This window comes from Pleomorphovibrio marinus (genome assembly GCF_003347495.1).
GTDB lineage: Bacteria > Bacteroidota > Bacteroidia > Cytophagales > Cyclobacteriaceae > Pleomorphovibrio > Pleomorphovibrio marinus.
Window position 1 is genome coordinate 749,730 of the sequence record NZ_QCXY01000001.1, and the last position, 57,671, is coordinate 807,400.

Sequence of the window (57,671 nt, forward strand, 5' to 3'; positions counted from 1 at the left end):
GCCATTGATAGGCGGTTTCCTCCCAATTCCCTCCGTTCTCACGGAGCAAATCCAACACCATCCTACTCTTCTCTGTAAATCGCTCCACCAAAGCCTTCTCAAGGGTAGAGAATTTCAAGATATCCTGGATCTCGGACAGGGCATAGCCACAGATGACCGAAAATCTGGAGCCCAGCAGTCTTTCATAGTTACGCACAACGTCTAAAAACACTTTGCCCTTTAGTGCCAATACCGGCAGATAGGTGCCGTCACTCCTGCAAATTTCGGCATCATGATCCCAAACCACATGCAGAATGACACTATTGTAGGCAGGATCGACCTCGTGGCCGTGGGAATTCCAATCAGAGGACTTTAAATGAACCTCCACATGGCCATGATAATCCATGTTACCGATCCTAATATGGGATTCCTTAAAATCAGGGCCTTCATGAAAATTGTGAAAGCCTATTTTCACGACCTGAATGGGCTCCCCTTCTTCTGTTACCGCCTGTTTTTTGTCAAAATATTGGTACTTCCATACCAGTTGCAGAAAATTCTCTTGAAATTGGGTCATAAAAAGTGGATTTAAAAGTTATCCACTCAAATTACCAAATAATGTGTAAAAACACAACAATTGATTACCCCTTGTAATACCTATCCAAAAGTTGCACCATCTCTTCCTTAACATTTTCAGCCGCCTTTTTTGCTGCACTTGCAAAATCGGAACCGGATGAAGCAAAAATTATTCCTCGTGATGAATTGACCAGTAGCCCAACATCCGGGTTGATCCCGTACCTTACTACCTCTTCCAGATTCCCGCCCTGGGCACCTACACCAGGTACCAAAAAGAAATGATCTGAAGCAATTTTTCTTACCCTAGCAATGTCTTCCCCCCTAGTGGCACCAACTACAAACATCAAATTCTCAGGCGTGCCCCATGCCATACTCTTTTGGACAACCTCTTCATATAAGGGTTTTTGGTTCCCTCCTTGGATCAATTGAAAATCTTTACTCCCATGATTAGAGGTTAAGGCAAGAAGAATTACCCACTTATCCTTAAACTCCAAAAAAGGCGACACACTATCCTCTCCCATGTAAGGTGCCACAGTAACAGCATCCGCATTTAGCCGCTCAAAAAACGCCTTGGCGTATAGGGATGATGTATTACCTATATCCCCACGCTTGGCATCGGCGATAAGGAAGGTTTCTTTGGGCAAGTACTCCATGGTTTTCTGCAAAGAATCCCATCCTTGCCCTCCTAAAGCCTCATAAAAAGCTAAATTGGGCTTATAGGCAACCGCATTGTCTATGGTGGCATCTATTATTGCCTTATTGAAAACAAATAGGGGGTCACTTTCCTTGTGAAGATGTGCTGGTAATTTCTCCATTACTGGATCAAGACCAACACATAAAAAAGATTGCTTGTCCAGGATGTGCTGCTTCAGTTCATTTCTATGCATTTACAAAAATAAAAAATGGCACTTACCTTAGGTCAATGATTTCGATGTTTTTATGCTCGTTGGTGTTGAAAACAAAATAATCGTCCTGAAAACTCTGGTTTTTTTGAACCTCCTTGAATTTATACTGGAATTTACCTCCTGCATCGTCCTGGATTTCCCAGGCCACCAGGTCTTTCGTAGCTTTTTCTACAAATAACCGAATCTCCTTGAATTGGCTTGATTTCCTCTCGGAAGTAAGCAGGATTTCATAGACGGGCTTTCCTTCCATGTTTTCTTCCCCTATAACCTGGCTTTCGTATCCCTTTTTATAGATGTTGTACACATTCGAAGGAGTTAGTTCATCGCTGTTTTCCTCCACACTGTTGATAGTTACTTCCTCGTAACGGGAAGACTTGATATATGTCCAGACCGTGTTGCCATCATTATAAATTTCCTGATCATCCAGCACAAGCCTGTATTTGTCCCCTTTTACGGTCACCTCACCGGTATTGGCCTGAATTACACCATCTGTATCCGTAGAATAGGTGTATTCAAAAGTAGCCTTAAACCCATCCAACTGTTGATACCTTTCACTTACCTCCTCCAATATTTTTTCTGCACTTTGTGCTACTACTTCAATATTGGTCCCCATCATCAGGAGAACACCTGCAACCACTGATTTAAGCATTTTTCTATCCGTATATAATTTTTTAAAGGTTATTCAATAATTGTTCCAAACTTGTTTCGTCTTGAATCAAAACTTCGCGGGCCTTGCTTCCCTCAAATGGCCCCACTATTCCAGCTGCTTCCAGTTGATCCACTATCCTTCCTGCCCTGTTATAACCAAGTTTCAACTTTCTCTGAATGAGAGAGGTACTTCCCTGCTGGTGAATAACGATCAACCTTGCCGCATCATCAAATAAGGGGTCTCTATCGGCTAGGTCTATATCCCCTAATCCACTGTCTCCCTCCTCACCCACAAATTCCGGTAATAGGTAAGCGTCACTGTACCCATTTTGCTCACCTATCCAATCACAAACCGCATCTACTTCGGGAGTATCCAAAAATGCACATTGAAGGCGTATAACATCCGATCCCATAGATAGCAACATGTCCCCCTGACCAATGAGCTGTTCGGCTCCTCCTGCATCCAAAATAGTTCGGCTGTCTATCTTTGAGGTTACCCTGAAGGATAGTCTGGCAGGAAAATTGGCTTTTATGATACCGGTAATTACATTCACCGAGGGCCGCTGCGTAGCTACCACAAGGTGTATCCCTATGGCCCGTGCCAGTTGGGCCAACCTCGCAATAGGTCCTTCTATTTCTTTTCCTGCGGTCATCATCAAGTCCGCCAACTCATCAATGACAAGTACGATATAAGGCATGAAGTGATGCCCATTTTCGGGATTCAACTTTCTAGCCACGAATTTGGCGTTGTATTCTTTTAGGTTTCTGCATCCAGCATCCTTAAGGAGGTCATACCTGTTGTCCATTTCTATACAGAGGGAATTCAGGGTGTAGATAACCTTTTTGGTGTCCGTGATGATGGCTTCTTCTGCATTAGGAAGTTTAGCCAGAAAGTGTCTTTCAATTTTGTTAAAAAGGGTGAGCTCCACCTTTTTGGGATCCACCAGCACCAACTTAAGTTGGGAAGGGTGCTTTTTGTATATCAGGGAAGCCAGGATCATGTTCAATCCCACGGATTTCCCCTGACCCGTTGCACCTGCCATAAGCAGGTGAGGCATTTTGGCTAGGTCCATCACAAATACCTCGTTGGAAATCGTTTTTCCCAAGGCCACTGGCAGGTCCTTGTCGCTTCTCATAAATTTCTCCGTTCCCAAAACGGACCTGGCAGCCACTAGCTCCCGGTTTTTGTTGGGCACCTCAATCCCTATGGTGCCCTTTCCTGGAATTGGCGCAATAATCCTTATCCCCAAAGCAGCTAGACTGAGGGCAATATCGTCCTCCAGATTTTTGATTTTGCTTATTTTCACCCCAGGGTCGGGTATAATTTCGTACAAAGTGACTGTCGGGCCTATCGTGGCCTTGATTTCCTGAATGCCAATTTTAAAATTGACAAGTGTCTCAACAATCTTATTTTTGTTCTCTTCGAGCTCCTGCCTGGTCACAGTAACTTTCTGATTGTCATACTCATTCAGCAAGTCCAAGGTGGGGAACTGGTACCTGGGCAAGTCAAGAGTAGGATCGTAGGGGTCAAGGTTTTCGACCTGGTCGGCCTTCTTTTCTTCGATGGGAGATGTCTCTATGGAAAAGTTTTCCCTGCTGGAAGGTATTTCCTCTTCTTCCACCTGAGTTTTATCCTCGATATTGAAAGCGGGTTCATCCCCTGTTTTCTTTTTAGAAGCCGCTGGCTGGTGAATTTGCCATGTGCTTTCATCCTCCACTTCCTCTTCAGGGATTTGCTCTTCTTTCTCATGAGAATTGTACTCCTCTTCCCCACTATCCTCATACCCTTCCAAGATACCAGAATCAGATTCCGAGGATGAGTCTTCATATTTCCCCTCCTCAGCAGTTGACCAATTAAGGTTGTCCACATTAAAAAAGAAAACCACGAAAACCAAAAGACTGGCAAAAATCACGATTAGGGTGCCCCATCCTAGAAAATCATTAGACAAAAGCGCCAGTTCATACCCAAAGCCTCCACTGAGGAACCCTAAAAAGGAAAAATCATCCAGCATATGTACAAAATATCCCATCAATAAACCCAGCCAAACGATAAAGAAAGTGGCGAAACCTGTATACCTGGTAATGGAAACCAGGGACTTCTTAAAAGCCAGCCTAAAACCGATGAAAAACAAAAGAGGGGGAATAAGCAAAGCTCCTACACCAAACCAACGAAAAATAAAATAATGGGAAAGCATGGCACCTGTATATCCCAACCAATTTTCAACCTGCCCGGCCTTGGTATGTATAGTAACTTCGCCGGAATCAACCACCAGACTTTGGTCAGCCTGCCCCGAAAACAAATAACTTAAAAAGGCCAACAAAAAGAACACTCCGGTCATCATAAACAAAATGCCAAAAGAAATCCCCCAGCGCTTATCCTTAAAAATCGCGAAGGAAATTTTACGCCGCGGAGCTTTTGCCTTTGCAACCGCTTTTTCTTTTTTCTTAAAAGTATTTTTTTTAAACGTGTTTGCAGCCATGATGCTGTAATTCATTAATGATCAACCTATAAGTTAATGCGACAGATACCAACTTTCCAACCCTTAGGCCCGATAATAACGAACTAACCCCTTTTTAATTCTTTGAACCATGCCTGGACCTTCATAGATCATGCCAGTGTACACCTGCACCAAACTTGCTCCAGCATCCAGTTTTTCTATAGCGTCCTGTTCTGTAAATATCCCCCCCACGCCAATAATCGGAAAGCTTTTCTTTGACTTCTTGGCTAGGTACCGAATCACCTCTGTGCTTCTTTCCCTTACCTTAGCACCACTCAATCCTCCCGCCCCCACTTCATCCAGATAGGTGGTGGAGGTTTCCAGCCCTTCCCGTGAAATCGTAGTATTGGTCGCTATTACACCGGCTATTCCAGTTTCGTCCACTATTTCAACTATGTCATCTAACTGGCCTTCGCTGAGATCAGGAGCAATTTTCAATAAAACAGGTTTGGGTTTACTTTTGGCATTGTTAGCTTGATTTACAGTAGCCAACAAAGCCTTAAGTGGTTCTTTTTCCTGTAGGTCTCTGAGGTTTGGAGTATTCGGGGAGCTTACATTTACCACAAAATAATCCACATAAGGATGGAGAAGATCCAAACAGTACAAGTAGTCCTCTGCCGCCTTTTCATTCGGGGTGGATTTGTTTTTACCTATATTTCCCCCGATGATAATTTTGCTTTTCCTGTTTTTTAACCGCTCTACTGCTTCCTTTACTCCGCCGTTGTTAAACCCCATCCTATTGATTAAAGACTCGTCTTCTGGCAACCTAAAAAGCCGGGGCTTTGGGTTACCTTCCTGGGGTTTTGGGGTGAGAGTCCCAATTTCAATAAAACCAAAACCCAACTTTTCCATTTCATCCATCAATAGGGCATCCTTGTCAAATCCCGCGGCCAAACCCACCGGATTCTTGAAGCTAAGCCCAAATACCTGCTGCTGCAAGCTTTCATCCTCATAGGAAAACACCCTCTCAATCATTCTACCCACCAATGGCAGATTAAAAGCGCGTTTAATAAGGCGAACTGTGGCGTGGTGAGCCTCCTCCGGGTCCTTATTAAACAAAATTGATCTGAAAATATGTTTGTACACGGCTACTGTGATTTAAGCGAACGCTAAATTAGGGGATATTCCCGAAAAAGGAGGAGACATTCCTCACAAAACTTATGGCAGCAAATCGGCAAAAATGGTAAAGCAATTTTATTTTCGGTCCTATTTTCTAGGGTGAAATTCATTGATTACCTGCCGTAAGTAGTCCCTATCCAAATGGGTATAAATCTCTGTGGTGGTAATACTTTCATGTCCCAACATTTCCTGCACCGCCCTCAGGTCTGCCCCTCCTTCTATTAAATGGGTGGCAAAACTGTGCCGAAAAGTGTGTGGGCTCACCCTTTTATCTATTCCTGCAAGAAGTGCCTGCTTTTTAATTATCAAAAATACCATGACCCTAGTGAGTTGCTTTCCAGTTTTGTTTAAAAAAACGATGTCCTCATAGCCCTTTTGGATCCTCTGGAACTTCCTGATATCTTCCATATAAAGCTTCAGATACTTTAACGCATCAGACCCCATAGGAATCAGTCGCTCCTTATTTCCTTTTCCCAACACTCGGATAAAGCCAATATCCTTATAAATATGACTTATTCTCAAACCGACCAACTCGGAAACCCTCAAGCCGGACCCATATAGCATTTCCAGCATAGCCCGGTTTCTGTGACCCTCCGGGGCACCGAGGGGTATGGATTCCAGAATTTTTTCGATTTCCGGATAGCTCAAAGTTTCGGGTAGCTTTCTTCTTAGTTTAGGGGCCTCTAATAGGGACGATGGGTCATCGGTGATTTTGTCTTCGTACATAAAATACCGATAAAATGCTTTTATACCTGAGATAATCCTTGCTTGTGTAAAGGAAGAAATCTCGAGGCTGGCCAAGTCAGTGATGAAACTCCGCAAATGCTCCAACTTCACCTCTGAAGGTGATAAGGAGGGATATGCTTTATCAAAATAGTTGGAAAGCTTTTGAACATCCTGCTGATAAGCCAAAATAGAATTCTCGCTTAGACCTCGCTCAATTTTTAAATAATAAGTGAATGCTTTTATTTCTTTCTCCCACATCTTCTATTCCTTTCTCCACGTCTGAAATTTACTTTTTTTAATTTGAAATGCTGAGCTTTTTTTAGTTTGCAGAAATATAATCAAATTTTGCCTTCAATTATTCTTTTCCTTTTTAAAAATATTTGATCTAAGCCCTGACTTAGTAATCCTTTGCTTAAATTTGGCGGCGAATTAAAAAAACCTAAATTCTTTGCCATTGAAAGTTATCATTATTAACGGACCCAACCTTAACCTCCTAGGAAAAAGAGAGCCTGAAATCTACGGAAGCCAGAGCTTTGAGGATTATTTTCAAGATCTAAAAAACAAATTCCCCCAATTAACGCTTGACTATTACCAAAGCAATGTGGAAGGGGAACTCGTCAACAAATTACACGAAGTAGGTTTTAGTCATGACGGCATCTTACTCAATGCAGGTGCCTATACCCATACCTCGGTGGCACTGTCTGATGCCATCGCTGGAATTCAGACTCCCGTGATTGAAGTTCATATCAGTAATATTTATAAGCGGGAAGAATTCCGGCACAAAAGCATCATCTCCAAAGAATGCATTGGGATGATTGCTGGTTTGGGACTCCCGGGGTATGAACTCGGCTTACTTTATTTTCACCAACACCTTGATAACACTAAAAAATAACGTATGATTACTTTCGCACCCGGGCCATCAAAGGTTTACGAACGTGTTCCCACCTATTTCCACGATGCCTATGCTCAGGGAATCTTGTCTGCCAATCACCGCAGCGAAGTCTTCATGAACCTGTATAAAGACACAGAAGAGGTCCTCAAAGGAAAACTCAAGGTGCCGGCAGATTACAAATTGCTGTTTACTTCCTCGGCTACGGAAAACTGGGAGATCATTACCCAATCTTTGGTATCCCATTCTTCTTTTCATATTTATTCCGGTTCCTTTGGCAAAAAATGGTTTGGATTCGCCAAGCATATTTTGGAAACTTCTGAAGGACTAGTCTTAAAGCCGAATGAGGAAATCAATGTGCAGGAACTCGAAATGGGTGAATCGCACGATGTGGTCGCCATCACGCAAAACGAAACCTCCAACGCTACGCAGGTATCCATGGAGACGATAAAGGCTATAGGTAAGAAATTTCCGGATCACATGTTGGCCATTGACACCACGAGTTCTATGGCGGGCATATTCTTGGATTTTTCCCTTGCGGATATCTGGTATGCATCTGTTCAAAAGTGTTTTGGCCTGCCGGCTGGCTTGGGGGTACTGATACTTTCCCCCAAGGCCGTGGAAAAGGCACAGGCCCTAGGGGAAAATGGCAGGTATAACAGCCTAAATTTCATGCTCGAAAATGCAGCCAATTATCAAACCCACTACACCCCCAATGTGCTAGGTATCTATTTTTTAAACAGGGTATTGCACGATATTCAACCCATTGAGAAAATTCATGAAGAAACCGAAAGCCGAATGAAGGCTATGGAAAAGATCATAGCTCAATCCTCTTCCCTGGATTTTCTGGTGAAAAACGAACGTACCAGAAGCAGGACGGTGTTGGGAGTTTCTGGAGAGGAGAAATTTATCCAACAGGTCAAAAAAGAAGCATTGGGTCAGGGGATGCAGCTTGGTAGTGGTTATGGCTCATTGAAACCCACCAGTTTCAGGATCGCCAATTTTCCGGCCCTTACCAATGAAGATATTACCCGTCTATCCCAATTCCTTAAAAACTATTAATACCCCAAAAAAGATGTTTTACAAAGTGACTGTCAGTATTTGAATTCTGGCGGTCACTCTCTTTGAGCCGACCAAAGCACCGCTTTATCCGTAGTCCGGCCATAGTCGTCGTGAGGGCCATGAAAGTAGCCACTGCCTCCGTTATACCTTGGAACCTTATCAGCTTCTCCCCTCAACATAGCCTCCAAACTAACCAATGCCAAGGGTTCTACGGCACTTAGACTGGCATAAAGGTGATCTTCACTAGGAACAAATAAATTGTTTACATATCTGTGCTCCAATATGTTGTCCCCTATACTTTCGGCCAGCTCCTTGTAGGCCTTGGAGGGGTTCGATTGGATAATCTCCATAAGTGCGAAAATGGCCAAAGGATCAGATTGTGCTGTCCCGAATTCGATTTGCAGCAGCTTTCCAGGTACTTCCCCCAAATCCCCAAGACCGTGGCCCTTGCCCATAGCCCGCATGGTTTGCCAAAGACGTTCATCTCCACTCAATCGATAAGCCAGCGCAAAGGACCAAAATAAAATCATAGGTGATTCATCTGCTTGAAAACGTTGTCCTCTTTTTCCAAAATAGCCATCCCGTTTAATGGTGTAACCGGTAAGATCAGTACCATCTGCCAAAATAGGCTTGGCAAGGTTTTTTTCGGCGTCATAGCCGTACTTAGCCCAAGCCAACAGCCCCTCAATGGTCCACTCCAATAGCTCTTTGCCCTCCTTTCCCAACTGCTCCGCCATTTGCAATTGAACGATGGCGTTATTACCGTAAATTGAGGCAGGATTCCTTAATATATACCCTTCCTTGGCCACCTCACCAAAGTCTGCGGAAAATTGGTTTTCAGCACGATCTCCGTAGTTGGAGGTGGTGGGTAATGGCCCCTCATTGGGAGGGGTGTCCCTTCTTACAGGCTTACTGTATTGATACACCCCCAGCTTCGTTTCGGGATGCCGGGCATTCACATATTGTTTCGCCAATTTAAGGCTCCAATCCAAAGCGCCTTTTTCTCCGGTAAAGTGATAGAGCATCAAGCCAGCGTAAATCAAATCCGTGCCTGCATTAATAAAGGTAAGGCCATCTCCCTCAAAAAAGGGGTCAGCCCCTTCAAATTGGTGGTTCCACAATTCACCCAGCTCGTCCTCATAGTGACCGTGCCGGTTCATATCCAGTTTTCCCCAATCCAGTATATGGGCATTCCAAAAGGCCCTGATAAAAGTTAGTGTGGAGGAGCTATCCACTTCATACATCCATTCGTAAAAGGGGAGGGTGAACTTAAATTCGTGCCTGTACCCTTCTCCTACAGCTTTTCCGGTGGAAAGATCCAAAAAACGGTGTCCACCCCAATAGATCAATCCATTTTCGTGTTGCAAATTTTTGAAACCATACTCCATGGCTGATTGGGCTGCGGAAGAATAGGAATCATCCCCTGTAAGTTCACTGAGCCCTACAAGGGTACGAAAAAAGTTCTGTTGATTTGCCAGATTGCTGGGAATCCATTTTTCCCCCTCATGGACCCAAGTCACAGGTTTGTAATCCTCTACACTTAATCCATCTACAAACAAAGGAGTTGGGGAATCCCTGAAATTATCTTGGGCATAGTTTAGTGCCACCTTGGCAAAAGCTTTTACCGCAGCTATCCGATCAGAATCCCCAGAATAAATGGTATCTTCTGCCAGGGAATGGTTGTTTTGCCTTAAGGCAAATAAGCTCCCAAAGAGAAAAATTAAAGAAATGATGAGCCCTTGGGTGATCTGGGTTTTCATGGCTACTGGTGGTTTTGGGGTAATAAGATACCTAAATAAAAAATATAACCAATAGCTCACAGCGAAAATTTACCTTTCAAGGGCAATATTTTGATGTTTGGATAACTTTTTTTGCCTATTCCCCTATCAAATGCTTGTCATAGCCCATATCAATAAGAGCCAAATAAGCTTCCCAAACCTCACCCGGAATTTCCTGATAAGTCTGAAAACCCTTTTCCGGGTACAACTTTATGCGTTGGAGATCTCCCACCATGGCATTCACCAGTAATTTAAAACTGATTTCCTCATTTGGGTAATCTTGGAGTGAAAGTAAAGGACTGGTCACACGCACTTCCTTGTCGGGCCATTCTTTCTCAAATGTGGCGAGGCTGCGCCGCTCCATAAAAGGTTTCTGTACCAGGATAAAGCGCTGTGGGTCTATGCCCTCGGCGTCAAAAAGCTTCTTGGTCAATCTAAGGTTTTCTCCCGTATTTGTGGAGCGGTTTTCTATTAAAATTTTGGAGGAAGGTACACCCATTGAAATGGCTATTTTTGTAAATTTATCCGCCTCTGGCTCCTCCCAATTGCCCTTTGTAAAGTTACCTAAGCCTCCAGAATAAACCAGCAAGGGTGCATAACCCTCCAGGTACAATTCGGCCCCTCTTTCCGCCACCCTGGTATCGTTGCTTCCCAATACCAATATGCAATCCATAGGGCAAATGCTGTGGTTGACGTGATGGTAATCCCAAAGGATTTGCGCGAAGGTTGAAACCGATTTTGAAGCCTTTGATCTATATTTTTCTCTCATTTTACGATTCTTTCATTCAGGTACTCTGAAAATAATTCATTTTTACCCTCTCTTTGACGCACATAATAGTGGTTTTTCTTCTCTAACTCGGTGTTCCATTTGCTTCCTTTTTCTACGTCAAACTCCAGATGGCCCGCTGGTGCAAACTCCAAAAAGGATCCAAGACCTTCCACTGCAAAAAATACAGTGGCCAAATCCCAGCTAGGCCTCTGGTCCTCCAATGTCTTTTCTTCCACATTCCAAAGCCAGTCCCGATAAGCGGTTCGTACAATATTTCCTGGAGGAGTAGGAATTAATGATTTTCCGGTCATCACTTTAGATCCAGCATCCACAAAATAGGCAGCGGCAGGAAAGTGCTCCACAAGATATGCGGTGTAGGTACTAGTATTGTTAAAATAGAAATTCCAATCTCTGACAAAATGGCCTTTTTCATTATAAGCACCTAAAGCCCCCAGTGCCACCCAGGCCTTTAATTTCTGTTGAATCAATGCTTTTCCATCTAAGGGGGAAAATTCATCGGGTTGGGAAACCAGAAGATCGTAAAGTCCCTTGGTATGGCCCACTGTGATATACAGAACCGAGGAGTCGGCTGCTTGAGCAATTAATTTTCTATTCAGGCTGGTTTGATCTTCCGCATCCTTATTGTGGACGATCCTGTGCCCAAAGGCAGCCCGGTCCTTAGCCAGCTTCTCTGCATGCATTTTGTCCACCGGATCCCCTACCTCCGGGTCTTGGTTGGCACCAACGGGGATGTCACCACGATCATAATACTCGTTTATCGCTTGCACTACTGCAGCACCATAAGGAATCCTTCCTGAACTATATACACAACCTAAGATCTCCACCTTATCCTGATCTGCATAGTGGTGCAAAAGGGCAAGTGCACCCACATCGTCACAATCGGAACCCATGTCCGTATCAAAAATCACCTGAAGCCTGGGGGGCGATAAAAGACTATCCTTTAATGGAAAAAAAGCAGCGATGGTGAAAAGGTAAAGGTGTAAAATCATATCTAAGTAAAATTAATTTTAGGTATTTAAATTGGGAAATTGTCATAAAACGAAAATTTCGATTGAATAGAAGTGTAAAATTAATAACATATATTCTTCCAATACTTGTATCAAAAATTTTTATTCATGATATATTGAAATTATTTATATTTGTCGAATAAGTTTAAAACAATTGGTTTCTCAATGGTTTTAATAACAAATTAACTCTAAAAACATTAGGATAAAAAAGGCGTGGTGAAACACGCCTTTTTTTCTTTACTCATCTCCTAAAATATCGGATTTTTTCGCTGTGGTCTTATTTTGATTTATTCTGAAATTCAAGGACAAATTAATCTGCCTCCTTCTTGGAAGCACATCCCCAACGGTGACAAATCCCGGGCCCTCAAAAATAAAGCGGTTCCTTCTTGAATTTCCTACGTCCATTACGTTCAACACCAGGGTACCTCTGCCACTGAAAACATCCTTGCTGGCAGATATATCCGCATAATACAGAGCTCTTCTAATACCCTGTGCCACCCTTTGCCTTCCTTCGTAGTTCCCTCTGATTTGCAGGTCGACAGTATTGGCTATGGTAAACCTGCTTGTGAGCCTGGCAAACCAGCTATAAGTATTGGTGCGGTAAAGATCCATAATGTTGCTACCGTCTATATCCGCATAAAAGAAATTGAGGTTCAAATCCATTTTCCACCAGTCGGTCATTTGGTAATCGGTGGTGAATTCCGCTCCTACTGCTCGCTCACTAACCAGGTTTTCCGGGATGGTAATGGAGTTTCCCTCTTCATCCACCCTTCTGATGCGGTCTATCTTATCCCTGGTATCCCTGAAGTATAAAGATGAAAATATAGATCCCCGCTCTAGGTACTTAATGTGTCCTACCTCGTAGGCATCGGTATATTCAGGATCCAAATCAGGGTTTCCACTAAAAAAGTTTCTTTGGTCCGAAAAGGTCATAAAGGGACTGAGGTCATTGTAAAAAGGCCTTCTGATTCTTCTGCTGTAACTTACTTGGAAAGCGTCATCCTGGGATAGGTTGTAGGTTAGATGCGCACTAGGGAATAAATCCATGTATTCCCTGGGGTTGATGTCGTTTGCCCGCACCAAGGTGGTTTTTACATCCGTGTACTCTGCCCGCAAGCCTGCCTGGTAGGTGAGCTTATTCGTTTTGTTCCCTAGAATGGCATAGGCCGCATGAATGTTTTCATTGTAAAGAAATATGTCTACAAGTCCTGGCAAGGGAATGAATTCCCCGGTTTCTGCCTGCTCGCTTACATTAAAGTCATTTTCCATATCCCTGAAGCTGCTCCTTAGTCCCGTTTCAAAATTACCTTCCTTACCCAAAGGTTTGGTATAGTCCAACTGAAACAACCATTGGTCTTCAAACTCGTCATTAAGGGAAGTTTGCAGAAGTGATCGCGATGGGAGGAGGTCACCCTCGGGAGTAAAGGCACTTTCGGTATAAACCTGATCTGAGTTTTCCCAATATTTCAAGAAGGTTACCGATGCTACCAATTCATGTCCGCTTTCTTCAAAGGACCTCTTATAGGACACATTATATTCCGAATTGGGTTCTTTTTCGTCCTCCACCTGCCTACGAAGTGCATAGCTGTCCATCACACCTGAAGGGGAATAATCCTCATAACGGATATCGGTAATCCGCTCCGCATCACTTCTCCTCAGGAGATAAGAGGCCGTCAGGATGTTATTGTCGTTAAAAAAATAGTCCAGGCCAGCCCGGATATTGTTGTTAATACTGTTGACGGTTCCGGTAGTGCTTTGTTCGGAATAAAAGGTGGTGTCTGCTGTGGCCACATCTTGGCGCAAATTACCAACCCTGGGCACCTTTCTGTACGCCAAGCCATAATTGATAAACCAATTGATTTTGTTATGCCGGTAATTGAGGTTTGCAGCAAAGCCATAATTGGTAGGATTTCCCAAAATACCCTCAAAGGACCCGTTAAATCCCTGAGCACTCTCTTTCTTGAGAACAATATTGATGACTCCAGCCATACCTTCGGCCTCGTACCTCGCAGATGGGTTCGTAATTACCTCCACCCGCTCTATAAGGTTGGAAGGGAGTTGTTGGAGTCCACTGCTTCCCTTGAAACTCACCAGCCCTGAAGGCTTGCCGTCAATAAGGATACGGACGTTTTCACTACCCCTAAGCCTTACGTTTCCTTCCGGGTCCACTGCAATGGAAGGAAGGTTCATCAGTACATCCGTAGCAGTGCCTCCTATATTGGCCAAATCCTTACCCACATTGAAGATCCGTTTGTCCAAGGCCAACTCCATCATATTTTTCTGTCCCTGAACAATCACTTCATCTAAATCCTCGGCAGATCCATCCAAGAGAATGTTTCCCAAATCCAAGGTACTATTCCCAGCTTCCAGGGTGATTTCCCTTAAGGTCTTGGGAGAATATCCGATAAACTCTACAACCACCTCAAAGTTGCCATGGAGAGAGTTTAGGGTAAAGCTGCCATTTTGCTCAGTAATACTGCCATCCACCAGTTGACGTTCCCCCTCCACATTGATTTGGTAAAGACTAACCGTGGCAAATTCCAATGCTTCTTTGGAATTGGCATCTACCACCTTTCCGGCTATTTTTCCCTTGCTTTGGGCCAGTGCCTGAGTAAGACCAATAAGGGTTAGAAAAAAAATTACGGGTAAGAGTTTTTTCATAGTGACGTATTTCCCACAAAAGTAGTTAATTGCAGAAGAGGAATTTGTAAAATTTACATGAAAAGAAAATGGATAATGTAAGCTGATAAAACGCATTGAATATTTCGTAAATACCGGATATTACACAACAGTATTATTTCCCTGCATTAGACAGGAAATATCAGTCAAGGTTTAATAGAAGTAGCCATTTTTACTCCCATGCAGACTCAAACTCATATTCTCCCGACCCCAGCTTTACGGAAACATACCCATCTTCAAACTTGCCTACCTCAACCTCCTTGATCTCCGAAAGGCTCCTCCCATCCAATAGTAAGGTTTGCGCATCCATGGTAGGAACATACACTTCTGCCTGTGTATTTACAGGTATGCTTACCTTAAGCGAAAGCTTCTTATCCTTTTTTATCCAAGTACTGGATATTTCCCCATTTATGCTATGGTGATCAGCATGTACATAAGAAATTTCGGAATCAGGTAACTCTGGTTTTATGCTAAACCTGCGATATCCGGGTTCATCCGCCGTGATGCCAGCCATATGCCGAAACATCCATTCATAAACTGACCCAAACGCATAATGGCTAAAGGAATTCATTCCCGCATTAAGACCAGCCATCTTTTCAGGATCATCCTTCACATAGCTATCCCACCTTTCCCAAATAGTAGTGGCCCCATTTTCTATCTCAAAGCCCCAAGAAGGGTACTCTGTATTCAGTAGCAATTGATAAGCAATATCCGAATGGCCAGTTGTGGAAAGAGCCGGTAGTAATTGCTTCACTCCCAAAAACCCTGTCGCCAACTTACCTTGGTTTTCCCGTACCAGTTCGGCAAGAAAGTTACCGGCTTTTTCTTTTTCCTCACCTTTCAAAAAATCTTTGTAAATAGCATTGGCATAGGCGGTTTGGGTGTGTCCAGAAAAACCCTTCTGCCCATCTACATAACCATCTCCATCTCCATAAACTGTTTCATCGGTTTTAAATTGGGAGGAAGAGGGATCCATATAATGAACCGCAAAGGCCTCTCTCACCTTTGTGGCTACCTGCCCATAGTGGTTGGCTCGGTCACTTTTTCCTAGGGCACGGGCCATTTCCTCCATCAAGGAGGCCACATACCCGTAATAGAAGGTCGCCAACATGTCTGGAGGTGTCTTTTTTCCTATGGAAAGCCAATCTCCGTATCCTCCTTTTGGGTGCAAGTCCGCAAAGGATCCCTCAGGATAAAAGTACTTTCCATTGCTCCTTTCCGCGTGAAAGTCCATAAATTTCTCCATTTGTTTCCAACCTTTCTCTATAATCCTTGTATCCCCGTAGGCCCTGTACATTTCATAGGGATTAATCACACCAGCTTCCATCCAGCCGGGAGCAAAGGTATCGGTAACCCTAATAGGAGGAGCAGGGGCATAGTCTGGATACGCCCCATATTCCCACTGTGCATCATGCAAGTCCTGAATCCACTTGGTAAAGAAAGCGGACACGTCCATGTTGAGAGTTGAAGTTCCACCGTATATCTGTGCATCTCCCGTCCAGCCCAAACGTTCATCCCGCTGTGGACAGTCGGTAGGGATATCCACAAAATTGGCCCGCTGTGTCCATACAATATTGGAGTAAAGCTGATTGACCATATCATGGTCTGTCTCAAAATGACCGGCTTTAGGAGTGTTGGAGCCTAGTACTAACCCGGTGATGCTGTTTTTGTCTGGGGTTCCAGGATAGCCCGTCACTTCCACATATTGGAAACCGTGATAGGTGAACTTAGGTGTCCATTCTTCCTGCTCCTGGTCCCCACGTAATATGTAGGTATCTATAGCCCTTGCCATACGCAGATTTTCCACCATTAAACTTCCGTCATCGTGTAGCATTTCTCCGAAACGTAGCACCACTTTATCACCGGCTTCTCCTTTGACTTTCAGGCTTACTACACCAGCAAAATTCTGCCCCATGTCAAAAATATACCTTCCATTACCTCTGTCGGTTACAGAAACTGGTCTTAATGTATCGGTGACTTGAACCGGCTGTGCAGGATATACTTGCAGGTTTCTTTTCCCAGCCTCGATGATGGATACATTATCCCAACCACTGTCGTCAAAGGAGGGCGCTTCCCATCCTCTTGGCTCCTTCCTTGCATCGAAGGTTTCACCATGCAGAATATCCGACTCCAGGGTGCCCCCCTTGCTTAGTTTCCATGAGGAATCTGTAATAATTTTCTCCTGGCTTCCATCAGAATATGTGATATGTAGCTCGGCTTTTAAGGCTGGAGTTTCACCATAGAAGGCCCTAACCGTGGGATTACCCACCAATAGGGCATACCCAATGTATCCGCTGAACCAGCCATAGGAAAGTTCGGATTGCAACACATTAGCCCCTTCCACCAAGTAATCTTTTACATTATGCACCGTGTAATACACCCTTTTATCATAGTCTGTCCATCCAGGACTTAAATAGTCTTCCCCTACCTTTTTCCCATTAATTCTGAATTCGAATAAGCCAAGTGCTGTTGTATAAAGTCTAGCCTTTTTCACCTGCTTTTTCACCTGTGCGGTTTTTCTCAATAGGGGGGATGGGGGGAGAATAAGTTCTTTCTCCTTGAAAGTTATAGGTGCCGTTTCTTGGGTATAATCTTTTCCTATCCATTTTGCCTCCCAGTTAGATTCTTCAAGAAAGCCCATTTCCCAAGTAGCAACATCACTCCAAGGTCCGGCCTCGTTATCCTTATCCCAACTGCGGACTTTCCAATAACAAATTTGACCAGATTGCAATGGCTTTCCCTCATACACTACTTGGTTAGTTTGGGAGCTGTTCACTTTTTCGGAATCCCAAAGGTCAGCCTTGCCCTCATCCAGCAGCTCCGGATTGCTTGCCACCAGTAGCTGATAGGAAGTTTGAACCTGAGACCTAGTATCCGATTGTAGAATCCAGCTCAATCGAGGTAGTTCCTCGTCGATTACCGGATTTACCAGATATTCACAACGTAGGTAGTAAGGAGTAAGATCTGATGAAAAACTAGGTCCTATGGAAAGCAAACTAACAAGCAAGGTTACTATGGGTAGGGGGTTCATTTGTATATCATTGTCTTATGTGAATCAGCAGGATACTTGGTGGGCTGCCCCGGCTCAGCGAGGGTATTTGGATGACTATCTGTTTATCAACTCAGATATGGCTTCAGATTGAAGGTGGCAATTGATCCAGCCTTGTTCAAATTCGGATCTATACTTTTCGTAGAATCGAATGGCGGGCTCATTCCAATCCAGCACCTGCCACATCATGCCGGTGCATCCTTCTTCCAAGGATTTTCGCATCACGGCTTCGAAGAGCAATTTTCCTCCCCCTTTACCTCTTTCCTTTTCGGTGATAATATAGTCCTCGAGATAGAGCCGCTTGCCTTTCCAGGTACTGTAACGGTAGTAATAGATTGCTGTGCCAACAATTTCCTGAGTGCTGTTTTTGACCAAGACATAAAAACCATATACCGGAACCTCCCCAAAACCGTCCTTTTCCATCATTTCAATGGTATTGGTGACTTCTTCTGGGGCTTTCTCGTATAGGGCCAATTCCTTTATCAATTCAAATATGGCTGGAATATCTTCCTTTTTTCCTTCTCTGATACTAAACATAGGCACTTGTAGTAAAAATCACCTTATTCAATCCAACATTTTTTATCTTTGAGTTCAAATATACACTTTATGTTTTTATCCATTGATGCAGGGAATTCCAATATTGTCTTCAGCTTATTTGATGAAGCTGAAAACGCATGGACAAATGAGCTCCGGATCAACACCCAAAAAAACCTTACCCTAGCTAGCTTAGACCAGCACACGGGTTTGTTTTTTTTGGAGTTGGGGCTTAGTCCTTCCAAGGTAACTCAAATTGGGCTCAGTTCGGTGGTACCAGAGCTTAATGCAACCCTGCAAGGTTTCTGCAAGAAGTTTTTTGGAAAAGAGGCCTATCTGATCAAGGGGAAAAGTTACCGGAATCTTCCCATTAATACCAAAAAGCCAGACGAGATTGGATCGGATCTGATGGCAAATGCAATGGCCGCCTTCGCCGTATTCCACCAAGCCTGCATTATTGTCGATTTTGGAACTGCACTTACTTTCACTGTAGTGGACAATAACGGTCAACTTATTGGGGTCAACATCGTTCCCGGCATAAAAACGGCACTAAAATCCTTGGCCATGAATACCGCTAAATTACCGGAAGTAAAACTGGAGATGCCCAAATCTGTTTTGGGCCAAGGAACGGTTCATTCCATACAGGCAGGAATATTATATGGCTACACCGGACTGGTAAACGGCATGTTGGATGCCATTATCAAGGAATGTGAGGAGAACTTTAGCATTGTAGCCACAGGGGGGCTGTCCACCATTCTGACTACGCTACAACATCGGTTTAACCTAGTAGATCCTTATTTGACCGTTGAAGGTATACGGTTGATCACCAAAGCTAACCAAAAGATAAAATCGTAATTCCTCTGAGAAAGCCATTTATTATTTGGTAATAATCCCAGAACCTATTATTTTGTGAAATTCTATATTTCAACTAAAATATTATACTATGAATGCTCAACCCCAGCCTTTTGATTACTATTTAAACACACTGAAAAATAACTACGCCCAGTTTTCTGGACGGGCAAGAAGAAGTGAGTTTTGGTATTTTGCACTTTTCAATTTTTTGATTGGTGTAGGTTTAGCGATTGTGGACGTTTTTGTGGGAACCATGGCTTTAAATGGTCTTTACTCCCTAGCTGTATTGGTTCCTAGTATTGCAGTAGCAGTAAGGCGGTTGCACGATACAGGAAAGTCTGGTTTATGGGTTTTAGCTGGATTTATCCCTGTGATTGGCTTTATCATTCTTCTGGTTTTTTTGGTTCAGGATAGCCAGCCCTATCAAAATCAATATGGGCCAAATCCTAAGACAGCAATGTCAGGCAGTGTATCCAGCGATGCCTAATTACGGAAGGTGTTCCTAATTTGGCATTCCGAAAGTTGAGGTGCCGAATGGGAAAAAAAGGTGTAAAAGTAAGGTATTAAGAAATTTGAATTTCCCTACCCGGCATAGAGAATAAAAACCTTTGGGAATGGAGCCTTCCCAAAGGTTTTCTTTATGGTTTATACTAGCATCTATTCGTTTCCCTCAGTACCCGGTATTTTGATCCAAATTAGGATTCAAATCCAGCTCCAACTGTGGGATAGGAAACACAAATCGCTGGGAAGAAGGTACCCCAAGTACTTCCGTGGCCAGCCCTGTACGGCATAAGTCAAACCAAGCTTCGGATTCGAACATCATCTCCCTCCGCTTTTCCTCTTGTACAGTTCTCACAAATTCCTCTACACTCGTCCCACCAGATAAAGGATCCAGTCCCGCACGTTGCCGTATGGCGTTTAGGCTGTTGAGGACTGCCTGGCTTATGGTGTTGCTGCTTCTGGCCAAGGCCTCGGCATGGATAAGGTAGACCTCCGCGAGTCGGAGTACAGGGATATTTTGAGCTGGAGGGTTGAAGTTTCTGTATTTTCCTACATACAAACGTTCAGCGCCTGTGTTGTCCTCAGCTCTCCTAAGGGTGAAATCCCTTCTCGAATCACCTTCTTCAAAAATTTCCAAGGCACTTTCGCGAGCAAAGAATTCTTGCCTGGAGGCAGGATTGGCATTTTGCACAAAGGAATTTGGGGTTTGCTGGTCAAACTGAAGCTCAAACAAGGATTCCTCAGAGTTTTCGCCCAACCATACATCCTCAAAATTTTCCACAAGCCCATATCCACCCGTTTCAAGCACCTCTTCTGCTAACTGAGCAGCCTGACCATAATCCCCTGTATAAAGGTAAACCTTGGCCAATAGGGCTCTAGCAGCAATTCCGCTGGCTCTGCCCTTTTGGGAACCGCTAGCTGTCAATGGTAGGGCCACCGCCCCTTGCAAATCAGAGATGATAGCGGCATAAACCTCCTCTACAGCATTTCTGCTTACCCTAAGGTCTGCACTAGTCGTCTGCTCGGAAGTGGGTTCCAGGATAAGCGGAACCTGTCCCCAACCCCTAACCAAATTAAAATAAGCCAATGCCCTAATAAACTGGGCTTCACGAACCAAATTCTGGATGGCAGTATTATTTACAAAGCCTTCTATTTCTGGGGCGTAGGCAATAATGTTATTACTGGCGTTGATGGAGGCATAAAAGGCTGTCCACATATTTAGGGACCAAGGATTATCTATCCTGATTGCAAAATTGCTATATTCCACGTATTCCGGAAAACCGGAAATATGCTCCATATGTCCCGCTGCAAACTCCGGCACGACTATAAAAGCCTGGCCATAGCTGAAACTGGTAGTAAGGCTCCGATATGCCCCAATAATCGCCGTTCTGGTGGTGGGTTCATCCGCAAAGAAGGTGGCTTGGCTCAATTGGTCTATGGGTTGCTTATCTATGAAATCATCACAAGACCATAGGGTGGCCACTAGTGCGAGGCAAAGGTGTAAAATTATCTTTTTATTCATGACGTTGACAGTTAAAAGGTGATGGATAGTCCGCCGGTAAAAATCCTGGGCTGAGGATAATTGGAATGGTCTGTACCATAGGCAATGCCGTCGCTAGACATGGCGTTTACCTCTGGGTCATAGCCAGAATACCGGGTAAATACAAAGGCATTTTGGATCGTGGTATAAATCCTCATATTGGACACCTTTAGCCTTTCCAAAAGGGAACTGGGCAGTGAATAACCGAAGGAGATGTTCCTAATCCTAAAAAAAGACCCGTCTTCCACCCATCTCGTAGAAACTGCGGCGTTGTCCAGGCTTCCTGGGGAAGGTCTGGGTACATCAGTAATGTCACCGGGCTGCCTCCATCTCCTAGTCCAGGCACTGTCTCCATTGCCACTGAGGTTAAATCCGGAAAAACGGTAAAATGCAGTATAGTTATAAAGGTCCACTCCTCCCACAAATTGACCCATGATGCTCAAATCAAAGTTTTTGTAAAAGAAGTTATTGGTAACACCCCCGTAAAAGTCAGGATTTGGGTCACCGATAATCCGCCTATCTTCTTGTCGGCTAGGTGGTCCCAGTGTCCCGTCATTCCTTTCGAAGTCGATCATGCCCGTTTCGGGGTTTACCCCGTGCATGGCCCATCCAAAAAAGGATCCGAGCGGAAGGCCTTCCCTTGCAATATTAAAGTTTCCTATTCCCCCCAATAAATCCCCCTCCGGCAAATTCACCACTGTGTTGCGGTTGAATGTCATGTTGAAGGAGGTGTTCCACACAAACTCCCCAGTGAGGTTTCGGGTACTCACTTCAAATTCAAGACCCTTGTTCTGGATTTCCCCTAGATTCGTAAAGGTGTTTTGATAACCTGAAGTACGAGGTATTTGCACCTGAATTAAAAGGTCCCTGGTATTTTTCACATAGTAGTCTGCAAGTACCTGAACCCGACCATCAAAAAGCCCGAAGTCTACTCCTACATTAAACTGCTCGGTAGTTTCCCAGCCAAGCTCCCCACTGCCATACACATTTGGAAGAAATCCGGGTTGCTGGTTGTAAACCTGTCCCCCTGAATAGAGTATCTGATTCACATAGTTAGGGATTTCCTGATTGCCTGTTAATCCCCAACTTGTTCTCAATTTTAGGTCCTCGAAAAGCCCATTGTCTCTCAGGAAATTCTCCTCACCCAACCGCCATGCAAAAGCAAAGGCAGGAAAATGTCCGTATTTATTCAGTGCTCCAAAGCGGGAGGAACCATCTATCCTGTAGTTGAGGGAGAAAAGGTACTTATCATCCAGGTTGTAGTTTACCCTCGAAAAGTAGGAAACGATACTCCATTCCTGAATACTGGCGTTTGCCCCACTTACTATTCCTCCTGCCCCTATCACAGGTATCTCGTTAAACGGGAAGTTGGTTCTGCGCGCATCGGTAAAACCGAAGCGGGATTCTTGGAAGGAAATCCCCAGAATAGCATCTACGCTGTGCCGCTCACCAAAGCCCTGGTCATATCGAAGGTAGTTTTCGTTCAGCCAAAGTTGGTCCTTGGTGACCCGGCTGCCTCCTAGTCCTATCCCCTGGTTGAACCTTACGCCAAAAGGGGGCAAAAAGAAGGTTTCCTCTATATTGTTTATATCCACACCAATGTTGGTTTTAAAGGAAAGCGCATCTGAAATTTGGTAAGAAGCACCCACATTGGTAAGGAGCCTTAGGTTTTCGGCATTGTTGGTGGGTAAGGTAAGCCATGCCACTGGGTTCTCCCTAGATGTCACTTGTGGGTCATACACAAATTCTCCTGCCGCGTCCCTTACTGGAATCGTAGGCGGGGTCACCAGACCGTTTCGTATAGGCGCAGACCTGGAGTTTTCCTCTTGGATTCTACGGTTAAATGCCCTGGTGATGTTTACATTGGTATTAAACTGCAAGCGATCACTATGTTGATGGTCCAGGTTCAGTCGAAAACTTAACCTGTCAAAACCAGAATTAAGAATTGTGCCTTCCTGGTTATAATAGCCGAATGAGGTATAGTATTGAGTTTTCTCACTACCCCCAGAAGCCGAAATCTCGTAATTTTGTATGGCCGCTGTTCGAAACGTTTCCCGTTGCCAGTCCACGTCCACATTGGGATTCAGGATGTCCGGATGAGGGCTTCCACCTTGGGGCCTGTAGCTCCAAAGATCCTGAATATAATCGATATATTCTGGGGCGTTCATAAAAGGCAGCCACCTTTCTTTTGGGACTTCAGAAACACCGGCATAGGCATTAATACTGATTTGACTTTCATTGGCCCTACCTCTCTTGGTGGTAACCATGACCACACCATTGGAGGCCCTTGCGCCATAGATAGCGGTGGCCGCAGCATCCTTTAAAACCTCTACAGAGGCGATATCATTGGGGTTAATGGAAGCTAATATGTTTATGCCCTGATCTGCACCCCCAAAGTTGAAGTCCTGTCCACCCCTAAAATTTGTGCTACTATTTACCGGTACACCGTCTATTACATAGAGGGGCTCGGAACTGGCATTGATGGATGTGGTGCCCCTAATGCGCACACTGATTCCCCCACCAGGGGTTCCCGAATTTTGGGTTACCTGAACACCACCGGCCTTTCCTTGAATAGCTTGGGTGAGGGAGGGTAAAAGATCCCTTTCGATGTCGTCGCTGCTAATGGTGCTCACGGCGCTTGCCAGACGTTTTCTATCCATGGTGCCATACCCGATGACTACCACCTCATCCAGCCGCTGCTGGTCTTCTCCCAAGCTGATGTCAAAAGTCGTTTGATTACCAATAGTAACCTCCTTTCTGGTCATGCCGATAAAGGAAAATACCAAGGTTCTGCCTTGTTCAGGGACATTGAGGACAAACCTTCCAGATTCGTCCGTGACCACTCCGGAACCTGTTTCCTTTACCATGATGCTTACGCCAGGAATAGGCTCACCATCCGACTCAGAACGCACTGTTCCGGAAATTTCTTGTTGTGCTGCCACATTTCCCAGTAGCCCTGCACAAAACCAAAATAGGAATAAAATTCTTTTCATACATTTTACGATTAGTTGATATATTAATAATAGGTGTTGAAAAATAAATAATTTATTTAAAATTGAGTAGTTAATCCAATTATATTTTGAAAACATGTTATTAACAAAAATATCTCGGAAAGTATAAGAGATTAAAGTTGGTAAATTAATAGGTTTATTTAGAGTATGGAGTGCAAATTCTACATGTACAAGTCTGAGGTCAAAAAGATTTTATACCTAAAAAAAGATTGGTTATTTTTAAAGTTGAAAAGTATCTTATCCCCTAGTTTTGTTCCCCTAATAAATGGCTGAGCAAAGAAAAGATTGCGGCACTCCCCCTCCATGGCTAGCGTTAATTCCCCTGGTCATAACTGGGGCTTCACTCGGTTTCTCTGTTTTTGTTTTCGAGGTGGAGCCACACTTTTCATTGTTTCTTGGGGCTGTGGTTGCGGGATTTTGCGGCTATTGGTGGGGATATTCCTGGAAAGATATTGAGGAGGGTTTCACCTATCCTATCAGTAGAACTGTACCATCTGTGATAATCCTTTTGATAATAGGTATGCTCATGGCAGTTTGGATAGCCAGTGGTATAGTCCCTGCACTGATGTATTATGGGTTCAAGTTTTTTGTAGCTAAGTGGTTTTTACCACTTATTTTACTTTTTTGCTGCGTAATGGCCTTGGTTACTGGCAGTTCATGGTCAACCATAGGCACGCTAGGGGTTGCCGCCATAGGTGTAAGCGAGGGTTTAGGCGTTCCCACTGCTATCTCTGCTGGTGCAGTAGTATCTGGTTCATTTTTTGGGGACAAGCTTTCCCCCATGTCTGATTCTACTAACCTCACTCCTTCGGTATTAGGGGTAGGTCTTTATCCACACATAAAGCACATGCTATATACTACCTTACCCTCCCTGGGGATTTGCCTTGCAGCATTCACCTTGGTTGGATTGTTTATACCGGGCAGTGATTCTTCAGCCGATACGGGCGAATATGCCGAACACATCCAGGAACATTTTGACCTTTCGATGGTAATGTTTTTGCCCCCTTTAATTGTTATTTTCCTGATTATAAAAAAGGTTCCTGCTATACCCAGCCTGAGTATAGGCGTGGTCTTGGGGAGTATTGGGTATTTGGTATTTCAAGGGGGCAATACAGCTACATTAGTTGAGACCCTCCACTCAGGATTTGTGATGGAAACAGGAAAGGATGAAATGGATTCCCTGTTTTCAACCGGTGGGATGGAAAGCATGTATAATGTGATCAACTTGGCACTGATATCATTGGCGTTTGGTGGAATTATGAATAAAACGGGAATGCTAAAAAGCGTATTACAAACGATGTCCCGGTTTGTCAGCAGCACGGGTAACCTTACTGTCACTGTACTTGGCACTGCTGTGTTTGTGAATATTTTTGGTGCCAACCAATACCTGGCCGTTATCCTTCCAGGGCAGATGTTCGAAGAAACCTACCGGAGACGAAAATTGAAATTAAAAAACCTGAGCCGCACCCTTGAAGCTGGAGGTACTCTCACTGCGCCATTGATACCCTGGAACAGCAATGCAATTTTTGTTTATTCAACCCTTGGTGTTTCTGCGGCAAACTATTTTCCCTATGCTTTTTTATGTTGGTTTACGGCAATTTTGGTGGCGATTTATGGGTATGCGGGGATTACTATGGAGGAGGATAAGGATGGATACCAGAAAACGGAAGATAAACCATAAACCTTATCCAAGTTTGCCTGCTCAAGTCTTCATGGTTAGAAATGCTTTTTGTCCTTGGTTAACGGCTTATGACGCTTCGTTTCCTATTTTTGCATTTCATAAACTATTCACGGGTAAAAGTTGGATTGAACCATTGAATGCACTACATTCAAGGGTAAATTCAAAATAACAATTAACCCAAAATGTCTGCCTTGAATGTAGAAGGTGAAAATTTACCCCCTGACTCCTTGCTTCAGGATTGGGAATCATTGAGATCTGGTGATATCAATGGGCTTGATGGTATTTACAAGCGGTTTTCAGATGAACTTTTTCAATATGGGTTAGGGATTGTACAGCATCCGGATTTTATTCAGGATTGTATTCAAGATGTTTTTATTGACCTATGGAAGTACCATAAAAACCTTCAAAAGGTAGAACAGGTTAAATTCTATTTACTAAGATCTCTTAACCATAAAATTTTTAGGGAGATAAAAAAAAGAAAAAAGCACAAATGTGAGGGGGAATACTGGGAGGTGGAGTCCTCCAGACTTTTAGCCGAGGAACAAAAGAACGCAAGCTACCACCGAGAAGAAAAACTTCAAAGGGCACTGGCCAAAGCGATAAATGATCTTCCCCTGCGACAAAAAGAAGTAATCCATTACTTGTTTTTCGAAAGCATTTCCTACGAAGAGGCCTCCAAGCTAATGGGGATTAACCTTAGGTCTGTTTATACCCTTGCATGGAAGGCCATATCAACCCTTAAACGAAGCTTATTTTTTCTTCCCTTTTACCTCTTTCTTTAGCAAGGATCCCATACAGGTGACAGGATTAAAAGTTTTTTAAAAAAAACTTCAACACCAAGGATAACTTTTGCACCTATCTGTCTCTATGCTCTTAACCATTCGAATTTATGTGTAAGGCTGATTATACCATAGAGGATTTTGTACTGGACCTAGAGTTCCGGAATTGGGTGTTGCATACAGACAAGACTTCCAATATTTTTTGGGAGGATTACTTGGAAAAATATCCTCAAAAACGGGAAGACATTCTCTTGGCCAGGAAGATAGTCATCAATATGTCCAGGTTTACCTTTAAGGTGGATTCGGAAAGAAAAGAAGCAGCTAGACAAAATATCCTTAAGGCGATCCAGCAATTTAGCGAGAACCCGGAGGAAAAGAAAGTGGTTCCCATCCATTCCCTGAGTTCCCTGCTCAAGCCTAGGGATAAGAGAAAAAAGGTATTTGAATTGGAACAAATACACAGGATAGCCGGAATTCTTCTACTTGCTTTCTTTGCCTCTTTTTTGATCAACGCACCATATTATTCCTTTGAGGAATCCCCTATCGAAGTAGCAGCTCCAGAGTACGAGGAGCATTTTGCTCCTCCGGGGATAAAGTCCAACCTTACCCTACAGGATGGTTCCAAAGTAATTCTAAACTCGGGCAGCCGCCTCAAATACCTCAAAAATTTTGAGCCCGACAGAAGGGAAATAGAGCTCTATGGAGAAGCCTATTTTGAGGTTTCCAACCAGCCAAAACGTCCCTTTAAAGTAAAAACGGGGCAGGTAACCACCATTGCTTTGGGCACCTCCTTTAACATTAAAGCCTTCGAAAGAGAAGATTTGGACATTTCACTGGTTAGTGGTTCTGTAAAGGTAAATATAGACACTGGCCAACTTGAACAGGTTTATCTGTCACCTGGGGAAATGGTAAACATTGGCTATCAAGATCAGCAAGTCTCCAAAAGACCTTTTGCCATAGAAAGCACCATTGCCTGGACCAAGAAAACCATAGTTTTTGACCATACATCTATACCAACTATCGTAAGGACCTTGGAAAACTGGTATGGTGTACACATCCATCTCCGTAATAAACCTTCCCGAGATATGGCGTTTTCAGGGCGCTTTCACGACCAAACCCTAAAAAACGTCTTGATTGGATTGAGTCATTCAGCGGGATTTGAATTCAAAATCAATAAGGATCATATATATATCACCTTCAAATAAAAACCCATTTGCCTATGTAAATATGTGAAAAAACAAAAAAGCCGCAGGTGTTCCCGCACCCACGGCCATGTACTAAATCGGGAAGGAAAGATTCCGGCTTTCTCCCGAGCGTCTATTTAAACAATTGGTATTCGCCTAAATAAACTATGTAAAAGTATGAAAAATAGCCTACTAAATCATGTACTCCACATGACTAAATTATTTACTATATCTTTCTTCTTCCAATGTATGACCATGAGTCTATTGGTAGCAAGCAATGGAAATGCACAAGTCAAGGATATCGAAGAGGTAAAGGTTTTTCTAAACCTGCCAGAAATGAGAGTGGACAGGGCCTTCAAGGAACTGGAAAAGCAAACTGACTTCAATTTTGTTTTTGAAAACAGGGAAATCAGGGAATTGCCACCCATTGCAATCCACAGTAATGGGGACAGCCTTTATGAGGTGTTGTCCTTTATTTCTACACAGTCTAGTCTCAAGTTTAAACAAGTGGATAACAATATCCATGTGAATAGGGTAAAAGAAAACCCCACTCCCCCGCTCACCCAACAAACCACACAGATGATTACCGGGACTGTTACCGACCAGAACGGCATGCCCCTTCCTGGTGCCACTATTTCGGTCCAGGGAGCTTCACTAGGCACCGTCACGGATATTGATGGCAACTTTTCTATTGATGTCCCAGAGGGATCCGTTCTCGTTTTTTCCTACATAGGCTATGAAACCCAAACGGTGAAGCTGGGTACCCAATCGGTAATGAATATTCAGCTTTCTGAAGATGCCTCCTCCTTGGAGGAGGTCTTGGTGGTCGGTTACGGAACTCAGGCAAAAAGCAAACTAACGGGTTCTATATCTTCCATAGATAATCGGGAATTTGAAAACCAGCCCGTCACTCGCTTGGATCAGGTATTGCAGGGAAGAGCCGCCGGAGTCCAAGTTACCAATAGCGGAGGAGCACCAGGCGGAGAAGTCAGAATCAGGATTAGGGGAGCCAATTCCATTACGGGAAGTAATGATCCACTCTATGTCATAGATGGCTATGTGGGTGCAGATTTTTCTACCGTAAACCCCAACGATATAGAAAGCCTACAGGTGCTAAAAGATGCTGCCTCTACAGCCATTTATGGTAGCAGGGGTGCAAACGGGGTAATCATTATTACCACCAAAAGAGGACAGAAAGGCGACATTAAGGTTAATTACAACAACCAATTTTCCTTTTCGGAAGTCCTAAGAAGGTATGACACCATGGGAGCTGCCGAATTTGCGGAGGTGGCCAATGAACGCAGTGAAGCCACAGGGCTTATGCCCTTATTCTCCCAGGATCAACTGGAGAGATTTAGGAGAGAAGGAGGCACAGACTGGCAGGACGAAATTTTCAGAACTGCCACTGGACAAGAACATCAAATCAGTGTTTCGGGGGGAAGTGAAAAAACCACTTTCATGGTCTCTGCAAACATACTGGACCAGGATGGAATTATAGAAAACTCAGGTTTCAAAAGACAAATACTCCGTGCCAATCTTTCCACCGAGGTAAACGAGAGGCTGTCTTTCAGGGTAAACATGTTTGGCTCTAGGGGGACCAACCAAAACACTTCTACCATCGGTTTTGGCACTGCCAGTCCTTTGGTCCAGGCCTTAGCCTGGGCACCTACCACACCCATTTTTAACAGTCTTGGAGAATACACCATGAACGACCCCGTAGGATCGGTAAAGGAAAACCCAGTAGCACTACTTTACGATAGGATGTTGATAGAAGAGAGGACTACTGGTAATGTATTAGGTGGTCTTAATTATAAGTTGGCCGATGGCCTATCACTGGATGTGCAATATGCGGTAAACTATTTCAACCAACAAAACAAATTTTTATACGGTACTTATGTTACCAACAGGAACCCACGTGCCACAAGGAGTTCCAGTGAACAGATAACCCTACAAAGCACCAGTGCATTAACCTACAAGAAGGAACTTGGGGAAGGACACTTGTTGGACGTGGTAGGAGTTTTTGAAACCCAGGAATTTACAAATAATTCCTTTTCCACCACTGCTAACCAACTCAAAGACCCCTCGCTCGGATTTGAAAATATCGGGTTAGCCGGATCCTTCAATGTGTCTTCCGCTTACCAAAAATGGACGCTTATGTCCTTTCTTGGTAGGGTGAATTATTCCTTCCAAGACAAGTATTTACTCACCATGGCCATTAGAAGGGATGGTTCTTCCAAATTCCGTGAAGACAACCGATGGAGCGTGTTTCCCTCCATTGCTGGTGGGTGGAATATCTCAGAGGAATCATTTATGCAGGGACAAAGTACCCTCAGCCTGTTTAAGATCAGGGGTAGCTGGGGAATAACCGGCAGCCAAGCCATCAATCCTTATGCTACCCAATCCACCTACCGGACAGATCCCCTTGTATCCTTTAACGGAAGTGGAGTGGTGAGTGGAATTATGCTTGGCAACCCTGGGAACCCTAACCTTATGTGGGAAACCACCGAGCAGAGCAACATAGGCGTGGAAATGGAGTTTTTGGATGGGGCCTTATACGTGGAAGGTGATGTGTTTGTAAAAAATACCAGAGACCTACTGATCAATCAACAGCTTCCGGGTTATGTTGGTGCCGGCTTCATCACCAGAAATTTGGGTAAAGTACAGAATAAAGGATGGGAAGTAACCGTGTCTGCAAATATTTTCAAAAACCGAATGGCAAGCTGGACCAGTTCCTTTAATATTTCCGATGTCCGGAATGAGGTGGTTAGCTTGGGAGGAATAGCGGATAGAATTTTCACCAATACCAATGTAGGTGCCGGAATGTCTACGCAATCCGAATACGTAGTGACTCCGGGAAGCCCATTGGGCTCCTATTGGGGCTTAAACTATTTGGGTACCTGGAAACCTGGGGAGGAGAGCCAAGCTCAGGTTTTTGGGGCGGTGCCTGGGGATTCAAGGTATGAGGATCTCAATAATGATGGAGCCATTACATCCTCTGATTTTCAGGTCATAGGCACAGGTATTCCCACCACCTCCTTGGGGTGGAATAATACTGTAAATTATAAATCATTTACTCTTAACGTATTTTTTCAAGGGGTTTTCGGCTTTGACAAGCTCCACTATACCCGGGCTGCGGCCATTTCTGGCAGTGCAGATGCCAGACAGCCTGTATTGTCTGAAATCAGGGATCGGTATATTCCAGGGGTTAATGAAACCTCGGATATTCCTGCATTTAGCCTAACCAATCTTAATTTTACCCAATCCACTAGGTTCTTGGAAAGTGGTGATTTCCTAAGGTTAAAAAATGTCAGTTTAAGTTATGATTTCCCAACTCAATGGATAAAGAATGTGGCTAACCTCAGGGTTTTTGTCAGTGGTATCAACCTTTGGACCATTACCAATTACTCAGGAATAGATCCGGAATCCAGTTCCGTACATGGAGCAGACACCGCACTGGGAATTGACTATGGGGCCTACCCCAATGCCAGGATCATCACAACGGGTATCAATTTATCTTTCTAACGCAAACAATCATGAAGACGATAAAAATAAAATTACTATTCGGAATAATGGCCGCAGGTCTATTAATCAACCCTGGCTGTAGTGGTTTTTTGGATGAAGATCTTCAAGGACAACTGGTCGGTGTTGGCGCCCTCAGTTCTGTAGAAGGCCTTGATGCTGCATTGACAGGAGCCTATAAGGGACTGGGTTGGACTTGGAGCATGGGTTTCTTCCATTCCACTCCAATGGGTGCTACCATGGGAGGGGACGACATTACTACACATCCTGCCAGCAACAAGCAGGAGTTTAGGGAGTTTGATCAATTTGCCGTCTCTCCCGGAAATTCCCGAACCGGGCAGATGTATACGGGCTGCTACAAAGCCATACAAGGAGCCAACAATATAATTGAGAATTGGGAAAATACCTCTGGCCCCGAAGACAGGATTAACGAGATTGTAGGTGAAGCCTACTTTTTGAGAGCGTTTTCCTACTATTGGCTAGTAAGACTATACGACGGAATCCCACTGATCATCACGCCAACCTTTTCGGAAGATTTACTTTCTATAGGAAGGACAGAATCTAGCGTGATCTATGATCTGATTATCAGTGATTTTGAGCAGGCAGAACTTAGGCTTCCCAATTCCAAAAGAGATCCAGGGAGACCAAATAAAGGCTCCGCCGCAGCTTTCCTGGCGGACGTTTACCTGACCATGGGAGGATGGCCACTCCATGACACATCCAAGATTCCATTGGCAGCACAAAAAGCCAAAGAGGTGATAGACAACAGAGCTACCTATGGCTTTGACTTAGTGCCCACCTACGAGGTATTGTGGGCCAATGATCCCTCTGGGTTTAATATGCCAGAAGAAATATTTTCCTTATATGCCTATGATGGAGTAGGCCAGACTATGAATGCTCACTTTGGCTTTGCCTCCATGCCGGGCGAACAGTCAGGCTGGGAAGATTTCTTTGCGGAGATCAATTTTTTCAACAATTTCCCGGAGGGTCCCAGGAAGGACATGACCTTTAGGACTGAATTTGAATTGGAAGATGGCAGGGTGTTGCAATGGCAAGACCTTCAAACTAGGCATCCCTATTATAATAAATATTATCAGGCGGGAGACCAGAAGAGGTGGTTTTCCTCCATCCCATTAATCATGATGAGGTATGCCCATGTATTGACGATTTATGCTGAAGCCTCTACAAGGGAACTAGGTAGTCCCTCTACAGAGGCCTATGCATCCATAAACCTTATACGGAATAGGGCCGGGCTCCCAGAGCTTGAGGGTTTATCCGGAGAGGAATTCATAGAAGCAGTAATCGATGAACGTGCTTGGGAATTTGCTGCAGAACGAACACGGTGGTTTGACTTAGTGCGGCTAGAGCGCGTAGAAGAAGCCAATGCAAACAAACATCCATGGGACTTGCAGCCCATTGGGGGAATATCAAAGGAGGATTATACATTTCCCTTGCCGCTCACAGAAACACTTAACAACCCTAACCTTCAATAATACCCAGGGTTAATAATTAAATATCCTACAAACAACCAGGTCAAGTAATTGGCCTGGTTGTTTTGGTTTTCACCCTTGGGCCAATTATCCTCTTTTTATCAAAAAACAACTTGAAATATCCCCTAGCAACTTTAGATAGTGCTGAATGCATAGCCACCACAAAAATAAACCGTAATTGTATCGTTATTTTACTGGGTCAAAAAAAGAAAAAAGGTAGTTGTTGGTTTGAACCCCGCAGCTAATGATAAGAAGAAAAAATAGGTTTAATATCCATTTCTTACTGCTTATTAAATTGTGTATGTTTGGGGCACTCTCCCAAAGAAGGACAGGAACTTTCTTAGGCCAAATATATTTATCTTACCATCGAGAAACATCTTTTATGAGGATCACCCTTTTATTAATTGTAATACTTTTGACTGGTATTTTTGCCCAGCTTGCCGCACAGGAAGTCCACGACTACGAAATCACCCTGGCCGGATTTAATATAGGAGAGATGCAGGCCACCAAAATCCAAAAGGGAGACACCACTTTTTTTCTGCTGAAAAGTGAGGTGAGCTTTTGGCTGTTTGGGAGGATTAATTTAGACTATGTCACGGAGGTCAAATATGTGGGCGATACATTTATTTCCTCAAAGGTGCAATCCAAATCCAACCGTGGGAACTTCCTTTCGCGGATTTGGTGGGATGGGGATCTTTATCAAATCCGGGCCAATTCCTATAAATATGAAAACAATGACCAGTTGGCACAAGCCATTACCTACTCTGCCGTGAAATTATTCTATGAAGAACCCAAGGGTATATCCAAAATGATGGCTGAAAACTACGGAAAATTTGCCAGCGTGGAACGTACTGGAGAAGGCCAATACACCACTCTGGTGGAAGGAAACAAAAACAGATACTGGTACGAAAATGGTAATATGCAAAGAGTAAGTATGCAAAGCCCCATCAAAAACTACATCATACAAAGAAAGCAGTAGCCGATGAAATCGAGCCTGCCCTGACGGCAGTCAGGGCATGACGAGCACGTCACACACCGGGATGATTATCGTTGCGAGATTCCCCCGAAGCGAGTCCGGGGCAGGCTATGTGACCTGTAAAAAACAAATATAAACACATGAAAAACCTTCACCGCTATCTGGAGCATACCCTATTAAAGGCAGACCTAAATTACCAAGCTGTTGAGCAATTGATAGCAGAGGCAAAAGCCTATTCATTCAGGGGGCTATGCATACCCCCATTTTGGGTAAAAAAGGTAAAACGAGAGCTTCAAGACGAAGATATACAAGTAGTAACGGTGGTTGGCTTTCCCTTGGGAAATACCAGTACTGAGGCCAAGGTATGCGAAACCTTACAGGCCATTAAAGATGGTGCAGACGAATTAGATGTGGTATGGTCGCTTACCGCCTTTAAAGCCGGCATGAATTGGCCAAAAATTGAGCTAGCAAAGCTATCCACCCTTTGTCACCGGGAAGAAAAAATCCTTAAGGTAATCATAGAAACAGCCTATTTGAATGAAGAAGAAATTTTGCAAGCCTGTGAAATTTGCAGGGACGCGGGTGCCGATTTTGTGAAAACCTCTACTGGTTTCGCCCCATCAGGGGCAAAAATTGAACATATCAAAATGATTCGGGAATGCCTTCCCAGCCAGGTAGGAATCAAGGCCAGTGGGGGAATAAAAACCAGGGAACAGGCCATTGCGCTAATCGAAGCAGGTGCTGATCGCATTGGCACAAGTAATGCCATTGGAATATTAACTGCGCCTTAAGGTGGGCTTTACTTTTTTACTGAAAAGGAGCAGACCCACAATCAATCCGGCCCCAGTCATGGTTATCCACCACCAATAGGGCTTATTTCTGTCTATGGAAATAGGGTCGGGGTTGCCAATCAGGATTAATCCAGCCCAGTACTGTGGGGACAAAACCCTTCCATGGTTTTCATTCAAGTATTTCAGTTTGGCCTCCTTCAAGGCCTTGTCTTTAGGGAAGCCCTCCAATATAAATTCGAAAAAATAAGAAGTAATTTCCATACTGGATTTTTCATCAATTTTCCATAGACTCGTAAGGAGACTTTCGCTTCCTGCATATTGAAAGGCGTGGGCAAGAGAAATCATCCCCTCCCCTGGCTGATATACAGGCTTTCCAGTTTCACATGCAGCCAGTATGGCTAAGTTTGCAGAAAGATCCACATCATAGATTTCATAGGCGTAGAGCGAATGGTCTTCGTCAGAGGTTTTGGAAAAAATCAATCGAGAAAAGGCTGGGCTTAGATTATTGGATTCCGCATGGGTACCTATGTGTATAATTTTATGGTTAGCAGCATGTTCTTTAAAACTTTGAATGGTAGACAAGCCATGGGTAAAACTCCTTCCATTAAGCAATTTGGAGGTTTTTTCTGCCAGAGAAAGGGTAAAAGGCTGAGGCAAGAGGGACAAATAGGCATTGTCCAAGCTCAGGGAATCGTTAAGGTTCTCTACATAAATATCCTTCATGCTATCCATGAAGCCTGGGGCGAAAGCAATATAATTTGAGTAGTTAACTTCATGTTGTCCTGAAGGCATCCTATGTAGGCTAAAATGGGTGGACAAGTCATGCTTAGCCAACAAACTAGCCTGGGCAATTTCCCGAAAACTATCTATAGGACGTTCCAGTAACAAGTCAAAGCTTAGGTTGTGCAGCTGTCCGTCTGGAATGATAAATACCCTACCTTCATCCAGAATTTGGGAAAAGGGCGCCCACAATTGCTGGTAAAGTCCAAAACACAATTGCCCAAATTGTGTAGGTTCATTCCACGACTGGTTAATACCTTCCAACAAAGCCGAATCAAATTCAAGTGGGAAAAGCTGCAACCCCTCCCTGGTATTTACAACTGCAACCAGATTATCTTCGAGAAACATATACCTAACCCATTGGATGTCTCCAGACAATACAAGGCCTTCCTCCCAAACCAGAGAATACCTAGTTTGATAATATTTAGGGAAATACTCTTTTAGCTTTTCCAAAAATGCCTCCCAATCGGACATCGCGGAATGATACGCTGTTAAGGAGGAGCCACTCTCCAGTAATTCCCGAACACGGGTCTTCAACTCATTTTCCTCTTTTAATATTTGATTCGGAATATCCACAAACCCAGTTTCAGCGGAGCGGTTCATTTGCGCCCTGATTTTGTAATATACTCCCGATTCATGGGTGGCCAGTAAGGATTCCAAGTATAAAGCTTCCCCAGTCTCCTTGTAAAGCTCATATTGGATTTTTTTGATGAGGTCCACTAACTCTTGATTGTGGGCCATTAAAACCCTCATATCCTCATCCTCTGTGATTATTTGTTTTCGCTTATCCGCAGTCTTTAATGCCTCCTTTAGCTGGGTGTGTAGTTGACGGAGCATTTCAATGTCCCTATTCGGGGTAGATGCATAAGTTGCCTTAACCTCCAAAAGTACCGCCTCAGGTTGGTCAAAGGTAATTCGGATGGAATCCAATTCGGATTGTGCGTTTTTGATTAACTCCTTAAGGATATCTTGACCTCGAATAGCATGTATTTTTGCTTGTTCGTAATCTTCTAGATAAAATGCCACTTGTCCCAAATTGATTTCCTGCCTAAAACCAGGTATGGAATAAAGTCCTTCAATTCCAGAAATGTAAACATAACCTTCATTGGCAAGAGCAAGAGCCAACTCCCTGTCCTTTTGCTTTGCATAAAACTCAGACGCCGTGGCCAAAAAGTCCAAAAAAACATAATCATAGGAACCTTCAAAAGCACTTTTATACATAATTTCGGCCTCCTTGTAATGATTTTTTGCCTCTTCCACTTTATTTTCACTGGCATAAATCCTGGCCAGGGTATGGTTAGCATCCCCTTCTTGCAAGTAATAATCACCATCAAGTTTCCTTAGAGCCCTTAATCCCTGTTTGAGCCACCTTTTGGCTTCCTCTAAATTATGCATGGAATAATGAGCCTGTCCGATAAGCACCCAACTTTCAATTATCTCGGGATGGTCGGAGGGATAATGCTTCTCCTTTTCTTTAAGGGTATATTCATGGATATGCAAGGCCTGCGCAAAATTACCAATACTCTTATATGTCGCTGCAAGATTGATAGACCCGTAAAAAAAGGACAAAAATGCGCGCTCTCTTTTTGGATCATCTAAAGCGTTTTCAATAAAGTGAAGGGCATTGCTTATGGAGGATTTTAGCAGACGGATACTTTCCTGGGTTTGTCCCTTTATATCATAAATGGCTCCAAGGTTACTCTGTATCATAGCCTTTCTATAGTGGGTATTGACTAAGTTGGGCTCCATCTCTTCGATAAAGTCCAGGCACTTGTGCCAATAATATCCAGCAGAATCAAATTGTGCGGCATAGTAGTACCGAACACCCATATCATTAAGCAGGTTGAATCTGTTCTCCTCAGTGGTGTCAGGGTCTTGTTCATACCCTTCCAGTGCTTTCAAAGTATGTTTTTTGGCAAGTTCCGGATTGCCCATTTTATTGGCTATTACCCCGAGATTACTTTCAATTACTGCCCATTGTGCAGGCCTGTGGTCGGTAATAAGTAGGGTAATACTAAGTGCTTCTTCATTGGCTTTGTAGGCCAGCTCATAAAGACCCACATGGTCAAAATAGGTTTGCGATTCCAAATGAGCCTGCCTATGTGCCCTTAAATCGTCTGCTACGGTTAAAACCTCTTTTACCCATTCCTGAACCAAGCCTACACCTCTTTTTTCTCCTTCCAATTTATCAGCAATCCGCCCTGCATATGGGATAAGGTAAGTTAGGTTTAGCCAATCTTTTTCTTTTCTAAGAAATTGTGCTTCCTTTTCCAACATTTCTAAGGCTCTTTGGAAGGCTGCTTCCGAAAGGGCACCCTCAATGCCTGACAATTTTTGATCTATGGGATATTCCTGGGCAAACCCTGTGTAAAGGGTAAAACAAAAACATCCGATAACCAAAAAGCCTTTCATTTTGCATCAATTATTTCCATTAGCTCTTCTTTTCTGTGATGCTCAGCATCTACCAGATATCTTTTGGCCGAAGAAAAGTCTCCATGCTTAATATGCGCTAGGGCAAGGTACCAAATTGCGTCTCTTTGGAATTTCGAATCTTCCAAAGACTCCACCCTTTCTAAAAAAAGAATTGCCTCAGAGGATTCACCAAGTCCAAGATGAGCCATCCCCATAAAATAGTTCAAGGTATCACTGGGAGAGTCTTTATTTATCAATGGTTGCCATAATGTAATTGCTGAAGTATAATTACCAATTTTGAAATCAACCATGCCTCTATCAAAGGCGTATGTGTCGGTACTGCTCATTGTGGTAGGTACACCGGGATCCTGCTCAAAGTAGGCATGAAATACCTTCTGTCCCTGTGTTTCTGAAAAGACATGTATCCAAAGCATCACCCCGAGCAGAATGATAACTGAGGCAGCTATGGCCAATACCCTTATCCACCTTTGGTTTCCCCGGATCCCATTATTGGGATTAGAAGAAAAACCTTCTTGGAAGCCTTTCATTTTCTCCCTTAAGACCGCCTCCTCCATCCCCCCAATAAGGCCCTTAACTTCTGCAAGTTTTTCCTGAAGCAAAACATCCACCTGAAGTCGGCTTTCAAGATCTACCTTTTCCTCTGGCTTCAGCCTATCCATAAGGTAGGATTCCAAAATTTCAAGTTCCTCTTGTGTGATATGTTGGTTTGTTTTCAATGCGCTTTGACTAATGTTTAATCTTTGCTTTTATTTTCTCTCTCAATTTTTGAAGGCAACGGTACTTATTGTTTCTGGCAGTTGCCTCCGTCCACTGAAAGAACTCTGCCAAGGTCTTCATGCTTTCTTTCTCTATGTAGAACCTCCTCAACAGTTCTTGGCAATTTTTCCTTAGCGACTGAAATTCAATGGCAACTTGTCGCTCATACTCTGCGAGGTAATTACCTTCTTCGGCCTCCTCAGTGTCAAAATAGGTTTCCATTTTAATGGTGTTCCTGAATTCTGCGGATCGTAGGTAATCCAACCACTTGTTTTTCCCTATCTGATACAGATACCCTGTGATTGCAGTCCCATTGTTGGGCTCAAAGCCCTTTTCCTTCACTTTTTTCCAAAGTGCTACAAATGCTTCCTGAAAAATATCCTTAGCCTGCTCCACATTGCCATTATTGTTTAGGATGTAGATCTCCAATTTTGGGTATTGAGATTGATAAAGCCACCGGAGGATTTGATCATCATTACTCCGTATACCCTCTATTAATTCCTGTTGACCGTACATTTTCAAAATAGATTTCCGCATGAATTTCTAAAAAATTTTGCAGAAATATACAAGAAAATGCTTTTGATCCCAATTTTTTATTTTAAATATTTTTATCGTTTCAAAATATACTTCCCAAATGAAGAGTTTTAGTCTTTTTACTCCACTGTTTCAAGACAGGGAAGACAGAGATTCAATACCAAAACTTCTAGTAAAGGGCAATATCTAATCTTACAAAGGGAAGTGGGGTTCATTTCATCTGTTTATAATTTCTTTTCAGCGGTCATATGGAATGCCCAGATTAATCATCCCCCTGTGTGAGAATACTTTCTCATGGGCATTTCATGTGTTTATAATTGCTTTTTATTGGTCACATAGCCTGCCCCGGACTCGCTTCGGGGGAATCTCGCCATGATAATCATCCCTCCGTACGTCGCTTGCGTCATGCCCTGACTGCCGTCAGGACAGGCTCGATTTCATTACTATTTTATTTTATCATCGAAGCTACGCTACCAATGTCATCAAAAACAAAAATTTTTCTTCGTATTTTCCTAATGTTTTTCTACCAGAGCTTTTACACAGTCCACCCAAGTGTCCCTTGAATTTAAGCTGGGAACCAAGTTCCATACTTCACCTCCGCATTCTTCAAATTTCTCCTTATACTCTTCTCCCACCTCAACTGTGGTTTCCAAGCAATCCGCAACAAAGGCCGGGGAGAAGGCCAGCACTTTTTTGATCCCTTTGGAAGTCACTTCCTCAATCACCTCTTCCGTATAGGGCTTGATCCAGGGGTCATTACCCAAACGGGACTGAAAACATGTTTTCACCTTTTCACCGGGAAGTCCGAGCCTTTCGGCAATGAGCCTGGTGGTGAGGAAACACTGGGCTCTGTAGCAAAACTGATTTTTCTTGGTGTAATTGGCACAACATTTATCACTCAACTGACAGTAACCGTCCACAGAACCTTTTTTAATTTGTCTTTCCGGAAGCCCATGATAGGAAAATAGATAAAGGTCATATTCGTCTTTTTTCATCATTTCTCTCCCCAGTTCAGCCCAGGCTTCCAAAAAGAAGGGTTCATCTACAAAATTATTGATAAAGGTGATGCTGGGGATTATTTGCCATTTTCTTGCTTCTTCCATCACTTTATCTACCACAGACCCATTGGTAGCAGAGGCATATTGGGGAAAAAGTGGCAGGACTATGATTTTTTTAACATTGGCATCATTTAGTGCCTTCAGCCCCGTAGCAATGCTAGGGCTTTGGTAGCGCATGGCCATTTCCACCTGATAATGAGAGGGATCTAGCTTTGCCTTTAATTTGTCCCTGAGATCCTCGGTGTGAAAAAGCAGTGGCGACCCTCTTTCCGTCCATAATTTCCTATATTCTTTGGCGGATTTTGGGGACCTAAAGGGGGCAATAATTAAATTTACCAACATCCATCTTGGAATGAGGGGAATGTCAATTACCCTTCCATCCATTAAAAATTCTCGGAGGTATTTTCGTACATCGCCCGTAGCAGTGCTATCGGGAGTTCCAAGATTGACCAATAAGACACCGGTCTTCGCTTTATTTTTGTTCATGAACTTATTCTGTTAAATCAAGGTGAAGTCATTCCCTTTGAATAACCAAAGGTAATAAGCAATGTTAGTTTAGGCATCTAAATTTTCTCAAGATTACCCTATATATTCCTCTCTTCCCAACAATTGCTGTCAATAATCCCTATTTTTGAGGCCATACCTAATTCTTGACTTTCTAGCCAACTAAATAAATGATCTTCCTTAGCGACATTAGTTTTAAACTCCCTTTGGAAAGCCCGGTACTCAAGTTTTCCATCATACTTTTTATTATCCTGTTCGCGCCACTTTTGCTGAACAAGATCAGGGTACCGCAGCTGATTGGACTGATCATAGCCGGGGCGGTCATCGGGCCTAACGGACTACACCTAATGGACAGGGACAGCAGCATTGTACTTTTCGGTACTGTGGGTTTACTATACATTATGTTTTTGGCCGGTTTGGAAATAGATTTGGGTGACTTTAAAAAGAACAAGGACAAAAGCATTGTTTTTGGGCTTTACACCTTTACCATCCCCATGGTATTGGGGACCTCGGTTGGGGTTTACGTAATGGGTTTTGGCTGGATGACAGCCATACTATTGGCCAGTATGTTTGCTTCCCACACCCTTATCGCATATCCATTGGTAAGTAAACTTGGGGTGGCAAAAAACAAGGCTGTAAACATCACAGTGGGTGGAACCATGATCACCGATACTCTTGCCTTATTGGTATTGGCTATAATAGCCGGGACAGCTGTCGGTGAAATTACCGCAGAATTTTGGGTTAGGCTGGGCGTTTCAGTGGTGCTCTTTGCAGCCATCGTAATCTTTGTATTCCCTTTATTAGGCAGGTGGTTTTTTAAAAGGTATGATGACAATATTAGCCAGTATATTTTTGTTTTAGGTTTGGTGTTTTTGGGATCCTTTCTAGCGGAAGCAGCAGGCATAGAGGCCATTATCGGGGCATTCCTTGCGGGATTGGCAATGAATAGGCTGATTCCTCACACTTCCCCACTTATGAACCGTATAGAGTTTGTGGGAAATGCTCTCTTTATACCCTTTTTTCTCATCGGAGTTGGGATGCTTATTAACTTCAGGGTATTTTTTATAGATTTAGAAACTATTAAGGTGGCTATTATGATGACGGTCGTGGCCACCTTTTCCAAATATGCAGCAGCATGGCTGACCCAAAAAACATACGGCTTTTCCCAGGCACAGAAGCAGGTTATTTTCGGTTTAAGTAATGCCCAGGCTGCAGCTACGCTCGCCGCTGTATTGGTCGGGTACAATATCATTTTGGGGGAGTCTGCAGCAGGTGAGCCCATACGACTTCTAAACGACGCCATACTGAATGGAACGATTTTGATGATCTTAGTTACCTGCACCATTGCCAGCTTTGTGGCTCAAAAAGGAGCTGCGAAAATAGCCTTGGAAGAAATGGAGGAGGATAACGAGGGCGACAAGGACAAGTTTGCTTCTGAAAAAATCCTTATACCCATTAATTATCCTGAAAACATAGAAGAACTGGTGAACCTGGCTATTACCGTAAAGTCCGAAAGGTCAACGAAAGCATTGCTGGCCTTAAACATTATCCCCACGGACACCAATAACGTAAAGTTGGAAAAGAATGCAAGGAAACTACTGGAAAAGGCTAGCATTTCAGCCTCTGCTACAGACAATACCATTAAGGAGCTTATTAGATATGATTCCGACATCATCAATGGGATCACCAATGTGGTGAAAGAAAACAAAGTGTCTGATTTGATCCTCGGTCTGCACAAACATAGAGGGATCTCTGGTTCTTTTTTGGGCAACCTCACGGAAGGGGTGCTGAGTCGATGCAACGTGACCACCTTAATTTATCGGTTTATTCAACCCATAAATACCGTGAAACGCTATCACATTATAGCCCCACTGAATGCAGAGAAGGAAATAGGGTTTCCTTTTTGGCTGCTAAGGATATGGAACCTGGGTAAGAATACCGGGGCAAAATTGGTGTTTTATGGTAGTAAACCCTTTTTGAAATACATACAAGATGTAAATAAAAATCATGGATTAGAGGTAGAGTACAGGGAGTTTTCGGAATGGGAGGATTTCTTGATCATTTCCAGGGATATAAAGGAAAATGATGCCCTGTTCATCATCATGAGCAGAAAGAGCGAAATATCCTATTCCCCTATCATGAAACAGATACCTAAGTACCTGAATAAATATTTCCAGGCTTTCAACTACGTCTTGATATATCCCATTCAGCAAGGGTTATCTGAATACAGGGCGGGAAACATATTTAGCCCATTTGTGAGCAACTTTGAAAGTCTGGAGGATATCGGAAAGACCATATCGACTTTGTTTAAAAAGAAATAACTTATTCCAAAGGAAGGCGAACCTGGAAGCAAGTCCCACCTTCTTCTAAGGCATGAACTTCAATTTGCCCGTTATGGAGCTTTAAGATCCGTGCTACTAAAGCAAGGCCAATACCGTTTCCGGCTACTGTTTGTTGGTTCTTGCCTCGGTAAAATGGTTCAAAAATAGCTTCCCTTTCCTCCGGAGGGATTCCTGGGCCAGTATCCGAAAATAAAAGTTCTGCATTACCTGACAGGCTTTTTAGGCTTATAGAGCAGGTTTGGTCAGGGCTGAATTTACAGGCATTCTCGATTAGATTTGAAAAAGCAGTGGTCAACAAGTAGGCATTTCCTAACAGGTTCATCTCGGGGGTGTCCAAGTCGGCTTCCATATATTGGATCTTGATCCTATAATTGGAGTTGCATTGTTGTACAAGCTGACTGGCTTCAAGAACGGTTTCATCCACCCGGATGGACCTAAAGTTTATCTCTGCCCGGTCAAAGGAGGCTTTGGCAAAATCCAACAAACCGGTACTTAAACGTGCCATTTTTTTGGCATCCGTAAGCACCTGGCCTATGGTTACATGTTGTTCATGGGAAGTCCTGCCTTCCTTTGTCGCCCATTCCAAATCTGAAATGATCCTCGCAAGGGGGGTGCGGAACTCATGGGCCATATAAAAAGTAAATTGCTTTTGGGATTCAAAGGACTTTTCCAAACGTTCCAGCATCCGATTGAAGGTTTGGGCAAGTTGCCATAGTTCATCCTTGTTTTGGCCTACCCTAAGCCTAAGGTCTAAGTTAGAAACTGAAATGTTGTCTGCTTCCTTCACCATCTCCCCCACTGGCGAGAATGCCTTTTTGGCAAAATACCTGCTGGAAAGGTAAACGATAAGCACACCAAGTGAAAATGCGATAAGCAAAGTTTGAAGGAGGCTGCCAAGCTTATTGTGGCCATAATCATCATAGGCGGCAGCGGTAACTAGGAATTGCCGATCCCCTTTGTATAATGAAATCCCCACTGCTTGCCAATCTTCCTGCAAAAATGAAATCTTTCCTTCCCTACCTATCCTGTCCAACATCTCCGGTGTTTCTTTTACTACATCTAATTCCACTGCGTCATGATAAACCAAATTACCATTCCCATCATATATGGCTACTTCCACTTCATGGATGATTTCCCGGTTTTGCCTGTAAATCGTTTGCAGGGTATTGGCATCTAGCTGGGTGTCGAGAAGGAGATTGGCTTTTGTGAGCGCCTCTTTTTCCAATAGGTTGTAAAACTCATTCGTCCTATTGGTGGAGGCAGAATAATAGATAATCAAGGAAAAAATTAGTAGGAAACCACTCACCAAGACAGTAAAAAGCAAGGAAAGTTTCTTTTGTATACTCATGAAGTTCGACTTAGGATGAAGCCCATGCCGGTACGTGTATGTATCAATTTTTGGGCAAATGGCTTATCTATTTTTTTTCTTAGGTAATTGATATACACGTCAATAAAGTTTGTGCCAGTATCAAAATCCATTCCCCAAACCTCTTTGGCAATTTCCTCTCGGGTCAGGATTTTTTCGGGATGCTCAAGTAAGTACTTTAGCAGATTAAACTCCTTTGGGGTAAGTTGGATTTCCTTTCCCTCCCTAAAGACCCTGGCACTATTCAGGTGCATCTCCAGTTCGGCAAACACCAATAAACCGGTGGGTTCCAATTCTTCCTGTGGAAACCTTCTTAAAAGGGATTTGACCCTTACCAGCAATTCCCTGATATCAAAAGGCTTCACCAGGTAATCGTCTGCCCCGGCATCAAACCCCTCCACCTTATCGTCGGTGGCCCCAAGAGCCGTAAGCAATATTATAGGGATTTGGGAATTCTGCTTTCTTATTTCCCTACACAAAGAGACCCCGTCTAGTTTTGGCATCATCAGATCCGAAATGATCAAATCAAACCTACTATTCTGGAACATTGCCAGGCCTTCCTCCCCATCACAGGCGACTTCTATATGATAACCTTTCTCTTCCAGGTTTCTGGACAAAAGAGAAGAAAGCCTGATGTCATCCTCCACCAATAATAGTTTAGAGTTGTTCATTTTTATCAAAATTGCAGGTTGCCTCCCAGAATTTAGATGCAGCTTTTAGTAATTTTATTAGATTTACTTACCTTCGTTCAAAAATAGAAAAAATACTTGGTATGGAAATAAAAGGAAAAATAGTAGGGGTAATGGATGAGATTTCGGGCAATGGCAAAAACGGAGCCTGGAGAAAGAAAGACTACATTCTGGAAACCATAAGCCAATATCCCAAAAAAGTATGTTTGACCGTTTGGGGAGACAAAATCGATCAGTTTGGAATGCAAGAAGGCGACCAGGTCACTGCCGGAATAGAAATAGAAAGCAGGGAATTCAATAACAAATGGTACACAGATGTAAGGGTTTGGAAAGTGGATAAAGAGACAGCGGGTGCCCAAACCTCCCCTCCACCAAGCGGCCAACCCGATGTAAATACCTTCAATGACGAAAGTGGTGAAGATACTTTACCCTTTTAAAAGAATTGCGGACTAGATCCCTGGGATTTTCAAAATAAAGGAGGGCTTACTTATCATGGTTTTGGCAGGTAGTTTTAAGGAAGCGCCATAACCTTTCAATCCTAAAGCAATTAATACTTTAAAAAGCACAAATCAATAAGATTGTGGAAAGCTTTTTGAAGGCACCTGTTCTAACCTACTCCTCTACTGATCCACTGGACCCCTTTTGGAGTAACTTGGCCATCAATAGCAACTCTTCCTCAAGTTCCTCCCTCTCTTTTTGGTTTTTCTCCAGTTTTTTCTTCAGGCTCTTTATTTGAAACTCTGGCTTGACGGTGAGCAACTTGTGAAAAATACCCGCAAAAAACAGACCTTGCCTGGCCTTTAACAAAAGCCCCCTCAACTTATATCCCCTGGCAATCTGGGACAACCTGGCAATTTTTATAAGCCTTATCGTCCTTACAAATGCAATAAAGGGCAGGAGAATGATCAGAAGGTCGATCCAGTTTTTTTGAGCATAGGCAATTTTTTCCTGGGATATGGAGATCATCAGAATAAACTCATAGGCAAATGCCAACCATATAAATCCTTGAGCCATATCCAGCACAAAGGAAAGATCTGCATTAAGATACTGCTCTACAGGTTCATAGAATTGCCATTCTATGATCAGAATGGGTAAGATCAGAAGGGCAATCAAAATCATGGGAACGGAAAACTTGCCCTTTAAATGCACCAAAAGTCCCTCATTGCGATAACACCATCCCAAAAAAGGAATCCATTGAAGCCTGGGCCTAAGTAAATGCCTGCTCCCCATATGAAGGGGAGGAAACAAAATAACCAGTAGCCTCAGGTAGATTTCCTTCTTTGCTTTTCGGTTGCCATACCTACCAATAAGCCAAGTCAAAACCAGGAAGTCCCCTACAAATACCAACCAAATAAGACCATAAAGCAGAGCAACTCTGCTTTGAAAAAAGGCCACTGCGATGTTTTCCCCCTCATGCGAAAGCAAATTGACAAGGGCAGCGGCTGCAATCAGGCAAACTAGTGCCAAGCCGTACAGGATGGGGGTGCTGGTGTACAGATAACTTGCCAAGGGGTTGCCTTGAGGGGCTTGACAACCGGTCTTGATCCTCATGTCCCTAGGAATAATTTCCTCAGCAAGCCAAGGATAATTCTTGCACAACTTCCGGACTGGATCCAAAACCTGACTTCGTTTGGTAAGCTGCCTTACCTGGAAAAGCAAATAGGGGTTTTGGCAATCATTAATTGCTTCTATAACCTCTTGTTTTCTATTATCATCCGATTGGTGCATACTTTCGCAAGTTTCTTAAAAAAAACCATCAGGCGATGATTTCTGTGCCATCACTGATACGGACGGGGTAAGCGGCTAACTCCTTTCCTGTGGTCTGTTTGTACTCTTTTCCGATTATCTCAAGAAAATGTTCGGCCGATCCACTTTCCAGAAGATGGATGGTACATCCCCCAAATCCACCACCCATCATCCTTGCGCCTAGCACATAGTCCTTATCCCGGGTAAAATCAACCAAAAAATCCAACTCTGGGCAACTGACCTCATATTTGTGCCTCAGCCCATCATGTGATGCATACATTAATTGTCCAAAGCCTTTGAGATCCTCCCTTTCAAGGCATTCGCAGGCCAATTGTAGGCGTTCGTTTTCTTCTACCACATAGGTACAACGGTCCCACACATTTGGGGAAAAATTTGCCCTTTGCTCTACCAACATGGAATATTCCACATCTCTTAGACTTTTGACATCTGGAAATTGGCTTTGTATCAGGGCTACACCTGCCTCGCATTCTTTCCTTCTGGTATTATATTTACTATCTCCCAAAGCATGTGTAACTTTGGAGTCCAACAGCAGGAATTGATATTCCCCTAACTTCAGGGGAAAATAAGTGTACTCTAAGGTTTTACAGTCTAACTTTATGGCCAAGTCTTTCTTTCCCATCATGGAGGCAAACATGTCCATAATTCCGCAATGAACGCCTGCAAACTCATGTTCCGCCCTCTGGGACATTTCTATCAGGGAGTTTTTTGAAACCGAATGGTCAAATAAATGCGAAAGGCCCATTCCCACACCATTCTCCAAAGCTGCCGATGAAGACAATCCGGCACCAATAGGAATATCACCCCCGAATACACAATCAAATCCACCAATTTCCAAACCACCTATTTTAAATTGTTGCGCAACACCCATAATGAAATTTATCCATCCCCCATTCCTTGGAACAAGTTCATTTAGATCAAACTCCTCCATCTGCCCATAATCTAAGCTGTAAACGCTGCATTTTGAAGTATGATTTTTTTTGAACCCGAGGTAAATGGCCTTATCAATTGCAGCGGGCAGCACAAAGCCTTGATTGTAGTCCGTATGTTCGCCAATAAGGTTTATGCGGCCGGGAGATCTTACTATAACGGCAGGTTCAGTTTGAAACCGGAAAGAAAACTGTTGTCTGATTTGATTTGGAATCATTAAATTTGTGGGTATAGGTTCAATGGGTAAATTTACCTAGTAAAAAGAAAGGCATAAACAAAAAGTCCTAAAAATCCTCAACATTCCTCTTCGGCTTATTTAGAATATAAAAGCTTTAGTATAATATTTGGTATTTTACAGGATTTCTGTCCTAAAATTGGTTTTTTAACTAAACCTCCCCAGGAATCCAACTTTTTTACCATTATTTTGTTATATAGGTAACATCAATAATTATGGCACAAAAGGATATCGTCATCATAGGAGGAGGTTTGGCGGGTTTGATATCTGCCTATTTGCTGGGCAAGGCTGGAAGGGAAGTTTGGGTTTTGGAGAAAAAAAACTACCCATTTCATAGGGTTTGCGGTGAATATGTTTCCAATGAGGTGAAACAATTTTTGGTTAATGAAGACCTATTTCCCCATTCTTTGGTACCCGCCACATTAACCCAGTTTAGGCTGAGTTCCCTTTCTGGTAAAATAGCGGAAATCCCATTGGATCAGGGAGGCTTTGGGATAAGCAGGTACGCTTTCGATCATTTCCTTTATCAGAAATGCAAGGAAGTAGGTGTACGGTTTAAGCTTCAAACCCAAGCTTTGGACATAAAGATAAATAAAATGCCACTTAATTTCAGTGTCTTTCTAGACAATGGGGAGATTTGGCACGCAGGCCTTGTTTTGGGGGCATTTGGAAAGCGCTCCCGGATTGATAAAGCCATGGAGAGGCCCTTTATAGCAGAAAGGACTCCTTATATTGGGGTAAAATACCATGCAAGATTAAATTATGATTCCGATACCATCGGTTTGTATAATTTTGAAGGTGGTTATTGCGGTATAAATGCCGTGGAAGACGGCATATTTAACATATGCTATCTGGGGGAAAGAGCGACACTCCGAAAATGGGGAAACATTCCTACAATGGAAAAGGAGGTGCTTTTCAAAAACCCGAAGTTGAGGGACATTTTTGAAAACAGCGAATTCCTTTTCGAAAAGCCTGAAGTAATCAACGAAATAAGTTTTTCCGATAAAAATCCAGTGGAAAATCATGTTTTAATGCTGGGTGATGCCGCAGGAATGATCACACCCCTTTGTGGCAACGGTATGGCCATTGCTATTCATACCGGAAAATTGGCCACAGATGCTATTTTGACCTACAGCAATCATTTGGAAATCGAACAGGCCTATTCAAAAGCATGGAAATCAACCTTCCAACAACGTTTGACCATTGGCAGAAATGTACAAAAACTGTTTGGTACTTCTTTTGCCTCGGATTTTGCTGTAAGTCTTGTCAATTACCTCCCTTTCCTGGCCAGACAGATCATAAAACAAACACATGGGAAAGCGGTTTAAAAGGCCTTGTAGCCCAGCCTTTAGGCTAGGCCTATTCCATAAATTCCTTCAATTCTAACAGGAAAGTTTAGAAATAAATTAGCTGAACTGAAAACAGCTTAAAAGTATAGCCCTCCATTAAAACACAAAAATACTGACCAAGGAATTAAAAAAAGGAGCAGGACTTTCCATTATCGCCTGCTCCAAGGATTCTTAAAATTTAATACTTACCCCAGCCATAAAATTGGTTCCGGCCATGGGGTAGTAAAAGTTTTCCGTGACAAGTTCTCTAGCAGAGGCACCCTCTGTGGGCACAAAATAGCTGAATGTATATCCATTTGGCTCATAAAGCTGATTAAACACGTTGTAAACCATGAGCGTAAAATCCATTTTCTGGACAAATCCAGGGGTGATACCATAATTCAACCTAAAATCTGTGGTCCAAAAGGCGTCCAATTTTCTGCTATCCCGTTGTGTATTGTCCAGGTATTGATCCCCAACATATTTGTTCATTAAGCTCACTTCCAAGTTGGGGGTGATTTTGTAATCCACCATGGCAGAGGCTACGACATTGGGTGAAAAGGCTATATCAGTATTGGTATATGTGGTGGCTTCCTGACCTACGAATCCCCAATTTTCATCATAAACATCATTATACTCTGTAAAAGCATCGATTTTGTTTCGGCTAAAAGCCACATTTCCTCCTAATGACCATTTGGGATGGGGAACGTAGGCAGCATCCAGTTCTACACCGGCCCTATAGCTACTGGCCACATTTTCCCGAATATATGCCCCCACATCATTGAGCTGGCCGGTGAGCACAAGTTGGTCCTTGTAGCCCATGTAATAAAAATTGGCATTGTACTGGAAGTTATTTTGGCTATACCTTACTCCAGCCTCCACATTTTGGAGGGTTTCGGGACGAGGTATTTCAATAAGCGGTGAATCGGTAAAATCCCTTCTCACAGGCTCCCTATTGGCAATCGCATAGGAAGCATACCAGGTTTTTCCGCCTTGGTCCTCATAGGAGAGTCCAAATTTGGGGTTAAAGAAATGGTACTGCTGAAACCCTGAGATATCCCTCAAGTCGTTGTTGATGCCATCAAAACGGTAATCTATTCCCCTATATTGAAGATCCCCAAAAAGGTAAAGGTTGTCCTTTATCTCGTAAGTGGCCTTGGCATAAATATTCCGGTCATCCTTTACAGCCACATTATCGTAGTACCTGTCCCTGATTTGCGTACCACCGGTTACGCCCATCCAAATTATTTCTCCGAAATGGTCCCCATCATATCGATTGGCACCTCCACCTAGGAGAAAGTCCAATCTTCCATCGTCTGAGATATAATTAAAGGAAAATACCCCACCATAAAAGTCGTTATCCAGCCACCTTCTTCTGATAATATCTGTTCGCGCGATCAATTCTCCACCTATTTCTATTGGGGCAATTCCATAGTTCTGCAAGAGCCTGTCATTGGGTCTAAACTGCTCGTAATAACCCCTTCCATAGGTGTAATGAAGGGCAAAATTGGCTTTCCAGTTGCTCCCCCAGTTACCCGCATAGATAAATTGGTAGTGGTCTTGCTGGTAATTGTCTGTTTCATTTTCATAGGTATAGGAATTATAAGTCCGGTTTGTCTCCAAAAGATGTTCCGGTACACCGTTCCAAGCTTGATACGTTTGCTCCGCCCCCGAGAAAATATTTAATTTGAATACGTGGTCTTCCCCATAATAGCCTCCAGACACAAAGAAAGACCTCAAATCAGAAAAGGCCCTGTCTATGTACCCATCTGAGGTAATTTGCGAAAGCCTGGCATCCACAGCCCATTTTCCATCTAATAACCCAGACCCCGCCTGCAAGGTGTGCTTGCGAGTATTAAAAGAACCAAAGGAATTGTCGGTCTCGGCATATGCTTCCTCCCTTTTGGTATCCGTCTGTATATTTATGCTAGCGCCAAAAGTTGCTGCCCCATTGGTAGAGGTGCCCACACCACGTTGAATTTGAATGTTATCCACTGAAGAAGCAAAGTCCGGCATATTTACCCAAAACACACCATGCGATTCTGCATCGTTTAGCGGTATGCCGTTTACTGTAACGTTGATCCTGGTCTGGTCTGATCCCCTGATTCTCAAACCCGTATATCCTACACCCGCACCGGCATCAGAATGAATAACGATGGAAGGGGTATAATTCAGCAAAAATGGCAGATCCTGCCCCAGGTTGTTTCTCTCCAATTCCTCCTTTGAAATCACTTTAAAAGTAGTAGGTGTGGTTTTCGAAGCCCTAGTGGCAGTGACGATGAATTCCTCGGCAGAAATGGTGCTTTCCTCTAATGCAATAAGGAAATTCCCGGAGTAGGGTAAGATTGCAGTTGTCCTTTGAGTAGTGTAACCCACATAAGATATGCGAAGTCTTTTGGTTCCCTCCTCCATTCCCGAAAGGGTAAAGGATCCTTCAAGGTCTGATACAGTCCCCCTTCCGGTTCCCTCTACTAGAATATTGGCTCCGGGTAACGGCTCTCCAGTTTGGGCATCCACAACAGTACCTGATAATGTACTCTGAGCCCAAACCGTTACTGCTAGCATAGAAAATGCCAGAGTGGTAAATAATCTTTTCATGAATTAACAATAGTAATGGTCAAACATAACAGTGACTAAGGGTTATCACTGCCTTAACTGTTCACCCAGAAGCTAGTTGCAGCTTTGTTCATTTCCCTTCGCCGGCACTACCCGGATCAGGTAATATGGGTATGATCTCAGCCCGTTATTTTAGGGCACCCCTAATGATCTATGATGCGAAGGTAACGGCAATTGACAGAATTCCCAACATTAAGTGCAATAATCTTCGGAACTAATCAATAGGCCAGGAAACCTTAATAAAAACGCAGGGAGGCAAAAAAGTATGGATCCCTGCACTAAGAAATAGTTGTTTTCAGACCACCCTCTTTTCAATGTAGCTACTGTTTAAAATAGCCAAAGCACCCATATATTTAAGATGGAATCTAATTAAATCACCCACCTTATATCCTTGAGGGTTTTCTCTAAGGTTGAGAATAATCATGTCTGAACTTGCTCCCAATATTTCAAATTTACCATCCTCGGGAACCAAATATTTGGGGTCAACATCCAGCAGTCCGATATCCAATATCGCTCTGTAGCTGGTTTTACCGTATAGGGACTCATCCATTTCGGCTACTTCCCCCTGTGGGTTTGCTGCCAGGGTACCCATAGGTAGCAGTGGCTTTTCTTGCATTTCTATGATCTCTGCATTGAGCTCGAAAACGTCCCCTTTCATACCCTCAATTATTTTTTCTTCGAAGAGATCATTACCAAAGTACAAGGTTTCTCCAATTCTGAAGTGATTGACACCCTTTGGAAGTTGCTTGTGAAGCATCAGGGGAATGGTAACAGAGGTTCCCGCAGATACCCAGGGAATCTCCTTATTGAATTTTAATTCTATGATTTGCTTATATAGGGAGAGCTGAATCAGTTTGTCCGCAGAAGGCATCACCCCATTCAAGCAGTTTAGATTGGTGCCAAGCCCAATGATCTCAAGGTTGGGAAGCTCAAAGACCTTGGAGTAAAAGTCCACCAAGTGATCTCCCATGACCCCTTCCCTGAGGTCTCCGGTTTCAACCATGATGATAATTTTGTGTTTTTTATCCTGCTTTACCGCCTCATCACTTATCCATCGTATTGTGTTGAGCTCGCTGTTAAGGCTTACATCAGCATATTTTACCATGTCGGAAAGATTCCTCTTAGACGGAGGCTTGATGTAGACAGTTTGAACATTAGGGTTAATCTCCTTTACTTTAGCCAGGTTACTGATCCTGGAGTCATGGATTTCATCCACCCCCAAGTCTATTAGTTCTTTGATGTACCTTCTGTTGCCACACAGTAACTTGGATACCACACCCCAGGATACTCCATTCTCATTGAACTTGTTTTTTAGGAATTCGAAATTATTCTTTAGTTTATCTTTGTAAAGGTTTAAGAATGCCATATCACTTTTTTAGTCTCATTTCCAAATACTTGTTGGTAAATCCCAACTTTTCATACAGGATTCTGGCAGGATTGTCGGGTTCAACATGAAGCGCAATGTCCCCATTGGCCATCTGAATTGCCGTTGTCATAATTTTCTTGCCAAGCCCTTTTCCTCGCTGGCTCTTATCTACCGCGATATATACCAGAATGTTGTCAGGAATGTATCCCGACATACCGGTTTTATTCATCACCACTGTACCCACAATACGTCCTTCTTCCCTAGCCACAACGGCGAATCCGCCTTTGTCCACAGCTTGGTCCAAAGCATAATCCAAACACCGCATGATGTGCTCATGAGGATCTCCATATTGATCCAGGTGTTCAAATAGAAAATCTGCAATTTCAGTCTTCTGAAGAAAGGTTGCATTATCTACTGCGGATAGTGTTTCTATTGTAGCCATTTATTTTACTTTAGGTGATTTATTTTGATTTTTGTTTTTCGTAACTAGAAATATAAGCAAAAATGCTGCTAGAGAGGCTAAAACACCGAAAAAGTTCGGATCAAGCCCCAAGGGTAACTCTTTCCCCCAAACAGATAATCCTGCCGTCACACTTCCGCCCAATACCATGGCCACCAATGCCGCCAATGGAGATCTCATGCTCCAAAACAACCCTGCCAAAATAGGCACTAGAAGCCCAGAAACCATAAATGCATAGCTGTATAGCATCAGATCCAGCACGTTTGTCATTTGTAGGGCCACCACTAAAGCTACCACCCCAATGAGCAAAGTAAAGAGTTGGCTCAAGCGCATGCTATATTGATCCGGCTTTCTTTTCAGCCATCTGCCAAAAATATCCGTGGTAAGATTTCCCGATGCTGCCATTAGGCAGGAATCTGCAGTGGACAAAACGGCAGAAAAATAGGCCGACATCATCAAGCCCATGATTCCTGCGGGAAGGACTGTGCTCAGAAGTATGGGTAAACCCATCTCGGGATCCATATTTTCCTTGTCCACGGCTATCATATCCAATTCAAAAGCCACTTTGGCCAAAACACCTAGAGAGACACCCATAAATGCCATGATGGGCCATTCAAAAACCCCAGCGATATACCATGCCTTTTTGGCACTTTTCACATCCTTGCTGGCGTAAATCCGCTGATAAAGAGTCATACCTACAAACCAAATAGGAAGTATGGTTATCCCCCAATTGGCCAAGTCCTGCCAGGTTAGGTTTGTCAGGGAAAAATACTCGTCCGGCAAGGTCTCCCGTATTACCTCCCATCCTCCCACATGAAAGTAAGAAACTGGTAATCCAATGAAAATAAACCCCGCCAATAAAATGATCCATTGAACAGTATCTGTATAGATTACAGCCTTTAGTCCTCCCAAAACGGTGTAAATCACGGCAATGGCACCCATTATCCATAAAGCTGTATTTAACTCAAGCTCCGGAAAAGTCCCCGACGCAAGTTTAGCACCTGCCAATAATTGACTACTGGTGAACCCCAAGTACCCCACAAAACAGATGATAGCAGCAGTAATGCCTACTTTTCTGTCAAACAAATACTGGAAGATTTGAGGTAAGGTGTAGAATTTTTCAAATGCGGGATTAGAACGTACCACTGGGATCAGGAAAACTGCCGCCAGCCAAGCGCCAAGCAGACCCGTAAAAAGCATCCAGCTTCCGGAGAGCCCCATGGCAAAACCCAAACCACCCAAGCCCACGGAGAAACCTCCTCCTACGTCTGTGGCCACTACCGAGAGCCCTATATGCCAACTTCCCAAACTCCTTCCTCCTACATAATAATCATCCTGGCCAGTGTTGGTATGCATAAAATAATACCCTACGCCAAGCATAACTGCCATGTACACAAAAAAAATCGCCAAGTCTATAAAAGCCATAGATGCTTTATTTTGGTTAGGTTTCACCCAAGGCACAAATTACAACATACAGTGGCTAATATGAAATAATCCGGCTCAATTTAGGTATCTGATAAATATACTTACAGTTTTTCTTTCTATTATGCCAATAAAAAAGCCGGGAAAACCCGGCTTTTACTTATTGAAATACTTTTGTTCGAAATGCATCCTATACATTTTCTGTGGTAACCGAAGCCTTGAAGTACTCTCTATTCATCCTCGCAATGTTACTCAACTTTATTTCCTTTGGGCACTCAGCCGAACAAGCACCAGTATTTGTGCATGCCCCAAAACCCTCTTTATCCATTTGTGCTATCATCTTTTCCGCTCTTTCCTTTCGTTCTACCCTTCCCTGAGGCAAAAGCGACAATTGAGAAATTTTTGCAGAGACAAACAACATTGCAGAGGCATTTTTGCAAGCGGCTACACATGCCCCGCAACCTATACAGGTAGCAGCATCAAAAGCCTCGTCAGCCAACACCTTTGGTATGGGAATTTCGTTGGCATCCGGGACACCTCCGGTATTCACGGAAACATACCCACCTGACTGAATAATGCGGTCAAAGGCACCTCTGTCCACCACAAGATCCTTAACAACCGGAAATGCCTTCGCCCTGAATGGTTCTATCGTAATAGTCTGTCCATCCTTAAATGAGCGCATGTGTAACTGACAAGTGGTAGTCTGTGAAGGCCCATGGGGCTTCCCATTGATATGGAGGGAACACATTCCGCAGATACCTTCTCTGCAGTCATGATCAAAGTGCACAGGGTCTTCGCCCTTTTCTAGGAGTTCCTCGTTTAACACATCCAACATCTCCAGAAAGGACATGTCTGCTGAAATATCTTTTACCTTATATTCTCTGAACCCACCCTTATCGGATGCGTTTTTTTGTCTCCAAACTTTTAGTGTAAGATTCATACCTGAATTACTTTTTCTTTCCTGATTATTTGTAGCTTCTTTGGGTAAGTTTCACATTTTCGAATACCAATTCCTCTTTATGAAGCTTCTCTTCCTGGCCTTCGCCTTTGTATTCCCATGCGGCTACATATGCATAGTTTTCGTCATCCCTTAGAGCTTCACCTTCTGGGGTTTGGTATTCTTCCCTAAAATGACCCCCACAGCTTTCCTTTCGGTTCAGTGCATCGTCTATCATCAATTCTCCTAGTTCCAGAAAGTCGGCTACCCGGTTGGCTTTTTCCAAGGATTGATTTAGTTCCTCGCCTGCTCCCAATACCCTAACATTTCTCCAAAACTCTTCCTTTAACTCCCGTATCATGGTTTTGGCCTTTGCCAATCCATCTGCGCTTCTGGCCATACCGCAGTAATTCCACATGACTTTACCCAGCTTTTTATGATAATAATCCACACTCTTTTCTCCTTTGATAGAAAGAAGTCGCTCAATTCTCTCCTTCACTTCAGATTCGGCCTTTTTAAAGGCCGGATGGTCTTCCGCTGGCTTATCATATGGCTGTGTGGCGAGGTAATCTCCCACGGTGTAAGGAATCACAAAGTATCCATCTGCTAGTCCCTGCATTAAGGCAGAAGCCCCTAGCCGATTGGCGCCATGATCGGAGAAGTTAGCTTCTCCCAATGCATATAGACCAGGAATGGTGGTCATCAAGTTATAGTCCACCCAAAGTCCGCCCATGGTGTAATGCACCGCTGGATAAATCTTCATGGGTGTCTTATAGGGATTTTCCCCGGTGATTTGTTGGTACATGTCGAAAAGGTTCCCATACTTACTTCTCACGGTATCCTCGCCGTCCCGAAGAATAGCGTCCCTAAAATCCAAGAAAACAGCCTCACCTGTTTCATTCACACCTCTTCCCTCATCGCACACATATTTGGCGTTTCGAGAAGCTACATCCCTTGGCACCAGGTTGCCAAAGGAGGGATATTTGTTTTCCAAGTAATAATCCCTGTCCTCGTCGGGGATATCCTGGGGTTTGATTTCCCTCTTTCTCAGTTTTTCCGCAATTTCAATGGTTTTGGGTACCCACACCCTGCCATCATTTCTTAGTGACTCTGACATTAAGGTAAGCTTGGACTGATGGTCGCCAGATACTGGGATACATGTGGGGTGAATTTGGGTATAGCAAGGATTAGCAAAATAGGCTCCTTTTTTATGTGCCCGCCAAGCGGCAGTTACATTCGACCCCATGGCATTAGTGGATAGAAAAAAAACATTGCCATAACCACCTGTACATAGGAGAACCGCATGAGCACTGTGAGACTCTATGGCTCCTGTAATCAGGTTTCTGGTTACAATTCCATGCGCCTTTCCGTCTATGGTTACCACATCCAGCATTTCAGTCCTGGGATAAAGCTTGACCTTCCCGTTGGCCACTTGCCTGCTTAGTGCAGAATAAGCACCTAACAATAACTGTTGTCCCGTCTGCCCACGTGCATAAAAAGTTCTGGACACCTGCGCACCTCCGAAAGACCTGTTGGCCAATAAGCCACCGTATTCCCTGGCAAAGGGAACGCCTTGAGCGACACATTGGTC

General features: G+C 43.5%; 43 protein-coding genes and 1 riboswitch (2 of these 44 cut by a window edge). Of the genes, 15 read left to right on the plus strand and 28 right to left on the minus strand.

The genetic code is table 11. The annotated features are described in order from the left end of the window. The 4 genes from DB520_RS03160 to DB520_RS03175 all read right to left on the minus strand — a co-directional run. Positions 1 to 553 carry the 5' end (the start) of a DUF2851 family protein gene (locus DB520_RS03160; protein ID WP_114748176.1) on the minus strand. 746 nt of this gene lie to the left of the window's left edge, so the window shows 553 of its 1,299 coding nt (coding positions 1-553); it begins with the start codon at positions 551 to 553; the stop codon falls past the left edge of the window. Positions 554 to 617: 64 nt separating this feature from the next. Continuing rightward, on the minus strand, positions 618 to 1,439 hold the full coding sequence (gene pyrF, locus DB520_RS03165) for an orotidine-5'-phosphate decarboxylase (RefSeq protein ID WP_114748177.1): 822 nt from the start codon (positions 1,437 to 1,439) through the stop codon (positions 618 to 620). Positions 1,440 to 1,461: 22 nt separating this feature from the next. Then, positions 1,462 to 2,106 carry a LolA family protein gene (locus DB520_RS03170; protein ID WP_114748178.1) on the minus strand — a complete coding sequence of 215 codons (645 nt, stop codon included), beginning with the start codon at positions 2,104 to 2,106 and terminating at the stop codon, positions 1,462 to 1,464. 22 nt (positions 2,107 to 2,128) lie between these two features. Further along, a complete protein-coding gene (locus DB520_RS03175) occupies positions 2,129 to 4,447 on the minus strand; it encodes an FtsK/SpoIIIE family DNA translocase (protein WP_232834815.1) in 2,319 nt (772 codons plus the stop codon). 7 nt (positions 4,448 to 4,454) lie between these two features. Here DB520_RS03175 and DB520_RS27170 point away from each other — a divergent pair, with 7 nt between their 5' ends. Continuing rightward, complete coding sequence (locus tag DB520_RS27170; RefSeq protein WP_232834816.1) at positions 4,455 to 4,595, plus strand: hypothetical protein; 141 nt, start codon at positions 4,455 to 4,457, stop codon at positions 4,593 to 4,595. A 53-nt stretch (positions 4,596 to 4,648) separates the two neighbouring features. Here the strand turns inward: DB520_RS27170 and DB520_RS03180 are convergent, their stop codons facing one another. Beyond that, positions 4,649 to 5,689 carry a quinone-dependent dihydroorotate dehydrogenase gene (locus DB520_RS03180; protein ID WP_114748179.1) on the minus strand — a complete coding sequence of 347 codons (1,041 nt, stop codon included), beginning with the start codon at positions 5,687 to 5,689 and terminating at the stop codon, positions 4,649 to 4,651. A gap of 120 nt (positions 5,690 to 5,809) precedes the next feature. After that, positions 5,810 to 6,706 carry a site-specific tyrosine recombinase XerD gene (xerD, locus tag DB520_RS03185; protein ID WP_114748180.1) on the minus strand — a complete coding sequence of 299 codons (897 nt, stop codon included), beginning with the start codon at positions 6,704 to 6,706 and terminating at the stop codon, positions 5,810 to 5,812. Positions 6,707 to 6,902: 196 nt separating this feature from the next. On the opposite strand from xerD, the gene aroQ reads away from it, so the two are divergent. Both aroQ and DB520_RS03195 read left to right on the plus strand, forming a co-directional pair. Continuing rightward, complete coding sequence (aroQ, locus tag DB520_RS03190) at positions 6,903 to 7,340, plus strand: type II 3-dehydroquinate dehydratase (RefSeq protein WP_114748768.1); 438 nt, start codon at positions 6,903 to 6,905, stop codon at positions 7,338 to 7,340. A 3-nt stretch (positions 7,341 to 7,343) separates the two neighbouring features. Further along, positions 7,344 to 8,399: an aminotransferase class V-fold PLP-dependent enzyme gene (locus tag DB520_RS03195; RefSeq protein ID WP_114748181.1), complete on the plus strand. Its 1,056-nt coding sequence runs from the start codon at positions 7,344 to 7,346 to the stop codon at positions 8,397 to 8,399. Positions 8,400 to 8,452: 53 nt separating this feature from the next. On the opposite strand, the gene DB520_RS03200 is transcribed toward DB520_RS03195, so the two are convergent. From DB520_RS03200 to DB520_RS03225, 6 genes are all read right to left on the minus strand, one after another. Next, positions 8,453 to 10,159, minus strand: coding sequence for a pectate lyase (locus DB520_RS03200; RefSeq protein ID WP_114748182.1), 1,707 nt, complete (start codon positions 10,157 to 10,159; stop codon positions 8,453 to 8,455). Positions 10,160 to 10,274: 115 nt separating this feature from the next. Then, a complete protein-coding gene (locus tag DB520_RS03205) occupies positions 10,275 to 10,946 on the minus strand; it encodes a YdcF family protein (RefSeq protein WP_114748183.1) in 672 nt (223 codons plus the stop codon). Continuing rightward, entirely contained in the window at positions 10,943 to 11,956 is a 1,014-nt protein-coding gene (locus tag DB520_RS03210; RefSeq protein ID WP_114748184.1) for a nucleoside hydrolase, read from the minus strand. The genes DB520_RS03205 and DB520_RS03210 overlap by 4 nt, the downstream gene beginning before the upstream one ends. A 255-nt stretch (positions 11,957 to 12,211) precedes the next feature. Beyond that, positions 12,212 to 14,635: an outer membrane beta-barrel family protein gene (locus DB520_RS03215; protein WP_114748185.1), complete on the minus strand. Its 2,424-nt coding sequence runs from the start codon at positions 14,633 to 14,635 to the stop codon at positions 12,212 to 12,214. A gap of 190 nt (positions 14,636 to 14,825) precedes the next feature. Continuing rightward, a complete protein-coding gene (locus tag DB520_RS03220; protein ID WP_114748186.1) occupies positions 14,826 to 17,684 on the minus strand; it encodes an alpha-L-rhamnosidase in 2,859 nt (952 codons plus the stop codon). A gap of 75 nt (positions 17,685 to 17,759) precedes the next feature. Next, the gene (locus DB520_RS03225) at positions 17,760 to 18,239 is read right to left on the minus strand and encodes a GNAT family N-acetyltransferase (protein ID WP_114748187.1); all 480 of its coding nucleotides are present in this window, start codon (positions 18,237 to 18,239) and stop codon (positions 17,760 to 17,762) included. Between the two features lie 69 nt (positions 18,240 to 18,308). Between DB520_RS03225 and DB520_RS03230 the strand changes: the two genes are divergently transcribed. Together DB520_RS03230 and DB520_RS03235 are read left to right on the plus strand one after the other, a co-directional pair. Then, on the plus strand, positions 18,309 to 19,091 hold the full coding sequence (locus DB520_RS03230) for a type III pantothenate kinase (protein WP_114748188.1): 783 nt from the start codon (positions 18,309 to 18,311) through the stop codon (positions 19,089 to 19,091). 88 nt (positions 19,092 to 19,179) lie between these two features. After that, complete coding sequence (locus tag DB520_RS03235) at positions 19,180 to 19,575, plus strand: DUF805 domain-containing protein (RefSeq protein WP_114748189.1); 396 nt, start codon at positions 19,180 to 19,182, stop codon at positions 19,573 to 19,575. A gap of 183 nt (positions 19,576 to 19,758) precedes the next feature. Here the strand turns inward: DB520_RS03235 and DB520_RS03240 are convergent, their stop codons facing one another. Together DB520_RS03240 and DB520_RS03245 are read right to left on the minus strand one after the other, a co-directional pair. Further along, entirely contained in the window at positions 19,759 to 21,111 is a 1,353-nt protein-coding gene (locus DB520_RS03240; protein ID WP_114748190.1) for a RagB/SusD family nutrient uptake outer membrane protein, read from the minus strand. 11 nt (positions 21,112 to 21,122) lie between these two features. Then, positions 21,123 to 24,122 (minus strand): SusC/RagA family TonB-linked outer membrane protein, encoded by a 3,000-nt coding sequence (locus tag DB520_RS03245; RefSeq protein ID WP_114748191.1) that lies wholly within the window; start codon positions 24,120 to 24,122, stop codon positions 21,123 to 21,125. A gap of 283 nt (positions 24,123 to 24,405) precedes the next feature. Between DB520_RS03245 and nhaC the strand changes: the two genes are divergently transcribed. The 7 genes from nhaC to deoC all read left to right on the plus strand — a co-directional run bounded on the left by nhaC (position 24,406) and on the right by deoC (position 34,560). Continuing rightward, on the plus strand, positions 24,406 to 25,821 hold the full coding sequence (nhaC, locus tag DB520_RS03250) for a Na+/H+ antiporter NhaC (protein ID WP_114748192.1): 1,416 nt from the start codon (positions 24,406 to 24,408) through the stop codon (positions 25,819 to 25,821). A 182-nt stretch (positions 25,822 to 26,003) separates the two neighbouring features. Continuing rightward, a complete protein-coding gene (locus tag DB520_RS03255) occupies positions 26,004 to 26,603 on the plus strand; it encodes an RNA polymerase sigma factor (protein ID WP_114748193.1) in 600 nt (199 codons plus the stop codon). 107 nt (positions 26,604 to 26,710) lie between these two features. Next, on the plus strand, positions 26,711 to 27,805 hold the full coding sequence (locus DB520_RS03260; RefSeq protein ID WP_114748194.1) for a FecR family protein: 1,095 nt from the start codon (positions 26,711 to 26,713) through the stop codon (positions 27,803 to 27,805). A gap of 189 nt (positions 27,806 to 27,994) precedes the next feature. Further along, entirely contained in the window at positions 27,995 to 31,306 is a 3,312-nt protein-coding gene (locus DB520_RS03265; protein ID WP_198675225.1) for a SusC/RagA family TonB-linked outer membrane protein, read from the plus strand. A gap of 11 nt (positions 31,307 to 31,317) precedes the next feature. Further along, complete coding sequence (locus DB520_RS03270; RefSeq protein ID WP_114748196.1) at positions 31,318 to 32,796, plus strand: RagB/SusD family nutrient uptake outer membrane protein; 1,479 nt, start codon at positions 31,318 to 31,320, stop codon at positions 32,794 to 32,796. Positions 32,797 to 33,037: 241 nt separating this feature from the next. Then, positions 33,038 to 33,772, plus strand: coding sequence for a DUF6134 family protein (locus DB520_RS03275; RefSeq protein ID WP_198675226.1), 735 nt, complete (start codon positions 33,038 to 33,040; stop codon positions 33,770 to 33,772). 137 nt (positions 33,773 to 33,909) lie between these two features. Beyond that, complete coding sequence (gene deoC / locus DB520_RS03280; protein ID WP_114748198.1) at positions 33,910 to 34,560, plus strand: deoxyribose-phosphate aldolase; 651 nt, start codon at positions 33,910 to 33,912, stop codon at positions 34,558 to 34,560. Here deoC and DB520_RS03285 read toward each other — a convergent pair. From DB520_RS03285 to hemH, 4 genes are all read right to left on the minus strand, one after another. Further along, a complete protein-coding gene (locus DB520_RS03285; RefSeq protein ID WP_114748199.1) occupies positions 34,546 to 37,752 on the minus strand; it encodes a CHAT domain-containing protein in 3,207 nt (1,068 codons plus the stop codon). The genes deoC and DB520_RS03285 overlap by 15 nt on opposite strands. Further along, entirely contained in the window at positions 37,749 to 38,489 is a 741-nt protein-coding gene (locus tag DB520_RS03290; RefSeq protein WP_114748200.1) for a tetratricopeptide repeat protein, read from the minus strand. Before DB520_RS03290 ends, DB520_RS03285 begins: the two co-directional genes overlap by 4 nt. A 10-nt stretch (positions 38,490 to 38,499) precedes the next feature. After that, positions 38,500 to 39,066 carry an RNA polymerase sigma factor gene (locus DB520_RS03295; RefSeq protein WP_114748201.1) on the minus strand — a complete coding sequence of 189 codons (567 nt, stop codon included), beginning with the start codon at positions 39,064 to 39,066 and terminating at the stop codon, positions 38,500 to 38,502. A 509-nt stretch (positions 39,067 to 39,575) separates the two neighbouring features. Further along, complete coding sequence (gene hemH / locus DB520_RS03300) at positions 39,576 to 40,607, minus strand: ferrochelatase (protein WP_114748202.1); 1,032 nt, start codon at positions 40,605 to 40,607, stop codon at positions 39,576 to 39,578. Between the two features lie 188 nt (positions 40,608 to 40,795). On the opposite strand from hemH, the gene DB520_RS03305 reads away from it, so the two are divergent. Continuing rightward, positions 40,796 to 42,946: a cation:proton antiporter gene (locus tag DB520_RS03305; protein WP_114748203.1), complete on the plus strand. Its 2,151-nt coding sequence runs from the start codon at positions 40,796 to 40,798 to the stop codon at positions 42,944 to 42,946. 1 nt (position 42,947) lies between these two features. Here DB520_RS03305 and DB520_RS03310 read toward each other — a convergent pair whose 3' ends face one another. Beyond that, positions 42,948 to 44,315, minus strand: a complete 1,368-nt coding sequence (locus DB520_RS03310) for a HAMP domain-containing sensor histidine kinase (RefSeq protein WP_114748204.1) — start codon at positions 44,313 to 44,315, stop codon at positions 42,948 to 42,950. Next, positions 44,312 to 45,004, minus strand: a complete 693-nt coding sequence (locus DB520_RS03315) for a response regulator transcription factor (protein WP_114748205.1) — start codon at positions 45,002 to 45,004, stop codon at positions 44,312 to 44,314. The genes DB520_RS03310 and DB520_RS03315 overlap by 4 nt, the downstream gene beginning before the upstream one ends. A gap of 101 nt (positions 45,005 to 45,105) precedes the next feature. On the opposite strand from DB520_RS03315, the gene DB520_RS03320 reads away from it, so the two are divergent. Beyond that, entirely contained in the window at positions 45,106 to 45,459 is a 354-nt protein-coding gene (locus tag DB520_RS03320) for a DUF3127 domain-containing protein (RefSeq protein WP_114748769.1), read from the plus strand. Positions 45,460 to 45,634: 175 nt separating this feature from the next. Here the strand turns inward: DB520_RS03320 and DB520_RS03325 are convergent, their stop codons facing one another. Then, a complete protein-coding gene (locus tag DB520_RS03325) occupies positions 45,635 to 46,750 on the minus strand; it encodes a hypothetical protein (RefSeq protein WP_114748206.1) in 1,116 nt (371 codons plus the stop codon). 28 nt (positions 46,751 to 46,778) lie between these two features. Then, positions 46,779 to 47,933, minus strand: coding sequence for a galactokinase (gene galK / locus DB520_RS03330; protein ID WP_114748207.1), 1,155 nt, complete (start codon positions 47,931 to 47,933; stop codon positions 46,779 to 46,781). A 233-nt stretch (positions 47,934 to 48,166) separates the two neighbouring features. On the opposite strand from galK, the gene DB520_RS03335 reads away from it, so the two are divergent. Beyond that, the gene (locus tag DB520_RS03335; RefSeq protein ID WP_114748208.1) at positions 48,167 to 49,279 is read left to right on the plus strand and encodes an NAD(P)/FAD-dependent oxidoreductase; all 1,113 of its coding nucleotides are present in this window, start codon (positions 48,167 to 48,169) and stop codon (positions 49,277 to 49,279) included. A 192-nt stretch (positions 49,280 to 49,471) separates the two neighbouring features. On the opposite strand, the gene DB520_RS03340 is transcribed toward DB520_RS03335, so the two are convergent. The 6 genes from DB520_RS03340 to DB520_RS03365 all read right to left on the minus strand — a co-directional run. Then, positions 49,472 to 51,877 (minus strand): TonB-dependent receptor, encoded by a 2,406-nt coding sequence (locus DB520_RS03340; RefSeq protein WP_114748209.1) that lies wholly within the window; start codon positions 51,875 to 51,877, stop codon positions 49,472 to 49,474. 76 nt (positions 51,878 to 51,953) lie between these two features. Next, positions 51,954 to 52,050, minus strand: a riboswitch (TPP riboswitch). Positions 52,051 to 52,190: 140 nt separating this feature from the next. Beyond that, the gene (locus DB520_RS03345; protein ID WP_114748210.1) at positions 52,191 to 53,261 is read right to left on the minus strand and encodes an alanine racemase; all 1,071 of its coding nucleotides are present in this window, start codon (positions 53,259 to 53,261) and stop codon (positions 52,191 to 52,193) included. 1 nt (position 53,262) lies between these two features. After that, entirely contained in the window at positions 53,263 to 53,703 is a 441-nt protein-coding gene (locus DB520_RS03350; RefSeq protein WP_114748211.1) for a GNAT family N-acetyltransferase, read from the minus strand. Then, positions 53,704 to 55,146 (minus strand): sodium:solute symporter family protein, encoded by a 1,443-nt coding sequence (locus DB520_RS03355; RefSeq protein WP_114748770.1) that lies wholly within the window; start codon positions 55,144 to 55,146, stop codon positions 53,704 to 53,706. A gap of 187 nt (positions 55,147 to 55,333) precedes the next feature. After that, positions 55,334 to 56,083: a succinate dehydrogenase/fumarate reductase iron-sulfur subunit gene (locus tag DB520_RS03360; protein WP_114748212.1), complete on the minus strand. Its 750-nt coding sequence runs from the start codon at positions 56,081 to 56,083 to the stop codon at positions 55,334 to 55,336. A gap of 25 nt (positions 56,084 to 56,108) precedes the next feature. Beyond that, positions 56,109 to 57,671: the 3' portion of a fumarate reductase/succinate dehydrogenase flavoprotein subunit gene (locus tag DB520_RS03365; protein WP_114748213.1), read on the minus strand. The gene runs 372 nt beyond the window's last position; 1,563 of the gene's 1,935 nt are visible here — the last part of the coding sequence; its start codon lies beyond the right edge, outside the window; it ends in the stop codon at positions 56,109 to 56,111.

Excerpts from the sequence above, each read along its gene's own strand:
- pyrF (WP_114748177.1), bottom strand. The coding sequence starts at position 1,439 with ATGCATAGAAATGAACTGAAGCAGCACATCCTGGACAAGCAATCTTTT.
- DB520_RS03170 (WP_114748178.1), bottom strand. The coding sequence starts at position 2,106 with ATGCTTAAATCAGTGGTTGCAGGTGTTCTCCTGATGATGGGGACCAAT.
- DB520_RS03175 (WP_232834815.1), bottom strand. The coding sequence starts at position 4,447 with ATGATGACCGGAGTGTTCTTTTTGTTGGCCTTTTTAAGTTATTTGTTT.
- DB520_RS27170 (WP_232834816.1), top strand. The coding sequence starts at position 4,455 with ATGCCAAAAGAAATCCCCCAGCGCTTATCCTTAAAAATCGCGAAGGAA.
- xerD (WP_114748180.1), bottom strand. The coding sequence starts at position 6,706 with ATGTGGGAGAAAGAAATAAAAGCATTCACTTATTATTTAAAAATTGAG.
- DB520_RS03195 (WP_114748181.1), top strand. The coding sequence starts at position 7,344 with ATGATTACTTTCGCACCCGGGCCATCAAAGGTTTACGAACGTGTTCCC.
- DB520_RS03200 (WP_114748182.1), bottom strand. The coding sequence starts at position 10,159 with ATGAAAACCCAGATCACCCAAGGGCTCATCATTTCTTTAATTTTTCTC.
- DB520_RS03205 (WP_114748183.1), bottom strand. The coding sequence starts at position 10,946 with ATGAGAGAAAAATATAGATCAAAGGCTTCAAAATCGGTTTCAACCTTC.
- DB520_RS03210 (WP_114748184.1), bottom strand. The coding sequence starts at position 11,956 with ATGATTTTACACCTTTACCTTTTCACCATCGCTGCTTTTTTTCCATTA.
- DB520_RS03215 (WP_114748185.1), bottom strand. The coding sequence starts at position 14,635 with ATGAAAAAACTCTTACCCGTAATTTTTTTTCTAACCCTTATTGGTCTT.
- DB520_RS03220 (WP_114748186.1), bottom strand. The coding sequence starts at position 17,684 with ATGAACCCCCTACCCATAGTAACCTTGCTTGTTAGTTTGCTTTCCATA.
- DB520_RS03225 (WP_114748187.1), bottom strand. The coding sequence starts at position 18,239 with ATGTTTAGTATCAGAGAAGGAAAAAAGGAAGATATTCCAGCCATATTT.
- DB520_RS03230 (WP_114748188.1), top strand. The coding sequence starts at position 18,309 with ATGTTTTTATCCATTGATGCAGGGAATTCCAATATTGTCTTCAGCTTA.
- DB520_RS03235 (WP_114748189.1), top strand. The coding sequence starts at position 19,180 with ATGAATGCTCAACCCCAGCCTTTTGATTACTATTTAAACACACTGAAA.
- DB520_RS03240 (WP_114748190.1), bottom strand. The coding sequence starts at position 21,111 with ATGAATAAAAAGATAATTTTACACCTTTGCCTCGCACTAGTGGCCACC.
- DB520_RS03245 (WP_114748191.1), bottom strand. The coding sequence starts at position 24,122 with ATGAAAAGAATTTTATTCCTATTTTGGTTTTGTGCAGGGCTACTGGGA.
- nhaC (WP_114748192.1), top strand. The coding sequence starts at position 24,406 with ATGGCTGAGCAAAGAAAAGATTGCGGCACTCCCCCTCCATGGCTAGCG.
- DB520_RS03255 (WP_114748193.1), top strand. The coding sequence starts at position 26,004 with ATGTCTGCCTTGAATGTAGAAGGTGAAAATTTACCCCCTGACTCCTTG.
- DB520_RS03260 (WP_114748194.1), top strand. The coding sequence starts at position 26,711 with ATGTGTAAGGCTGATTATACCATAGAGGATTTTGTACTGGACCTAGAG.
- DB520_RS03265 (WP_198675225.1), top strand. The coding sequence starts at position 27,995 with ATGACTAAATTATTTACTATATCTTTCTTCTTCCAATGTATGACCATG.
- DB520_RS03270 (WP_114748196.1), top strand. The coding sequence starts at position 31,318 with ATGAAGACGATAAAAATAAAATTACTATTCGGAATAATGGCCGCAGGT.
- DB520_RS03275 (WP_198675226.1), top strand. The coding sequence starts at position 33,038 with ATGATAAGAAGAAAAAATAGGTTTAATATCCATTTCTTACTGCTTATT.
- deoC (WP_114748198.1), top strand. The coding sequence starts at position 33,910 with ATGAAAAACCTTCACCGCTATCTGGAGCATACCCTATTAAAGGCAGAC.
- DB520_RS03285 (WP_114748199.1), bottom strand. The coding sequence starts at position 37,752 with ATGAAAGGCTTTTTGGTTATCGGATGTTTTTGTTTTACCCTTTACACA.
- DB520_RS03295 (WP_114748201.1), bottom strand. The coding sequence starts at position 39,066 with ATGCGGAAATCTATTTTGAAAATGTACGGTCAACAGGAATTAATAGAG.
- hemH (WP_114748202.1), bottom strand. The coding sequence starts at position 40,607 with ATGAACAAAAATAAAGCGAAGACCGGTGTCTTATTGGTCAATCTTGGA.
- DB520_RS03305 (WP_114748203.1), top strand. The coding sequence starts at position 40,796 with ATGATCTTCCTTAGCGACATTAGTTTTAAACTCCCTTTGGAAAGCCCG.
- DB520_RS03310 (WP_114748204.1), bottom strand. The coding sequence starts at position 44,315 with ATGAGTATACAAAAGAAACTTTCCTTGCTTTTTACTGTCTTGGTGAGT.
- DB520_RS03315 (WP_114748205.1), bottom strand. The coding sequence starts at position 45,004 with ATGAACAACTCTAAACTATTATTGGTGGAGGATGACATCAGGCTTTCT.
- DB520_RS03320 (WP_114748769.1), top strand. The coding sequence starts at position 45,106 with ATGGAAATAAAAGGAAAAATAGTAGGGGTAATGGATGAGATTTCGGGC.
- DB520_RS03325 (WP_114748206.1), bottom strand. The coding sequence starts at position 46,750 with ATGCACCAATCGGATGATAATAGAAAACAAGAGGTTATAGAAGCAATT.
- galK (WP_114748207.1), bottom strand. The coding sequence starts at position 47,933 with ATGATTCCAAATCAAATCAGACAACAGTTTTCTTTCCGGTTTCAAACT.
- DB520_RS03335 (WP_114748208.1), top strand. The coding sequence starts at position 48,167 with ATGGCACAAAAGGATATCGTCATCATAGGAGGAGGTTTGGCGGGTTTG.
- DB520_RS03340 (WP_114748209.1), bottom strand. The coding sequence starts at position 51,877 with ATGAAAAGATTATTTACCACTCTGGCATTTTCTATGCTAGCAGTAACG.
- DB520_RS03345 (WP_114748210.1), bottom strand. The coding sequence starts at position 53,261 with ATGGCATTCTTAAACCTTTACAAAGATAAACTAAAGAATAATTTCGAA.
- DB520_RS03350 (WP_114748211.1), bottom strand. The coding sequence starts at position 53,703 with ATGGCTACAATAGAAACACTATCCGCAGTAGATAATGCAACCTTTCTT.
- DB520_RS03355 (WP_114748770.1), bottom strand. The coding sequence starts at position 55,146 with ATGGCTTTTATAGACTTGGCGATTTTTTTTGTGTACATGGCAGTTATG.
- DB520_RS03360 (WP_114748212.1), bottom strand. The coding sequence starts at position 56,083 with ATGAATCTTACACTAAAAGTTTGGAGACAAAAAAACGCATCCGATAAG.